Here is a 57,671-nt window from a genome sequence, read left to right as displayed (position 1 = left end):
CTGGTACTCGAACGTGCCCTCGGCCTTCAGCGGGATGATCTCCAGCGGATCGTCCCAGCCGTGACTGACGTGCTTGTAGAACTCCTTGTACTCCTCGTCGGAGACCTCGCTCTTGGGGCGCGTCCACAGCGCCTTCATGGAGTTGAGCGTCTGGTCCTCGAGGATCGTCTTCTCCTCGGCGGCCTCGCCTTCGCCCTCGGTGACGGTCCGCTCCACCTGCATGCGGATCGGCCAGGAGATGAAGTCGGAGTACTTCTTGACGATCTCGCGCAGCTTCCACTCCAGCGTGTAGTCGAAGAGGTGATCCTCCTCGTCCACCGGCTTGAGGTGGAGCGCGACCGACGTGCCCTGCGGGGCCTCGTCGAGTTCGGAGATCGTATAAGTGGAGCTGCCCGCGTTCGACTCCCACCGGGTGGCGGTGGCCTCGCCCGCGCGGCGGGTGGTCAGGGTGACCTTGTCGGCCACCATGAAGGTCGAATAGAAACCGATGCCGAACTGGCCGATCAGCTCCTCGGCGGCGGCCTCGGACTTGGCCTCGTTCAGCTTCCTGCGCAGCTCGGCGGTACCGGACTTGGCGAGGGTGCCGATCAGATCGACGACCTCGGCGCGCGACATGCCGATGCCGTTGTCCCGGACGGTCAGGATCCGTTCGTCCTTGTCGACCTCCAGCTCGATGTGCAGGTCGGAGGTGTCGACGTGCAGATCCTTGTCTCGGAAGGACTCCAGCCGCAGCTTGTCCAGCGCGTCGGAGGAGTTCGAGATCAGCTCCCGCAGGAAGGTGTCCTTGTTGGAGTAGACGGAATGGATCATCAGCTCGAGCAGCTGATGGGTCTCTGCCTGGAACTCGAGTTGTTCGACGTGCTCTGTCACGGTCGCGATGGTACCGCCGTGCGCTGACTACAGAGCCGAAGGTGGGGCCGCCGCGTAACCCGCGACGGTCCCGGGCGACCGCGCATCGGGAACCTGCCGGAAATCGGCGAGACCGGCAACCTCCGCGTCGGCGCGGGTGGTCATCCATTCGCGCAGCACCTGGGTGGCGCGGACGTCGTCCTCGTTGTATTCCAGCAAACGGGTGCGCTGGGTCGCGTCGGGCGTGGCGCCGTCGTAGCCGACCGCGAGCCGGTACCAGCTCATCGACGCCTCGCCGCTCGCCTCGGGATCACGCCACGAGAACCCGGCGACCGGCGCGATCTTCTTCAACCCCTTGCCGTTCGGGCAGATGAACTGGTCGGAGACGGCTTGGAACATGTCCACCCATTGCGGTCCGTCCACGAACGCGCGCACCTGCTCCACCGTCGGCACGCCGGGCCTGCCCGCGAACCGGCGCGCCGATTCGTACAGCCACTTGTCTTCCGCCGTGCGCGAATAGCAGTACGCGGCAAACGTTCTGCCCGTCGCGGTCGCCTCGGCGCGCACCGTCATCAGCCAGGTCCAGAACTCGCCGAAAGAGCGGCCCTCGTCCTCGGTGGGCAACGGGTCCCAGGTGACGAACGGGCGGTACACGCCGTTCAGCAGCGTTCCCCACAGGTACGCGCCGTACTCCTGGAAGCTCTCCAGATCGACGTCGACCTCCACGTCCGCCCGCCGCACTTGCACGCTCTCGACCCGCCGCACCAGCGGGGCGCCGACGATCCACGCCCGCGCGGTGACCACGGCCTCGTCGAACGGGCCGTGCTGCCAATCCTCGGGCTCCTCACCCACCCACCCGGCGAGTTCATCGATGGTCTCGACGTTGTGCCTGCGCAGCACCTCGGCGCGGGAGCCGGGCGCCACCAGGCTGACGTCACGATGCTCGATCAGCCAGCCCTCGCAGCTCGGGCCATCGACTCCTCGCGTCCACCACGGGCACTGCCTGCACTCGGGCACCTTCGACGGGATGGTGGGCAGCTCGCCGCGCACCACCGCGATCCGGTCGGCGTAGCGGCGGTCGTAATCGGCCAGCAGCGGCGCCAGGTCGTGGACCAGGATGCGATCGAAATCGAAGCCGATGACGCCGCCGACCAGCGCGGGGCTGGCCAGGCCGTGCCGTTGCAGCATCCGGTGCAGGTGGGCGAGCCGCTGTTGGTCGCGGGGCTGCTGGCGTAGCTTGCGGTGCGGATCCGGTTGCGGGTCCCAGTGATACGGGTCCGAGGTGGTGGGGTGGAAGTCGGCGCGCTCGGGTTGACGCGGGTCGGTCACCTTGTGGTTCACCACAATGATCGGGATGTAGCCGCCGCGTTCGACGTCGCGCAGCAGGATCTCCGAACCTCCGCGCCTGCCGGTGTCCGGCTCCTGCGGTAGCAGTCCGCCCCAGATGTGCCGTGCCCCGATTTCGCACGCGCGCATCGTCGCTTCGGCGCGCTCGGCGGCGCGCAGTCCGGGATCGATCACCACCCAGGCATCGGGGTCCGCGCCGACCAGCGCGTCGCGCACTCGGGCGCGGTGTGCGACGGCGGCGTCCCGGCGCTGGCGCACGCCCGCGTCCTCGACGATCCCCGCCAATGCCTCGGGGTGCGCGGCGTCCATACGCAGGCGATGGCGGCAGCCGATCAGCGCCCTGGCATCGATGAAGGCGGCCGGCACGTCGGTGGCCCGATCCACGGCCGTTCCGTTGCGCTTGCGACCATCCCGGTCACCGATGTCCGAATCCACGCTAAGCAGTATGGTCCCTCCCCCCGACAGTGTTGAATTTCAGCGCTGTATTGGATTGGCCGCGACTTCGTCGCGGCGTGTTCGCGGCCCCCTTGTGGCTCGCGTCCGAGCGACCGCCGCTGGCGACTGCGTCGCGAACGCGGCGGCCACTCGGACGCGAGCCGGGCCGCGAACGGCGCATGCTCGGTCTCGCTTCGCTCGAAACCGGGGGTTGTGGTGCGCTGGGCGCGTCCGGGGGTTGCGGCGCGCTGGTCGCGTGGGGCGGTGACCCGCACATACGCGGTACTCACATTGGCGATCGCGTCGACCCCACTGCCGAGTCGCTCGGCTGGGATGGGAATTGTCAGGCGCCGAGCGCGCGGGCCGCACTACCCTCGCAGCTGACGGCGTGGACCCGATAGGGTAACGGCAAAGCGTGTGACATGGGCGGACGGGCTTCCCCGGCGTCGTACTGCCATGGCGAACCAGCATGACGGAGGGCCTTCGATGGGGTTGTTCACGAAGCGCAAGCGGCGGCCGAGCCGCAGGGCCGAGGCGAAAGCCCTCAAGCACAAGGCCGTGATGGAGGCCAAGCTCGTCGCGAAGAACGACCGCAAAGCGCGCCGGGCCGAGGCCCGCACCCAGCGCAAGGTCGCCAAGGCGCAGATCGCGACGTTCCAGGCGGAGGAGAAGGCCGCGCTGAAGGTGGCGGCCAAGGCCGAACGCGATCCGTTCAGCGCCGGTCAGGTGAAGAAATACCTCGGGGTGGCCCGTGTGCTCATCCCGGTGCTCGCTCCGCTCGCCTACCGCGGCGCGACCTTCCTGCGCGGACAGCTCGACACCCGCCGCGCCCAGCAGCTCGGCGTCGGCATCGAGCAGCTCGGCGACTTCACCGGACACGGCGCGAAGCTGCAGGCGCGAATCACGAATGCCGAAGCGGCGCTGACGAAGATCGGCTCGCAGGACGGCAAGGACAAGGGCGAGGCGCAGAAGTTCGTCGCCGCCACCAAGGACCGCCTCGGCAGCCTGACGGCCGCCGTGCACACCTCCGACCAGATGCCCGCCAATCGCCGCCGTTCCGTGCACGCGTCGATCTCCCACGAGCTGTCCGGGATCGAGTCGGACATCCTGGCCCGGCTCGGCGTGCGCTGAGTTTCCTCGTCCCGATGTCTCCGCACCCGATCACCGGCCACCTGCGTGGCGGCCTGGTCGGCGTGCTGGTCGGCGTGCTCGCCGTCGCCGCACACGGTGCGGCGGGTGGCGGTGCGCCGGGCTCCACCGAGCTGACGCTGCTGTTGCTGATCGCCGCCGGAGTCGGCTCGGCCGCGGGAACCGCGCGAGCGTGCCTGCGCCCGTCCGTCGTGGCCGGGCTGCTCGGCGCGGGCCAGCTGCTGAGCCATGCCGCGCTGTCGGTGCTGGTCGACCACGACCATTCCGGAACCACGCACGCCACAACGACTTCCCCGCTGCCGACCGGATGGATGCTGCTCGCGCACACCGTCGCGACGGTCGGTTGCGCGGCACTGATCGTCCTCGCCGAGCGGCTTTTCGCCGCCGCCTCCGGTGCACTGCGCGTGATACTCGCTCCGCCGCGGCGGATGCGAATCGCCGGCGCGCCGTTCTGGGCTGATTCCGGCCTTCCGCCCTATCGCTGTGCTGCGCTGGGTGCGCTCGGTCCTCGCGCGCCGCCGGTGTCGGTCTGATCCTCCGACACCCATTCCTCTCGCACAGGAGACTTCAGCATGTCCAACTCGATTTCGCGCGCCGTCACGACGACGGTCGCCACAACGGCGCTCGTTCTGCTCGCGGGCGGCGCCGCCGCGGCACACGTCACGGTGGACGCGCCCGGCGCGGCGCAAGGCGGATACGCCGTCGCCACCTTCCGGGTCCCCACCGAATCGGACACCGCCAGCACCACCGCGCTCACCGTCACCCTGCCCAACCTGAAATCCGCTCGGAACGAACCGATTCCCGGATGGTCGGCCAAGGTCGAACGCAACGACAAGAAGGAGATCACCGCGATCACCTGGACCGCCGATCCCGGCGCGCCGGGCATCCCACCCGGACAGTTCCAGCGTTTCGCGCTGTCCGTCGGTCCACTGCCCGCCCTGGATTCGGTGAGCTTCCCCGCCAAGCAGACCTATTCCGATGGCAAGGTGGTCAGCTGGGATCAACCGGTCCAGAAGAACGGCGACGAACCGGAACATCCGGCCCCGTCGATCACCCTGACCGCCGCGAAAGACCACGCGGACGGGCACGCGGTGAGCAGCGAAGCCGAAGACGAAGACGCCGACCACGAGGACCAGACGGCCCGCTGGCTCGGCGGCATCGGTCTGGCACTCGGCTTGCTCGGTGTCGCGCTCGGCGTCGGCAACGTGATCCGCGGGCGGCGCGCATGAGCCGCCGCCTCCTCGCCGCCCTCGTGGCGGGACTGTTTCTGCTCGGGTTCGGCATCGGCGCAACGGGAGTCGCCGCCGCGCACTCCGCCGCGACCGGCAGCGTCCCGGAGGAGAACGCGACCGTAGACGCGGGCCCGGACCGCGCCAGCGTCACGTTCAACGAGGAACTCCAGCCCAGCTTCCCGTCGCTCACGGTCGTCGGACCGGACGGCAATCTGTGGTCCAAGGGCGATCCGGTGGTCGAGGGCAAGACGGTCAGCGTCGCCGTAGGCGAGCTGGGCCCGGTCGGCGAATACACCATCGCCTATCGGGTGACCTCGGCCGACGGGCACCCGGTCAGCGGCAAACGCCATTTCACGCTGGGCAAGCCGGGCAACGGCACGCCGGGGCCGAAGCCGAACGCGAAGGCGAACGACAGCTCGGACGGCTCGGACGGGATCCCGCTGTGGGTGTTCGTCGTCGGCGCGGTCGTGTTGTTCGGCGGCGGACTCGCGTTCGCCTTGTTCGGCGGCAGGAGCCGCGACCAGAAGCGGTGAGCGACGTGAAGACCGGCGGCCGGGACGGCGCTCGGCGCGCCCCCGGCCGGATGCCATGGCCCGCGGTGTTGCTGACCTTCCCGGCCGGGCTGCTGGGCGTCGTACTCGCCTGGGTCCTGATCCTTCCCGGACCGCTGCCGGGGGAGGCCGTGGTCCGGGTGGTCGCCGACGGTGTCGGGGCCACCGCGCTCGGGTTGGCCGCGCTGCCCAGAGTGGCGCCGCGCGCGCGGACACCGTGGCGGCTGCTCGCGGTGCTCGCCGGCATCTGGGCGGTGGCCGAATTCGCCGTGCTGGTCTTCGAGGCCGCTGAGGTGGTCGGCGTTCCGGTGAGCCGACTCGGCGCAGGAGAGTTCGGCACCTATCTGGTCGACGTCAGCGGCGGGCAGGTCGGGATCGCGATCCTGGTCGGCGTCGCGACGGTGGCCGGTGGATCGGCGCTGGCCTTCCGGCGGCCCGAGTCCGCCTCCGCCGATCTGGTGCTGGTGTTCGCGGCGGTCGCGCTGGCGTTGCGGCCGATCACCGGGCACATGTCGCAACAGGCGTTCGGGTCGGTTCTCGCCGCGGTGCACGCGTTGGCGGCGGGCGCCTGGTTCGGGTTGCTGGTCGCGCTGGCGCTGGTCGTGCGGACCCGGGGCGAGTGGGCGGCCGTGCTGCCCAGGTATTCGGCGGTGGCGTTGCCCCTGGTGGCGGTCGTTGCGGTGACGGGGCTGCTCAACGGGCTGATCCGGGTCGGTGGGGTGGCTCCGTTCGTCAGCACCGGTTACGGCCGGATTCTGCTCGCCAAGACCGTGGTGCTGCTCGGCTTGCTCGCGCTCGGCTGGTGGTGGCGGCGCAGCTGGGTGCCGAAGGCGGCCGACCACCGGATGGACGCGAAGGACTCGCTGCGCCGCGCGGTAGCCGAGGTGGTCGTGATGGCGCTCGCCTTCGGCCTCGCCGCGACCCTCGCGGTAACAGCCTGAGCCGCGGCTCCGCGTCCCGGTTATGCGTACCTTCCGCCTTCGGTCCGGCCATGGGCGGGCTGAGGACGGACTACGTCCGACCGCACCCGTTAAGGTCTGCGCATGACCGAAGTGAAGATCGTCGAGGATTGCGTGGCCTCGGCGGAGTCCGCGTTCGCCTACGTGAACGACTACCGGAACCTGTCGCGGTTCCTGCACGGTATCCAGTCCTTCACCCCGGTCGGCGAGCAGACCGAAGGCGTCGGCGCCACCTTCGACGGGCACATGAAGCTGGGGCCCGCCTCGCTGAAGTCGCGGATCCGCGTGATCCGCTGGGAGAGGGACTTCGCCATCGGCGTCGAGTCCATCAAGGGTTTCGACGTCGAATCCACCTTCTTGTTCCACGCCAAGGGCGACAGGTTGTGCACGGTCGACGCGATCGTGGACTTCCGGGTGCCCGGCGGCTTGGCGGGACGGGCCCTCGGCAAGACCATCGAGCCGTTCGTCAAGATCGCCGTGCAGCACACCACCCACAACCTCGTCACCCAGATAGCGGCGTTCCACGCGCGCTCTGTTTGATTTGCCGCGACTGCGGCTCGGGCTGCCACCGGCCGTCAGACTGTAGGTGAGGCTCGGGCTGTCATGCTGGAGGGGTGAGTGCTACACCCTCGGTCGGACAGCGGATCGGTTATATCTTCGGCCGGACCCTGCCGGAATCGATGTCCGATTGGGTGCGGGAGGATCTGGTCGGGCCGGGCGCTACGCGGCGTTACCTGCTGCGGTTTCTGGTGCCGGTGCTTCCGGTGCTCATGCTGTTCCTGTTGCTGCCCGGCCCCCTGTGGATGGGTCTGGCGATGATGGCGCTGTTGTACATCCCGCTGATCTACTTCACCGTGGCGCTGCTGTACGTCTACCGGCGCCATCGGCTGATCAAGCATGGTCTCGACCCCGCGCTCGCGGATGCCGACGCCCGCCGCCGGGGCGAGCGTGAGCGGCTGGAGTACGAGCGCCGACACGGACGTGGATGACCCGCGTCGAGACCTGGCGGTGCCTTATATCACAGGCATAGCCTGGAGGCATGAAAACCCCCACGTTCACGCAGCGGATCGCCTACGATCTCGGCCGCGAGCTCCCCGAGGAGCTGCACGAGTGGGTTACCCACGACCTCGTCGGACACGGGGCCATGGAACGCTATCTCGTCCGCTTCATCGGGCCGATCATCCCGTTCTTCGCCCTGGTGCTGCTGTTCCCCGGGCCGATGCCGCTGAAGATCGGCTTGATCGTGATGATGATCGTTCCGCTGATCGTCTTCACGGTCGCGCTGAGTTACGTCTGGCGCCGCTTCCGCTTGGTCCAGCACGGCCTGAACCCCGACCTGGTCGACCACGGAAAGTGCACCGAACACGACCGCGACCTGTACGAACTGCGCTACGGCCACAGATAACGCCGCCGCCCCCGAGAAGTAACGCGCCATCGACCACGCGTGAGGACAGCCGACGCGCCATCGAGCTAAGCCTGACGCTCGGACGCGAGCCATAGGGGGCCGCGAACACCCAGCGCCGCGGGCGCTGGAAAATAAACGCCATGACGGAATCGCAGAATGTAATCGCCACCGCAGATCTGGCCGACGAGATCGGCCCGGAGATCCGCAGCTGCGACACGCAGTTCATCCAGTTCGGCGGGCGGGCGGCATTCTCCGGACGCATCACCACGATCCGTTGCTTCCAGGACAATCTGCTGGTCAAGCAGACGCTCGGCGAGCAGGGCGAGGGTAAGGTGCTGGTGGTGGACGGCGGTGCGAGCGTGCACACGGCGCTGGTCGGCGACATCATCGCCGGGCGCGGCGTGGAGAACGGCTGGGCGGGCGTCATCGTCAACGGCGCCGTTCGCGACTCCGCCATCCTGCGCACCCTGGACATCGGCATCAAGGCGCTGGGCACCAACCCGCGCAAGAGCACCCAGACCGGTAGCGGCGACCGCGACGTACCGGTCGAGTTCGGCGGGGTCACCTTCGTTCCCGGCGACATGCTCTACAGCGACCACGACGGCATCGTGGTACGCGCCGAGGATTGAGCCGGTGCGGCGGCGCGCCCGAATCCGCCCGTTCGCCGCCACCCGGCGGCGATCAGGCGGACACGATCGCCTTGTGACCGGCGAGCGCGACCACATCACCGATGTGCAGTTGCCGCCCGCGCCGCAGTTCCACCTCGTCGTTCACCCGCACCAATCCGGCGGCGATCACCGTCTTCGCCTCCGAACCCGAATCGATCAGGTTGGCCAGCTTCAGAAACTGGCCGAGCCGAATAACGTCGTCATCGATCGGTACTTCGACTGGTTCCGACATGGGGTAAATACTTACTACCCCATCCGAACTCGCCGAACACCGCCCCAGGTCCCCAGCGATCTCCGGGCAACTATGCCGCACTCCCGCTCCGCGCAGAAATCGGAACGTCTCTACCGTATGCAACGAATTCACACCGATTTGGTCGGCCGCTCCGCCCAGGTCAGCGCGGAATCACAAAAGTTCGTCGTCGAGCCTTCTCGGCGGCGAACACGCCGCGCTCGAGTCCGGACCGTACAAACACCGCACAAACACGCGCGCCGCAGGCTTGGCAAATCCGACACACTAACGTACACACTGGTTCCGTGACCTCCACGCAAGCCCAGCAACACCTCGACACCGCAACACCGGCGGTGGATAAACCGACTCCGCCGGTTCCACACCGTGGTCATGGCCGACTTTCGGAAGTGCCGCATATCGCGGGGTTGACGCTCGGTGTATTCGCGGTGCTGTGCTTCCTGTGGAGCCTCTCGCCCGCGCTGCGTTTCCTGACCCAGGTGCCGCGCCGCTATATCGATACCTATTACTTCGACGCGCCGGACACGAACCTGATGTGGGCGCTGGTGGTCGGGTTGACCGCCGGCGCGATTACCAGCCGCAAACGGATCGCCTGGTGGTTGCTGATCGGCTATCTCGCGATCTACACGGTGGTCAACGGCATGGCCTTCGCCGAGCGCGGCAGTATTCACGCGCTGGTGGCGATGGTGGTGCACCTGGCCGTGATCGGCGTGCTCATCGCGGCATGGCCGGAGTTCTACACCAAGGTGCGCCGCGGCGCCGGGTGGAAAGCGCTCGGCGTGCTGGTCGGTGGACTGGCGATCGGCGCGCTGCTGGGCTGGGGACTCGTGGAATTGTTCCCCGGCAGTCTTCCGCCGGGCCTGCAGCGGCCTGGGTGGGCGGTCTACCGGGTGACCGCGGCGGTGCTGGCGGACAACGAGCACTTCGACGGACATCCGCGACCGTTCGTCAACTTCCTGCTCGGCCTGTTCGGCGCTGTCGCGCTGCTGGCGGCGGTAGTCATCCTGCTGCGCTCGCAGCGGGCGGCGAACGCGATGACCGGCACCGACGAGTCGGCGCTGCGCGGACTGCTGGAGCGCTCGGATGTGGAGGATTCGCTCGGCTACTTCGCCACCCGCCGGGACAAGGGGGTGGTATTCGCGCCGAGCGGCAAGGCGGCGGTGACCTATCGGGTGGAACTGGGCGTCTCCCTGGCCAGTGGTGACCCGATCGGCATCCGCGAGGCATGGCCGCAGGCCATCGATGCCTGGCTGCGGGAGGCCGATCAGTTCGGTTGGGCGCCCGCGGTGATGGGCGCGAGCGAAGTCGGGGCGACGGCGTACCGGCGGGCGGGTCTTTCCGCGCTGCGCCTCGGTGACGAAGCCATTCTGGATACCAGGAACTTCTCGCTGGCCGGACCCGAGATGAAGCCGGTGCGTCAGGCCGCCAACCGGCTGCGCAAGCACGGTGTCGTGGTCCGCATCCGCAGGCATCGCGATATCCCCGCCGACGAGTTCCGCAGGATCATTGCCCGCGCCGATGCCTGGCGCGACACCGAGACCGAGCGCGGGTTCTCCATGGCGCTGGGCAGGCTGGGCGATGCGCTGGACGGCGAATGCTTGCTGGTCGAGGCCGTCAATCCGCAGGACCGGGTGCTCGGCATGCTGTCGCTGGTGCCGTGGGGCCGCACCGGCGTCTCGCTGGAGCTGATGCGCCGCGACCCCGGGGGTCCCAACGGCGTGATGGAGCTGATGATCTCGCAGCTCGCGCTGCATTCCGAGCTGTACGGCATCACCAAGGTGTCGCTGAACTTCGCGGTGTTCCGCTCGGTGTTCGAGGAAGGCGGCCGGATCGGAGCCGGTCCCGTGCTGCGCTTGTGGCGTGGCGTGCTGCTGTTCTTCTCCCGTTGGTGGCAGTTGGAGGCGCTGTATCGCTCGAATGTGAAGTATCAGCCGCACTGGGTGCCCCGGTTCTTCCTGTTCGAAGATCGCAGGCACCTCCCCCGCGTCGCGATGGCCAGCGCGCTGGCGGAGGGCTTCCTGCCCCGGTTCGGCAAGGAGCCGGACACCGCGATCCACACCGGCGAACATGTCGCGGTGCCCGCCACCGTGACGGGCCTGCACGCCGACGGCAGCGCGCCGGAAATCCCCGAGCACGAGAGTGCGGAGCAGTTGCCACGCAGGCCCGAACAGGTTCGCGTGCGTATGGACAAACTGGCGCGGCTGACGGATTCCGGCATTGATCCCTATCCCGTCGCCTACCCGCCGACGCACACCGTCGCCGATGCGCGGCGTTCCCCGCGCGGCACCACGGTTCGGGTCTGCGGCAGGTTGCTGCGCATCCGCGACTACGGCGGCGTGATCTTCGCGGTGGTCCGCGACTGGACCGACGACATCCAACTCGTCATCGATCGCGACCGGGTCGGCGCCGCCCGAAGCGCCGAGTTCGGCGAGTTCTTCGATCTGGGCGACCTGATCGAAGTGAGCGGTCAGATCGGGGCCAGCAGGCGCGGTGAGCTGTCGCTGCTCGCGGCGGACTGGCGGATGCTGGGCAAATGCCTGCACCCGCTACCGGACAAGTGGAAGGGGCTGGCCGATCCCGAGGCCAGGGTGCGGCAGCGCTACGTCGACATGGCGATCAACACCGAGATCCGCGAGGTGCTGGCCAAACGGAGCGCGGTGATGCGCTCGCTGCGGGACTCGCTGAACTCCCTGGGTTACCTGGAAGTGGAGACGCCGATCCTGCAACAGGTGCACGGCGGCGCCAACGCCACGCCGTTCCTCACCCACATCAACGCCTACGACCTCGACCTGTACCTGCGCATCGCCCCCGAGCTGTATCTCAAGCGGCTGTGCGTCGGCGGAATGGAGAAGGTGTTCGAGATCGGGCGCACCTTCCGCAACGAGGGCGTCGACTTCAGCCACAATCCCGAGTTCACCATTCTCGAGGCCTATGAGGCGCACAGCGACTACGAGCGCATGATGCACACCTGCCGACGGCTCATCCAGAACGCCGCGATCGCCGCCAACGGCGCCATGGTGGCCCTGCGGCCCCGTGGCGACGGGACCTTCGAGGAGGTGGACATCTCCGGCGAGTGGCGGGTGCGGACGGTGCACGGCGCGGTGTCGGAGGCGATCGGTACGGAGATCACGCCGGAGACCGAGGTCGAGGAGTTGCGCCAACTCTGCGAAAAGGCCGAGGTGCCCTGTCAGCACGGCTGGGACGCCGGACAGGTGGTGCTGGAGATGTACGAGCACTTGGTCGAATCCCACACCCAGGAGCCGACTTTCTACATAAACTTCCCGACTTCGGTGTCCCCGTTGACCAGACAGCACCGCAGCATCCCGGGCGTGACCGAGCGCTGGGACCTGGTCGCCTGGGGTGTCGAACTCGGCACCGCCTACAGCGAACTCACCGATCCCGTGGAGCAGCGCCGCAGGCTCACCGAGCAGTCACTGCTCGCGGCCAACGGTGATCCCGAGGCGATGGAACTCGACGAGGACTTCTTGCAGGCGCTCGAGCACGCCATGCCGCCGACCGGCGGGCTCGGCATGGGCGTGGACCGGATCGTCATGCTGATCACCGGACGCAGCATCCGCGAGACACTGCCGTTCCCCTTGGTGAAACCACGCTGACCGAGCCTTCGTCCTGGAAGAATCCTCATCGAACGAATCGGACCGCTACCCTTGGAGATTCGGCCCCGGGAGGAGGCCGCGACACCAAAGGGGTTCGGATATGTACCTTGATCTGCTGACGAACGCGAGTTTGCTGGACCACACCGTATGGGCCAGCCCCGACACCTGGAACTCCGCGCTCGAGCTGGCCGCCAAAAAGAAGAAGAGCAGAGGCGGCGGCGGGCTGATCATCGGCGCACTCTGCTGCCTGCTGGTGGTCGCCCTGATCATCGGCGGCATCTACCTGCTGACCAAGCGCAGGAAGAACAACTAACGGCAGAAACCGACGGCCCGGCTTCTCGATACGAACCGTGCCGTCGTCGCTGTGGTCTCAGGCGCGCTCGGATGCCGATTCCGTCGCCACTTTCGGCTCTTGGCCGCGGTCGGCCAACCGAGCCGAACCGACCTTTTCTACAACCGATCGGTCTCGGTGAGATCGATATCCAGATCGAACGGCACGGTCAGCTTCAGGCGATCGAGTATGTCAACCCCTGCTGAGCCGGACGAAGGGTCGATGGGGCCGGATGGAGTGGGCCAAGGGTATGCGGCAGAGTGGGGTGGGTGCAGTTGATTCTCGTTCGCCATGCCCAGCCGGTCCGGATGCTGACTTCGGGTGGGCCCGCCGATCCGGAGTTGGCCCCGGTAGGGCTGGAGCAGGCCGAGCGGGTGCCTGCGGCTCTCGGCCATCACCGGATCTCCCGGGTGGTGAGCAGCCCGCAGCGCCGGGCTCGGGAGACGGCGGCGCCGACCGCCACGAAACTGGGTCTCGGCGTCGATGTCGTCGACGACCTCGCCGAATACGATCGCGATCTACCGGCCTACATTCCCATCGAGGACGCGAAGGTCGAATTCCGCGACGCCTATGACCGGATCAAGGCCGGACATCTTCCGGTGCAGGTGGACGGTGCGGCATTCAAGGCCAGGGTGTACGCCGCGGTCGCCGATATCGTCGCGGCCACCGATCCGGCCGACACTGTCGTCGCGTTCGCGCACGGCGGTGTGATCAACGTGCTGCTGCAAGAGGTCCTCGAGCTGGAGAGGCCGCTGACTTTCCCCATCGACTACTGCTCGATCACCCGCATCCTGTTCTCCCGCACGGGGCGCCGCACGGCCGCCACCGTCAACGAGAACGGGCACGTCTGGGACCTGTTGCCCCGCAATATCGCCTCGAGCTGAGCACGCACAGAGGATTGCCAGGCCGACCGCACCGGTGTCCCAGTCACGAGAGGCCCCTACGTTTTCGGTGCCTGCTCAGACCATGCCGGCGATCCGCTGATCGCCACGCGCTGAGTTATTCACAGCCGATTGCCAGGCCCGTCGCACCGATGTCCCAGTGACCGAACCTTCGATAGGACCGGTGAGCCGCTGCCGAACGGCGACTCACGGTTCGAGAGAAAGGAATTCCGTGTCGCTCTCCAAAACCGCTACGCCGCTGCGGCGTCTGGCCGGGGTCGCCGCGGCCGGTGCGCTGATCACCGTCCCGCTCGCGGCCCTCGCGGCGACCGCGTCCGCCGAAACCACCGCCGACCAGGCGCAGATCCAGCTGGTGGACGCGCCGCAGCAAGGCACCGACATCGACGGCGGCCCCCGTCATTTCGAACGTTTCGAACGGCATGACGGGCCGGACAACGGGCCTCGTCTTTTCGAACATTTCGAACGGCACGACGGCCCGGACTGTGAGCCGGACAACGGCCCGTGGCGGGATGGCCCGCGGCAGAAGCACTTCTTCCACGTGCTTCCGCCCACCGGGTCCAGCTAGACCCTCCGGCCGCATCGAAACGGGCCCACTTCCGAGTTCGGAGGTGGGCCCTATGGTTTAGGTGCCAGGTCAGGCCATGCCCGCGATCCAGTTGTGCATCCAGGAGATGGCCGTCTGGCCGCCACCCACCGGGTAGCTGCCGTACAGGGTGTGCGCCTGCGACTTGTAGAAACGCTCCAGGTCCTTGACTCGCTGCTCGTTGGCCGAGTCGGTCAGCTGCGCCTGCAGGACCGGGACACCGCCCGAACTCATCAGATCGCCGAAGATGTTGCCCGCCTCGATCTGGTAGCGCCACATGTTGGCCGGATTGGCATCCGACGCCTGCGCGAGGAAACCGGCGAACCGTGTGACGAAGTCCTCGGTCGCGGTGGCGCAGTAGAGGTCGTCGAGCGCGCAGATGGTGCGGGTGCGGTCACTGATCCAGCCGAAGCCGCCGACACGGGGACCACCGGCGCCCGCTCCCGGCGCGACCGGGCCGACCTGGATGTCGGTGGGCGAACGACGCGGATCGGAGATCAGGCCCACACCGGCGACGCGATCGGGCGGCACGACACCGAGGCCGGTGCCGATCTCGGCGGCGAGGTCACCGGCGGCGTCCGCGCCCTGGCTGTAGCCGACCAGAGCGATCTTGGTCGCACCGCACTGCTGCGCCATGTTCGCGATCAGGCCACGCGCGTTGTCGACCGCTTCCTTCTTGGAGTTGCCGTAAACCTCGCCCTCCCAGGGGAAGGCGGTCGCGGCATAGGTCACGTAGTCGACCTCCGCGGAGGACGGTAGGCCACGGGTGACGCCGGAAAGCATGCCCGGCTGCGGGTTCTTTTCGTGCCCGGTCTCCCAGGTACCCGGGATCGCCACAACGTACAGGCTCGGGCAGCCGGGGGCGGCGTTCGCCGAACCGCTACCGAGAACCAATCCGGACATCACGGTCGCGGACGCACCAAGAGCCGCGACGACCTTCTTCCACTGCATACCGCTCCAAACCTCGCCCTCGTCGACTTCCCGCCGAGTTGCCGCGTCAATGCTGAACGCACTGGATGTCGTTCCAGTGCACGCCGGGTGAACAGAAGTCACCCGGCCGGATGAGGTGCGCTCATAACCACATCCCAAGATCAGCAGTACGCCGGAGATCACAATAAGGCCACGCCCGCCGCAATGCCATTCGAACCCCGCAGTGTGTCGGATTTCCGTTGCCGGGGCGACTCGAAGCCGGGAAATCGCACGCGAAAAGGCGCCTGTGGACGAGTTGTCCACAGGCGCCTTTCGTTTCCGCTCCGGTAAGAGAGGGGACCTAGCGCTGAGCCACCATGGTGGGGGTGATCGGCGCCGGGAGGGCGGTCTCGCCTTCCAGGTACCGGTCCACGCCCGCGGCCGCGGCGCGGCCTTCGGCGATGGCCCAGACGATGAGCGACTGGCCACGGCCCATGTCACCCGCGACGAAGACGCCGGGAACGTTGGTCGCCCAGTTCTTGTCGCGCTGCACGTTGCCGCGCTGGTCGTAGCCGACGCCGAGATCGGTGAGCAGTCCCGGCTTCTCGGGACCGACGAAGCCCATGGCCAGCAGCACCAGGTCGGCCTCGAGCGTGAAGTCGGTGCCCTCCACCTTCTCGAACCGGCCGTTGACCATCTTGACCTCGTGCGCCTCCAGGCCGGTCACCTTGCCGTCCGCGCCGACGAAGCGCTCGGTGTTCACCGAGAACACGCGCTCGCCGCCCTCCTCGTGCGCCGAGGAGACCCGGTACATCAGCGGGTAGGTCGGCCACGGGGTGGACGCGGCCCGCTCCTCCGGGGGACGCGGCATGATCTCGAACTGGTGGATGCTCGCCGCGCCCTGCCGGTGCGAGGTGCCGAGGCAGTCGGCGCCGGTGTCGCCACCGCCGATGATGACGACCTTCTTGTCCTTCGCGTGGATGGGCGGCAGGCCCGCTTCGTCGGTGACGTCGTCGCCGAGCTGCACCCGGTTGGCCCAGGGTAGGAACTCCATGGCCTGGTGGATGCCGTCCAGATCGCGGCCCGGGATCGGCAGGTCACGCGCCAGCGTGGCGCCGCCGGCCAGCACGATCGCGTCGTACCGCTCGCGCAACTGCTCGGCGGTGATGTCGACGCCCACGTTCACACCGGTCTTGAAGATGGTGCCCTCGGCCTCCATCTGCGCGAGACGGCGATCGATGAAGCGCTTCTCCATCTTGAATTCCGGGATGCCGTAACGCAGCAGACCGCCGATGCGGTCGGCCCGCTCGAACACGGTCACGGTGTGCCCGGCGCGGGTCAGCTGCTGCGCCGCGGCCAGACCGGCCGGACCGGAACCGACGACGGCGACCTTCTTGCCGGTGAGGCGGGTCGGGTAGACCGGGGTCACCCAGCCCTCGTCGAAGGCGTTCTCGATGATCTCGACCTCGACCTGCTTGATCGTGACCGGATCCTGGTTGATGCCGAGCACGCAGGACGCCTCACACGGCGCGGGACACAACCGCCCGGTGAACTCCGGGAAGTTGTTGGTCGCGTGCAGCCGGTCGATGCCTTCGCGCCAGCGGTCCTTGTAGACCAGGTCGTTCCATTCGGGGATCAGGTTTCCCAGCGGACAGCCGTTGTGGCAGAACGGGATACCGCAGTCCATGCACCGGCTGGCCTGGGTCTGCAAGGTCTGGTGGGAGAAGTTCTCCTCGTAGACCTCTTTCCAGTCCATCAGGCGCAGTGGCACCGGGCGCCGCTTGGGCAGTTCCCGTGCGGTGTGCTTCAGAAAACCCTGGGGGTCAGCCACGAGCGGCCCCCGAATGGTCACAGCGCCTCGTCCACGTCATCTCTAGAACTTCCTTAGCCACGAGCGGCCTCCATAATCGCCTCGTCCACGTCCTTGCCGCTCTTCTCAGCTTCGGAGATGGCGAGCAAAACCTTCTTGTATTCGCGCGGCATGACCTTCACGAAATGGTTCACCTGCTGCGACCAGTCGCTCAGAATGCGCTCGGCCACCGGGGAACCGGTCTGGTCACGGTGCTGGGTGATGATGTCGTGCAGCCAGGTGAAATCGTCACCGGCCAGCTGCTCGACGGCGTCGGCCTGCTCGGGGTTGAGCTTGGACGCGAAGGTGCCGTTCGGGTCGAAGACGAACGCCACGCCGCCGGACATACCGGCGCCGAAGTTGCGTCCGGTCTCACCCAGGATGACCACCCGGCCGCCGGTCATGTACTCGCAGCCGTGGTCGCCGACGCCCTCGACCACCGCGGTGGCGCCGGAGTTGCGCACGGCGAACCGCTCGCCGACCACACCGCTGAGGAAGACCTGGCCGCTGGTGGCGCCGAACAGGATCACGTTGCCCGCGATGATGTTCTGCTCGGCGACGAACTCGCCGGGCGCGTTCAGCGACGGGCGCACCACCAGGCGGCCACCGGAAAGACCCTTGCCGACATAGTCGTTCGCGTCACCCTGCACGCGCAGCGTGATGCCGGCGGGCACGAAGGCGCCGAAGCTGTTGCCCGCCGACCCGGTGAAGGTGATGTCGATGGTGTCGTCGGGCAGGCCCGCGCCACCGTAGAGCTTGGTCACCTCGTGGCCGAGCATGGTGCCGACGGTGCGGTTCACGTTCGTGATCTTGGTCTCGAACTTCACCGCCTGACCGCGCTCGAGCGCGTCGCGGCTCTGCACGATCAGCTGCTGGTCCAGCGCCTTGTCCAGGCCGTGGTCCTGCGCCTTGGTGCAGCGGCGGTCCTGGTACATGAACGCCGTCTCGACGTCGTCCAGGATCGGCGAGAGGTCCAGCTTGCTGGCCTTCCAGTGCTGCTTGGCGCGCGAGGTGTCGAGCAGGTCCACCCGGCCGATCGCCTCGTCCAGCGAGCGGAAGCCCAACTGCGCCAGCAGTTCCCTGACCTCCTCGGCGATGAACCGGAAGAAGTTCTCGACGAATTCCGGCTTGCCGGTGAACCGCTCGCGCAGCACCGGGTTCTGCGTCGCGACGCCGACCGGGCAGGTGTCCAGGTGGCAGACGCGCATCATGATGCAGCCCGACACCACCAGCGGCGCGGTGGCGAAGCCGTACTCCTCGGCGCCGAGCAGCGCGGCGATCATCACGTCGCGGCCGGTCTTCATCTGGCCGTCGACCTGCACGACGATGCGGTCACGCAGCCCGTTGAGCAGCAGCGTCTGCTGGGTCTCGGCCAAGCCGAGCTCCCAGGGGCCGCCCGCGTGCTTCAGCGAGGTCAGCGGCGAAGCGCCGGTACCGCCGTCGTGGCCCGAGATCAGCACGACATCGGCGTGCGCCTTGGAGACGCCCGCCGCGACGGTGCCGACGCCCGGCTCGGCGACCAGCTTCACGTGGATGCGCGCCTGCGGGTTCGCGTTCTTCAGGTCGTGGATCAGCTGCGCCAGATCCTCGATCGAGTAGATGTCGTGGTGCGGCGGCGGCGAGATCAGGCCGACGCCCGGCGTCGAGTGCCGCACCTCGGCGACCCACGGGTACACCTTGTGCGCCGGAAGCTGGCCGCCCTCACCGGGCTTCGCGCCCTGCGCCATCTTGATCTGGATGTCGGTGCAGTTGGTCAGGTAGTGCGCGGTCACGCCGAAGCGGCCGGAGGCCACCTGCTTGATCGCGCTGCGCCGCCAGTCGCCGTTCTCCTCCGGCTCGAAGCGCGCGGGGGACTCGCCGCCCTCGCCCGAGTTCGACCGGCCGCCGAGACGGTTCATCGCGATCGCCAGAGTTTCGTGCGCCTCCGCCGAGATGGAGCCGTAGCTCATCGCGCCGGTGGAGAACCGCTTCACGATCGCCGATACCGGCTCGACCTCGTCGATGGAGATCGGGGAACGCGCGTTGTGCTTGAACTTGAACAGACCGCGCAGCGATGCCAGCCGCTCGGACTGGTCGTCGACCAGCTTGGTGTACTCCTTGAAGATCGAGTACTGACCGGACCGGGTGGCGTGCTGCAGTTTGAACACCGTGTCCGGGTTGAACAGGTGGTATTCGCCCTCGCGCCGCCACTGGTACTCGCCGCCGACCTCGAGCTCGCGGTGCGCGCGCTCGTTGCGGTTCTCCAGGAACGCGATGCGGTGCCGCTGCGCGACGTCGTCGGCGATCTCGTCCAGGCCGATGCCGTCCAAGTGCGAGCGCAGGCCGGTGAAGTACTCGTCCACCAGGTCCTGCGACAGGCCGATCACCTGGAACAGCTGGGCGCCGTTGTAGGAGGCCAGCGTGGAGATGCCCATCTTGGACATCACCTTCAGCACACCCTTGCCCGCGGCCTTGTTGTAGTTCGCGACCGCCTTGCGGTAGTCGGCGGCCAGGTCGCCGGTGCTGCCCGGTACCTCGAGCGCGCCGCGCTCGAGCATGTCCTCGATGCTCTCGAAGGCCATGTAGGGGTTGATCGCGGCGGCGCCGAAGCCGACCAGGGTGGCCATGTGGTGCACCTCGCGGGCGTCACCGGCCTCCACGACCAGGCCGACCTTGGTGCGGGTGCGCTCGCGCACCAGGTGGTGGTGCACCGACGAGGTCAGCAGCAGCGAGGGGATCGGCGCCAGCTTCTCGTTGGACTCGCGGTCGGACAGCACGATGATCCGCGCGCCGCCGTCGATGGCGGCCGACACCTGGGTGTTGATCGCCTCCAGCGCCCTGCGCAGGCCCTTGCCGCCCTTCTTCACGGGGTACAGGCCGCGCACGACCACCGAGCGCAGCTCGGGATGCGATCCGTCGTCGTTGATGTGCACGAGCTTGGCCAGCTCGTCGTTGTCCAGGATCGGCTGCTCGAGCGCGATCATGTTGCAGGACTCCGGTCCCGGGTGCAGCAGGTCGGCCTCCGGGCCGATGTTGCGCTTGAGGCTGGTGACCACCTCTTCCCGGATCGCGTCCAGCGGCGGGTTGGTGACCTGCGCGAACAGCTGGGAGAAGTAGTCGAACAGCAGGCGCGGACGGGCCGAGAGCACGGCGATCGGGGTGTCGGTGCCCATCGAGCCGAGCGCTTCGCCTCCGGTCTTGGCCATCGGCGAGATCAGCAGGTTTAGCTCCTCGGTGGTGTATCCGAAGATCTGCTGGCGGATCAGCACGCGGTCGTGCGACATGTGCACGTGCGGGCGGTCGGGCAGGTCGGCCAGGCGGGAGACGCCCGCGTCCAGCCACTCCTGGTAGGGCTGCTCGGCGGCGAGCAGGGACTTGACCTCTTCGTCACCGACGATGCGGCCCTGGGCGGTGTCGACCAGGAACATGCGGCCCGGCTGCAAGCGCGCCTTCTTGACCACCTTGGACGGGTCGATGTCCAGGACGCCGACCTCGGAGGCCATCACGACCAGGCCGTCGTCGGTCACCCAGATGCGGCTCGGCCGCAGGCCGTTGCGGTCGAGCACGGCGCCGACGACGGTGCCGTCGGTGAAGCACACCGACGCGGGGCCGTCCCACGGCTCCATCAGCATCGAGTGGTACTCGTAGAAGGCCCGCTGCTGCGGGTTCATGTTCTCGTTGCGTTCCCAGGCCTCGGGAATCATCATCAGCACGGCGTGGGGCAAGCTGCGGCCGCCGAGGTGCAGCAGTTCCAGCACCTCGTCGAACCGGGCGGTGTCGCTCGCCCCCGGGGTACAGACGGGGAAGATCTTCTCCAGCCGGTTCTTGCCCGCCGAGTCGACGCCGAAGACGTCGCTGCGCAGCAGCGCCTCGCGGGCGCGCATCCAGTTCTCGTTGCCGGTGACGGTGTTGATCTCACCGTTGTGCGCCACCCGGCGGAACGGGTGCGCCAGCGGCCAGGACGGGAAGGTGTTGGTGGAGAACCGGGAGTGCACGATGCCGAGGGCGCTCTCCACCCGGGAATCCTGCAGATCCAGGTAGAACGCGCGCAGCTGCGGCGTGGTGAACATGCCCTTGTAGACGAAGGTCTGCCCCGACAGGCTCGGGAAGTAGACCGACTCCCTGCCGACCGCACCCTCACCGGCTCCGGCCGACCCCAGCTCACGCTCGACGCGCTTGCGCACCACGTAGGCGCGACGCTCCAGATCCATGTCCGACAGCGGATCGGCGGCGTTCTTCGGCGACGCGATGAAGATCTGCCGGAAGCTCGGCATGGCGTCGCGCGCCAGCGCGCCCAGCGACGACTCGTCGATCGGCACCTCGCGCCAGCCGAGGACGTCGAGGCCCTCTTCCTTGACGATCTTCTCCACGCCGTAGGCGGCGCGCGCGGCTTCGCGGCGGGCCTGCGGCAGGAAGGCGATACCGGTGGCGTAGGAACCCTCCGGCGGCAACTCGAAGTCCACGATGGCGCGGAAGAAGCGGTCCGGGACCTGGATCAGGATGCCCGCACCGTCGCCGCTGTTGGGCTCGGCGCCCGCGGCGCCACGGTGCTCCAGGTTCAACAGAGCCGTAATAGCCTTGTCGACGATGTCGCGGCTGCGGCGGCCGTGCATGTCGACGACGAATGCGACGCCGCAGGCGTCGTGCTCGTTCGCCGGGTCGTAGAGCCCGATGGGTCCAGGTGACCGGTGGCCAGGAAGTTGCGTCATGCCTCTGCCTTCAGGAAAGTCGGCCTTCGAAGAAAACGGCCTTTCGTCGAACGCCTCCGTACAAGACTGCGCCCGTACGTTCCGAAGCCAGCCGCGCTGATGGTCTTCGGCGTGCAGTCAGGTCTGCAGTTTTTTCCACCCGCTTCTGTGACGTAGTGGGTGCCCTTCGGTAACGGATCCCTAACAAGATCCTTACCTCCGAGCGGGTGCTCGACCGCTACGCTGAGCACCTGGCTAGGGCTGCCCGAGCGGGCGAGGTAGCCGAACGTTCTGTGTTCGGCGTAAGAGCAAACGATAAGTCAGGTCCAGGGCCCAACCAACTTAGGTTGCGCTAATAACCAGGTTTAGCTGGGCTTCTGCATTGGGTCCTCCACGTGTGCGCGCCGTCCAGTGTAAAGCAGCGAGCGCCATGCGATCGATCCCCATGGCACCCGGTGCCAGCTGGGAAAACCGACGCGCGACACCTACCCGAGACCTTCCTCACGAGACCCGGAAACCGCCCTCACCTGCGTCGAAATGGATTTCCCCCGCGGGATGCCCGGCAAACCAAGTGGCGGCGGCTAACTCGGCGCTGTGACCGATGAGAGATTTCCGACAGCTGCGTGACAAGCAATGAATATGATCCGACCGTCCGGACTCTTTTGCCCACTGTGGGGTTCAGCACATAACCAGCAAATATCAGGAAGTGGTGTTGGACACATCTTTCCGCGCGGGTCGCCCGGCGGGCCCGGCCGCGCCCTACGCCGCGCAGAGCGACACGGCGGCCCGCACCAGCGCCGCTCGGTGCAGGACATCGGCGCGGTCCGCGACGACCACGCCGAAGACGCTGCGCGCCAACTGTTCCGCGCAATCCGGCGCGGTCAGCTCCGCTCGGTGCCCAGCGAGCTGATCGAGGATCTCGACGTTCACCCGGTCGATGACCGGGCGCACCGAGTCGAGTCCCACCGGCGCGGTGGGCGCCGCGGCCGGGTCGAAGCGCCACCTCGTCATCAGCCCCCGCTGCACCGTCTTGCTGGCCTCGATCTGCCCGAGGAAAACCTGCCGCACCCAGTTCTCCGACAGCTCACGGTCGTGGCCGAGCCGGATCATGACCTCGTAGACCTCCGCCTCACGGACCGGATCGTCGATGGTCGGCTCGATGCCGCGCTCACCCGCGGTCGACCACTTCGCGGCGGCCACCGCGTCGGCGGTGTCCAAGCGCTCGACCACGAGGGCGACCAGCCGGTCGAGCGACCGGTCGGCCGGAGCGGCCCCCGCGCTGACCGGCCAGATCAGAAGCGCCGCCGCCAACAGCGTCAACCAGACTCCGCGCACGTTGTGACCTCCTGGAATCGCCCACCCCGGATACGAAGCACCGGATGATCTGTGAGCCTTGCCACATCCGACCGTCCCTGCTCGCTGCGAACCGGGCGAGCCTGTCACGCTGTCACAACGAATCCGTGACAGTTTCGTCGCGCCCGTGAAAGCGCCTGGGACGTAGAGGATGTGCATTCCGATGACCGTCACCGGCTTGTTCACCTGGCTCGGCGGCGGCCGGACCAGCGCGATCAGCGATCGTCACGAGCGTGCCGGATACGCCGTCACCGGTGCTGTGGTGCTGTTGTTCGCCACGATCTCCGGTGTGGTCGCCGCCCTGGCCGCGGCCTCGGCGTGGCCGTGGTCGGCCGCGCTGGCCTCGGGCATCGTGGTCGCCGCGCTCACCGGCGCGCTCGCCAGGGCACTGGCCACCGCGCGGCCGAGCGGCGGACCGGATCGGCTCGGGCTGGTCGCGCGCATCGCGGTCGCCGTGCTGGCCGGTGGGCTACTCGCGGAACTGGCCGCGATCGTGCTGTTCAGCGGGTCCGTCGACCGGGTGCTGGCGGAGAAGGCGCAGCGCTCGCTCGATTCCGCGCCGCGGGTCGTCGCGGCGCAGGCGGAACTGGACCGGGCGAAAGCCGACCGGGCCGCGCTCGAACAGGCGATCGCGATGGCCCAGAACGATATCGACCACGCCCTGGTGATCGCACGCTGCGAATTCAATCCGACCCCGGAGTGCCCGCGGACCAGGATCACCGGCGTGCCGGGCCGTGGGCCGGAAGCGCAGACGGCCAACGCCATGCTCGACGACGCCCGCAAGCATCTCGCCACCGCGCAGGACCGAGTGGACGCGGCCGATCGCCGGATCGACGCCGACCAGGCCGCCCTGTCGGCCGCGCGCACCGCCGCCTTCGACGACGCCGACCGTGGGCTCGGCGCGCGCTGGCAGGCGATGAACGACTACACCGTGCACGACGCGCTGCCGCTGCGCATTCTCACCATCCTGGCGTTCGTCGCCTTCGCGCTGCTGCCGCTGGTGCTGCGCTGGTGGCGTGGCGAGACCTCGTTCGACCGGCACAACGCGGCGCGCACCGTGCACGACCGCGCCGAGCGGGAAGCCGACGCGGTGATCGCGGTCAAGCAGGCCGAGGTACGCGCCGAGGCCGAGACCCTGCGCGCCGAGCAGCAGCTCACCGCCGCCCGCCTCGCCGTCGAGGCGGACACCGCCATCGACCGGGAACGGCAGCGCACCCGCATCATCGCGGCCATCGGCGGGATCGAGATCGGCATCACCGAGCCGCCGCGCCGCCCCGAACTTCCCGCCGCCACGGCGGACGACCGAAAGGACAGCGCCATGCCCGACGAGGCGACGCCGAACCTACCCGCGCCCACCGGCGTGCACCCGCAGGTGCCCGCCGTCGCATCCGCACCGGCGGCACCGAGCGGCGGCGGTCTCGAGCTGCCGCTGATCGGCACTGTCCCGTTCACCGACACCGCGGCGCGTTTCATCCGGCCGCTCGTTCCGTCCTTCGTCGCCAACGCGATCGATACGGCCACGCATCCGTTGCGCACGGCGCGGCAGGCGTTCGAGGAGGTCGAGGAGATCACCTTCACGCTGCGGCGCACCCGCAAGGTCACCGTTGACGGCCAGACCTCGCATCCGCAGGCGGTCGGCTACCAGTTGCCGCCCGGCGCGCCCGATATCGCGCACGCCCAGCACATCGCCGCCACCGTCGTGGACGCCGCGTACTCCGCGCCGCACGCCCCGCGCTATTCCTCGCTTCCGCCCACCGGCGCAGCGGGCTACGCTCTGCCCACCGGCGCCCACCGTGACGAACTGCCGGGCCACCACCGCCCCGAACTCCCCGAGCCCGGCCGCCGCGAACTGCCGCCGGGTCGCTGACCGCACCACTGCCACCCACGGCCCACCCGGCGCCGGATCCGGCCGAGTGCGGCCTACGGCGCTGGGGCGCTCCGCGGCTTACGCTGCACCCATGCAACACAGGGAGGTGACGCTCGCCGCGGCGCCGTGGGGGTCGCGATTGCTCGGGTCCGCCGAGGAGTCGTCGGGGCTACGACGCATTCGCGTCCAGCTGTTGCTCACCGTGCCCACGCTGTTGGGCAATCTGACGGGCATGGTCGTGTCGATCGTCCTGGTCGGCTTCGTCTTGCCGGGCCCGTCGGTGTTCAGCCGGGATCTGCTGCTGCTCGACGTACTCGCCGCACCGCTGTACGCGACCTGCGCGCTGTTGCTCGGCCTGTGGTGGGGCACTACCCGCGAATTGCGCGCGCTGCGGTGGGCCACCGATCCGGACCGCGTGCCGACCGAGGAGGAGATGGCCGCGGCCACGGCGGTGCCGCGCAGGCTGGTGCGCGACCAAGCGCTGCTGTGGTTCGGCGGGCTCGTGCTGCTGACCACGTTGTACGGGCTGGCCGAACCCCAACTGATCCCGAAGGTGGCCTTCGCCATCGCGATCAGCGCCATCGTGGTGTGCGCGAACAGCTACCTGATCATCGAGTTCGCGCTGCGGCCCGTCACCGCCCGGGTGCTGGAAGCCGCGGATTCCGGTCGGCGCCGCGGCATCGGCGTCTTCGGACGCTCGCTCGTCGTCTGGGTGGTCGGCTCCGGCGTGCCGGTGGCCGGAATGATGGTGCTCGCGGTGCTGGCGCTCACGATGGATGACGTCACCAAGGCGCGACTGGCGGTCTGCGTGCTGTCGCTCGGCGGCGCGACACTGGTCTTCGGTCTCCTGCTGATGACGCAGACCTTGGCCGCGACCGTCGCGCCCATCCTCGGCGTGCGCCGCGCGATGCGTCAGGTGGAGGACGGCGATCTCGATGTCGCGCTGGCCGTTTACGACGGCACCGAGCTGGGTGAGCTGCAGAGCGGTTTCAACCACATGGTGGAGGGACTGCGCGAGCGCGAGCAGATCAGGGACCTGTTCGGCAGGCATGTCGGCCGTGAGGTCGCCGCGGCCGCGTTGGCGGGCGACCCGGCGCTCGGCGGCGTGGAGACCGACGCCGCGGCCCTGTTCATCGACATCGTCGGCTCGACGACCATGGCCGCGACCATTCCCGCGCCGGAGATGGTCGCCATTCTCAATCGGTTCTTCGGCATCGTGGTCGACGAGGTGGAGCGCCACGGCGGGTTGGTCAACAAGTTCGAGGGTGACGCGGCCCTGGCCGTCTTCGGCACGCCCGCTCCGCTGGCCGACGCCCCTGGCGCGGCGCTGGCCACCGCCCGCGCGATCCTGGCTCGGCTCGACAGCACCGCGACCGATTTCGTCGCGGCCATCGGCGTGGCCGCGGGCCGGGTGGTCGCGGGCAATGTCGGCGCGCATCAGCGCTACGAGTTCACCGTCATCGGCGACGCCGTCAACGAAGCCGCTCGCCTGTGCGAACTCGCCAAGCAGCAGGGCCTGCTGCTCGCCTCCGGCGCAACCGTCGCGGCGTCCGCCGAGTCCGAAGCCGGACACTGGCGGCTCGGTGAATCCGTCACCCTTCGCGGCCGCCTCGCGCCGACCCGGCTCGCCCGCCCGGCCTGACGCTCCTCGCTACCGCCCGCTGTTCGCGCGCCCCGACTCCGCACTCGATCGCCGGACACGGCCCGACCTTGCATCGGGACGAGCTGAGCTGCGACCGGCGCCACCACCGAGGCCGGATCCACCTTCTGCCGGGGTCAGGCGCGGGTCTTGGCAAGCGTTTCGACGATCTCGGCGGTGCAACCGGTTTCGCCGAGGAGGGGGAAGATCCGTTCGATGCTGTTGCGGTGCGCCTCCACGTTCAGATCGGCCATGGCGTCCGTCGCGAGGGTGACGTGGTAGCCGTGTTCGAAGGCGGCGCGAGCGGTCGACTCCACGCCGATGCTGGTGGTGAGCCCGGCCAGCACGATCTGTGTGACGCGGCGGCGGCGCAGTTGCAGATCGAGGTCGGTTCCGTGGAAGGCACCCCAAGTGCGCTTGGTCACCATGATGTCGTCAGGGTGACCGGCGAGGTCGTCGACGATGACATCCCAGCCGTCGGGCAATGAACCTGGTGGGCTCGAGATGTCGCTGCGACCTGGAGCGGCATCCGCTCCGTCCGCACGGGCCGTCACCCGCACCAGGACGACCGGGGCGCTGTGCTCGTGGAAAGCACGGGCCAGCTCGACCGCCCGGGCGACCACTTCTCGACCGGTATAGGGGACGGTCGGCGCGTCGATGAGGGCGTTCTGCAAGTCGACGAGGACCAGCGCGCTGGACGGGTCGAGTGCGGTCACAGTCATGAATTTTGCCTGGCTTCCTGCGAAACGCTTGCCGTTTGTGGTTGAAGGGTTGTCGCCACCGCAAGGTCGGGTGCGGGTGCGGGTTCCTGGCGACGGGGTAGCAGCAGCGGGCTGACGAGGATCAGCAGTCCCGCGACCGTGATAGCCGTGCGCGGGCTGGTCACGTCGGCGAGCAGTCCGCCGAGCGCGCTCAGCACTGCGATGGAAGCGCTGCCGCTGATCGACCAGGCCGACAGGGTGCGGGCGACGCGGTCTTCGGGTGTGTGCTCGAGTCGATAGGTGGCCAGTACCGGGTTGTACAGGCTCATGCTGATGATGATCGCGAGCTCGACAGCGATCACTGTCGCGAGGCCTGCGACACCGGGCTGGACGAACGCGAGGCCGATCAGCCAGATCGCGCGCAGCGTGCCGACGGTGCGCAGGACCCGGTGCCTGCCGTATCGCTCCACGACACGGCCGGCAAGGCGTGAGCCGATGAGTCCGCCGACGCAGGGGGCGGCGAAGGCGAGGCCGTACTGCCAGGGTGGGAATCCGAGCTCGCGGAGCAGTAGTACGGCCAGGAGCGGCTCGGTGGCCATGATCAGTCCGCCCACGAGCAGCTGGTTGAGATAAAGCGCCCGTAATCCAGGATGAGCCAGCAGGTACCGCCAGCCTTCGAGCAACTCACCGGCCCGCAGCCGGGGCTTGCCGGTCCGCCGCGGGGGTTCTTCCCTGCCGCGAATCGCCGTGACCGCCAGCGCTGAGAGCAGGTAACTCAGCGCGTCGGCCACCACGGTGGTGACCGGCCCGAACAAACCGATCGCCGCTCCGCCCAGCGGCGGCCCTACGGCGGTGGAACTCCACGTCGTCGACTCGAATCGCGCGTTGGCCACGAGCAGGTCCTCGGGCCGCACAAGGGCTTTGAGATAGGCGCCGCTCGCCGCGTTGAAGGCGATCTTGGCCGCGGCGACCACGGCCGAGACGACCAGCAGCTGGACGAAACCGAGTCGGCCGAAGGCATAGGCGAGCGGGATCGTCGTCATGACCGCGAACCGGGTGAGGTCCATCGCGATCATCACCGGTCGCTTGCGGCGATATTCCACCCACGGCCCGAGCGGCAACGCGATCAGCGCGCCCACCGCAGGCCCCACCGCCGACAGCGCGGACACTTGTCCGGGGCCTGCGTGCAGCACCAGCACGGCGATCAGCGGCAACGCACCGAACCCAAGACCCGACCCGTAGGCGCTGACCGCGTAGGCCGCCCACAACCATCCGAACTGCCGACCGAGAGATCGTCCGGTCCCCAAGCTTCGCACCTCTCGATCGCACAACTCACTGTTGATCGCCATGGATCAAAGCAAGGCGCGGAGGTGTGATCAAACAACGAACCAGCGATGATCCACAACCAAATGTTGTGCGTTCGAACGCCGCGACTACCTCGACTTCAGACGAGCGGACGCACCCGACACCCAGGTCCGGGTATTGCATGGGCGCAGCGCATCCCGCGCCTCACGGCGACGGCCGGCTGATCGGCACCGCAGTCGGTCCGATGTCGCGGTGAACCCTCATGATCGTCTTCAGCGGGCTCACCGCCGACCGGGAAGTAGTGGTGGTTCCGCAACCGGCGGGTCGGCCGCGGCCTCGAACACCGGCGTGGGCAGCGCCGCGCAATCCGGCCCGCGAAATCACCCGGGCGCATGGCGCAACCGGAACGCCACCGCGGCCGCGATCAACAAGATCGCGGTGGTACCGAGGGCCGCGAAGTGGATGCCCGAGACGAAGGACTCGTGCACCGAGGCGAGGAACGCGCGCCCGGCGGCCTCCGGCAATTCACGTGCGAAAGCCGTGGCGGCGCCCAGGGATTCCGAGGCGGCAGCCATCCGGTCGCCCGGCACGTGCGTCGGATCGAGACCGTTGCGGAAGATCGCCATGACCACGCTGCCGAGGATCGCGACGCCCAGCGCGACGCCGGTCTCGTACGCGGTCTCCGACACGGCGGCGGCCGCGCCCGCGCGCTCCGGCGGCGCCGAGCCGACCACCAGGTCGGAGGACACGGTGAGCGCGACGCCCACGCCTGCCCCGATGAACAGGAAACCGAGTACGAACGGCGTGGTACTGGTGGCCGCGTCGGGGCCGAGCAGGCCGAACAGCGCCGCGCCCACCGCCGCCGTGATCAGCGCGCCGCCCAGCACCGTGCCCGGCCGCAGCCGCCGCACCAGCCAGGCCGCGGCGAGCGAGGCGATCATCCCGGCCGACAAACCGGGCAGCAGCAGCAATCCCGCTCGCAGTGGGGAGCGTCCCAGCACCAACTGGAGGTACTGCGAGCCGAAGAAGAGCACACCGGCCAGCGCGAACACCGCGAGCAGATTGGTCAGCACCGCCGTACGGAACTTCGGCAGCGCGAACAGCGCCAGGTCCAGCATCGGTTGCTCCAGTCGTCGCTGCCTGCGCACGAACCACAGCCCGGCAAGCAAGCCGATCAGACTGATCACCGCGACCCGGACACTCTGCCCGTGCGCCGCGAGTTCCTTCACCGCGTACACCACCGGCACCAGCGCGAGCATCGACAGCACGGCGCTGAGCAGGTCGAAACGACCGGGCCGCGGATCACGCGACTCCGGGAGCAGCAGCGGACCGAGCCCGATCAGCACCAGCATGACCGGCAGGTTCACCAGGAAGACCGAACCCCACCAGTAGTGCTCCAGCAGCCAGCCGCCCAGCAGCGGTCCCGCCGCGGCGCCACCGCCGGCCATCGCGCTCCACACCGCGATCGCGACGGTTCGCTGCCGCGGATCGAGGAACATCGACCTGATCAATGCCAGCGTCGCGGGCATCAGCGTCGCACCGGCGACACCCTGCAGTACGCGCGCCGCGATGAGCATTTCCGGCGTCAGGGACCACGCCGCGAGTATCGAGGCGACACCGAATCCCGCCGCGCCGAGCAGCAGTAACTTGCGCCGCCCGATCCGGTCGCCCAGGTTGCCCATGACGACGAGCAGTCCGGCGAGCACGAACGAGTAGACGTCGATGATCCACAGCAGTTGCGGCGTGGTCGGCGCGAGATCGGCGCTGATCGCGGGCACGGCCAGATCGAGCACCGTCGCGTCGACGGCCAGCAGCAGTAGCGCGAGCGCCAGCACGGACAACCCCACCCACTCGCGTGTCCCCGCTCGAGGTGGGGCATTGGTCGATCGTTCGGCGGGTTGCGCGGTCTGGGTGGTCATGACTTTCTCGACTTCCGTCGTCCGTTTTCTTACCGTCCAGACGGTATACTACTCACATAACCGTCCGGACGGTATAGTCAGCCGGGTGACGGCTGACACCCGCGACCGAATCCTGGATGCGCTCGAGACCTTGCTCCTGGAAAAAGGCATGTCGCACGTGACTCTGGAGAATGTCGCGGCCACCGCGGGCGTCTCCAAAGGCGGCTTGCTCTATCACTTCAAGAGCAAGGACGCGCTGCTCGCGGGCTTGGTCCGCAGACTGGCCGACCGTGCGGGCCAGCAGTTGGACAACTCGGTCGCCGAAGGCGGCTCGGTAGCCGAGTGGTACCTGCAGACGCCGAACCCGGCCGTCGAGGCGGAGGCGGTGGAGCTGGAGCTCTACCGGTCCATGCTCGCGACCATGCGCACCATCGACGCCACGCCCGAGCCGGACGAGGTGCAGCAGGCGTTGGTGGACCTGATGAATTCCTGGTCGGACGGTCTGGACGAGGAGGTCGCCGACCCGGTTCAGGCCGACCTCATCCGACTGGTCGGCGACGGCGTGTACCTGCGCGCGCTGCTCGGTCTTCCGCCCATCGATCCCGTTCGCTACCGGCACGTGGTGGACCGCTTACTGCGGCGCTGACGGTTAGACTCGGCCCGTGCTGCCAGCCGCCGAACCGGCCGGCGCCGTCGGGGCGGGAACCGATCCGGTACCGGGGTCTCCTGGAGCGACGGTGCCGATCCGACCGCTGAGTTTCCGCGAACTGCTCGATGTGCCGTTCGCGCTGATCCAGGCGAACATCCGCGCCCTGGCCGGGTTGAGCGTGACGGGCCTGCTGCTCGCCGAAGCCGTGGTCGTCGCGGTGACCGCGGGCGCCTCCGCGCTCACCGACGGCTCCGACCCCGGCACCGCGTGGGCGGCGATCCTGTCCACCGCGGCCTGCGCGTGGCTGCTGCGGTTCGCGTTACGCGGCACGACCGTGGCCCTGGGGCTCGCGACCGTCGACGGAGCCCCGATCGGCCGGCGGACCGCGCTGCGCCGATTCGGTGGGACGCTCGGTCCGTTGCTGGTCTTCCAACTGCTGTTCACCATGGTGGGCGTCGGCGTGCTCGCGGTGGGCGGCCTGCTGATCGTGACGCTGCCGCTCGCGGCGATCTGGCTGGGCCGGCTGCGCGCCCGCCGCTGGGTCGCGGTGCCGGTGCTGTTGGTCGAACGCACGACGCATCGCGACGGCGTCGCGCGCGCGAAACTGCTCGCCGAAGGCGCGGAGTGGCCGACCACCGGGCTCTGGATCGCCCAGCGGGCCCTGTTCACGCTGCTCGCCGTCCCACTGCTCGGCATCCCGCTGTTCGTCTCGGACTTCTCCGGCACCCATCGGTGGCCGGTGATCGTGCTGACCACGTCGGCGGTGCTGCTGCTGACGGCATTCGGCGAAGTGGTCGAGGCTTCGTCGCGGGTGGTGTGCTACGTCGATCGCCGCTGCCGCAGAGAGGGTTTGGACATTCGCATTCCGAGTCGGGAGGCGCGATGAGCGATCCCGTGCCGATGGAGCCGCGAACGGCCGACCCCGCGCCCGGCGCCCCGCGGCTCGGCGCCGCCGCCGATCATCGCGCCGCCGCCGAAACAGCCGCCGCGCAGCGGGATTTCGACCGCGCCCTGCGGGAACGTTTTCGCGCCGTGCTGCGCGGCCTGGAACAAGGCGGCGTGCTGGAGGTCCGGCGGTCGCGGACCGCGCGGGAGACCGCCGACGACGTGACGACCGCGTTGCCGCTCGAGACCGCCACCGAGTTCCAGCCCGCCGCACGAAGCTTCGACGAGGTGGTCTACGGCGGACGCCGCGCCACCGAGGACGAATACCGCAGGCTGGAACACGCCGACCGGTTCTCCGGGTCCGCGCCGCCCCCCGCACCGGAACCGGTCGAGATCGAGGCGGTCGAGCAGACGCCGCGCACCAGGCGAAAACTGCCGCCGCTGCCGAACCTGGTGCGCGATCCCAGGTTCTGGGCGGTGCTCGCCGCGACGGCCGCGTTGTTGCTGCTGGTCTACGGCGTCGCGCAGTCCTGCGGCGCGCCGATCGCGCCTACCGCCCCGCCGCCGCAACCGCCGCCGGATCTGCCCGACGTCCCTCCGCCGGACCGCCCCGGCTTCGGGGCGGGTGACGACGCGATCTGGGACCGGTTGCCCGCACCGGTCTTCTACGGCGGCGTGCAGTTCCTGATCGCCGCCGCGCTGGTGGTGTGGTGGCGTGCCCGCAGACGGGGCGCTCTGGTGCGCGAACCCCGCCCCGTCGAAGTGGCCGCGAACGAACTGCTCGGCGGCCAGGCCGCGCTGTATCGCCGCTCGAAGGATCACGATCACGTCGCCGGAAAGCTGCGGGCGGCCGCGCTGCGCCGCATCCGCACCCCTCTCGGCGTCACGGCCGACACCCCGCCGGACCGGATCGTCGCCGTGATCGCCGCGCGCGTCGGCGCCGACCCGGCCCAGATCGGCGCCGCCCTGTTCGGCCCGGTTCCCGATCCCGAGACCCTCCGGGTGGTCGCCGCTCAGCTCGAATGGATCGAATCGGAGGTCGGATGAGAAGCCCTCGCCCGGTCCTCGCCCGGCTCACCGCCCGCGGGAACGCCCGCGAACCACAGGAGATGGAATGACCAGCACCGAGACCACCCCGACGGCCGAGCAGGCGAGCGCCGCGTTCCACGCTCTGCGCGCCGAGATCGGCAAGGCGGTGGTCGGCAACGACAACGCGGTCATGTACCTGGTGCTCGCGCTGCTGTGCCGCGGCCACGTCCTGCTCGAAGGCGTGCCGGGGGTGGCCAAGACGCTGCTGGTGCGGGCGCTGGCCACGGCGCTGGACCTGGAGCACGCGCGGGTGCAGTTCACCCCCGACCTGATGCCCGGCGACGTCACCGGGTCGCAGATCTACGATCCGCACTCCGCCGAGTTCACCTTCCGGCACGGACCGGTGTTCACCAACCTGCTGCTCGCCGACGAGATCAACCGCACGCCGCCGAAGACCCAGTCGGCCCTGCTCGAGTCGATGGAGGAGCGCCAGGTCTCGGTGGACGGGAAACCACGGCCGCTGCCCGATCCGTTCGTCGTCGTCGCCACCCAGAATCCGATCGAACAGGAGGGCACCTATCCGCTGCCGGAGGCGCAGCTGGACCGGTTCCTGTTCAAGGTGGACATCCACCTGCCCGGTCGCGACGACGAGTTCCGCATCCTGCAACGCCACGCCTCGGGTTTCGATCCGCGCGACCTCACCGCCGCGGGACTGCGTCCGGTCGCGGGCCCGGCGCACATCGCCGCCGCCCGCGCCGCGATCGCGCAGACCACGATCACCCCCGAGGTGCTCGCCTACACCGTCGACGTGTGCCGGGCCACCCGCATCTCGCCCGCCGTACAGCACGGCGCGTCGACCCGTGGCGCGACGGCCCTGATGGCGGCCGCCCGCGCGTTCGCCTGGCTCAACGGGCGCGGGTTCGTCACGCCGGACGATGTGAAGACCGTCGCCGTCGCCGTGCTGCGGCACCGCCTGCACCTGCGCCCGGAGGCCGAACTGGACGGTGTGACCACCGAAGGCGTGCTGTCGTCGCTGCTGCTGTCGGTACCGGTCCCGGTGTAGCCGATGGTCGTCACCGGTCGGCTGGCCGCCGCGGCAGGCGTGGCGGCCCTGTTCGTCACCCTGGTCCTGCCCTCGGTGGTCGGCGTGGTCGTGGTGACCTGCGTCCTGGCCGCCGGGCTGCTCGTCGATCTCGGCGCGGTGGGGCGGGCGCGCGACCTGTCGCTGTCCCGCGAGGCATTGACCACGGTGCGGCTCGGCCGCTCCGCCGAGGTGGAACTCGTCGCGGTCAACACCGGAGGCCGCAGGCTGCGCGGGACGGTGTGGGACGACTGGCCCGACAGCGCACGCGCCGAGAACGGCGCGCACGTATTGGATCTCGCCCCTGGTACCAAGGTCCGTCTCCGCACCACGCTCACGCCCACCTACCGCGGCGATCGGGTCGCGGGCCGGATCACGGTGCGGCTGCTCGGCCCGCTCGGACTGGCGGGCAGGCAGACGAGGCGGGACGTGCCCGCCCGGGTGCGGGCGCTGCCCGCGTTCCGCGCCGAACGGCTGCTGCGGTCGAAAGTCAAAAGGTTGCAGCACCTCGACGGTCGCAATCTGGCCAACCTGCGCGGGCAGGGCACCGAATTCGACTCGTTCCGCGAGTACGTCGCCGGTGACGACGTGCGCGCGATCGACTGGCGCGCCACCGCCCGCGCCACCGACGTCCTGGTCCGCACTTGGCGGCCGGAGCGCAACCGGCACGTGCTGATGCTGCTGGACACCGGCCGGGTCAGCGCGGGCCGGGTCGGCGACGGTACGCGCTTGGACGCGAGCATCGAGGCGGCCCTGCTGCTCGGCGGTCTCGCCGCCGCCGCGGGGGATTCGGTCGACCTGCTCGCCTTCGACCGCCGAGCGCGCGCCGAGGTCCGAGGTGTCGGCGGAAAGGGTCTCCAGCTGAAGTTGATGCACGCGATGGCCGGAATCACTCCCGCCCTCGTCGACACCGACAGCGCCGGACTGGTGCGAGCGGCCATTCAGCGCACTCGCAGGCGCAGCCTGGTCGTCTGGTTCACCAGCTTGGACGGCGCCGCGGTGGAGGAGAACCTGTTGCCTGTGCTGCCGGTCCTGGCGCAACGGCACCGCGTGCTCATCGTCTCGGTGACCGACCCCGATGTCGCCGCGGCGGCCACCCGGCGCGACGGCCTGTCCGACCTCTACGCCGCGGCCGCGGCCGAATCCGTGCTCGCCGAACGCGCGCTGGTACAGGAATCGCTGCGGCGCACCGGGATCGCGGTCGTCGCGGCGTCTCCGGAACAACTGCCGGAGGCCCTGGCGGACGAATATCTGGAGCTGAAACAATCCGGAGCCCTTTGAGTCTTTTCCGCCGGGCCCCGCGGTCTCGTCGAAGCGCGTCCTCGCGCACCCGCCGAGGAGGATCATGACCCCATGGCCTCAGATCTCGCCGCCTTCGTCCGCGGATTGCCCAAAGCGGAACTGCATCTGCATCTGGAAGGGACGCTGGAGCCGGAGCTGAAGTTCCGCCTCGCCCGGCGCAACGGCATCGAACTGCCGGAGAAGAGCGTGGAAGAGGTCGAGCAGACCTACCGATTCCATGACCTGACGTCATTCCTCCAGGTCTACTACCCCGCGATGCGCGTGCTACAGCGCCCGGAGGACTTCCACGACCTCGCCTTCGACTATCTGCGCCGAGCGCACGGCCAAGGCGTGCGTCACGCCGAGTTGTTCTTCGATCCGCAGGCGCACACTGGGCGCGGAGTCCCGTTCCCCACGGTGATCAGCGGATACCGGTCGGCGATCGCACGGGCGCGGCGAGAGCTGGGGACATCCGCCGAACTGATTTTGTGCTTCCTGCGCGACCATTCCGCGGAGTACGCCATGGCGACGCTGCTGGAAGCGCTGCCGTACAAGAGCTGGATCCTCGGTGTGGGGCTGGATTCCGACGAGCGGGGCAACCCGCCGAGCAAGTTCGCCGCCGTCTTCGAGCGCGCCCGCGCGGAAGGGTTCCTGCTGACGATGCACTGCGACATCGACCAGCCGGATTCGATCGAGCACATCCGCCAGGCGCTGGAGGACATCGCCGTCGACCGCCTCGACCACGGCACCAACATCGTGGAGGACGACCGTCTGGTCGAACTGGCCTGCTCCAAGGGGATCGCGCTCACCTGCTGTCCGGTGTCGAACTCCTTCGTCACGGCGCAGATGAAAGCCGAGGAGATCGTCGGTCTACTGAGCCGTGGGCTGACGGTGACGGTCAACAGCGACGACCCCGCGTACTTCGGCGCCTACGTTGCCGACAACTACCTCGCGCTCGCCGAGCAAGGTGGTCTCGGGACCGATCAGGTGGTCGAGTTGGCCCGGAACTCCTTCCGTGCCTCGTGGATCACGCCCGCCCGGCAGGACGCCTATCTGCGCGAGATCGACGACTACGTGGCGGCGAACGGCTGACCGGCGCGCGGCGGGAATACCGGGTACAGCGGCCACGGCAGCACCCGGCGCTGCCGTTCGGCGATGACCGCGCCGAGAATCTGCGACGGCGGACAACCGGCCGGTGGCGCGACGCGCAGCCGGCCGCACACCTCGGCCACGAGCGCCGTCCCCAGCTGGTGTTGCGCCGCGGGCGTGAGGGTGCGCAAGCGGGTCAGGTACTGCCGCACCGCCAGCGCCAGATCTTCCGGTAGTCCGGACAGCTCGAGCTGCGCGCTCCAGCCGGTCAGCCACGGCGGCGCGATCGCGAGCGCGGGCGGCGGCAGCGGGCGCTGCGCGTGCACGACCACGGTGCCGGCGAGCACGTCACCGATCCGCCGCGCATGCGGCGAGCACATCGAGGTGAGCACCGCGATGGCGCCGAACCCGCCCAGCATCCAGAAATCGACGATCGCGCCCGCCAGGCCGCGGGTGAGCGCGTGCCGGAAATCGATCGGCCCGCCGTCCTCGCGCACCACCCGCAGCCCGAGCATCAGCTTGCCCAGCGTTCGTCCCCGCCAAGCGGTCTCACAGGTCACGGGGTATCCGACCAGCACGGTCACGATGGTCACCAGTGCGACCACGTCCAACCAGGCCGAGTCGACGCCCGCGGGCAGCAGCAACGTGACGATCGCGAACAACAGCACGAACCCGAGCGTGCACTGGGCCAGCACGTCGATCAGGAACGCGGTGGCCCTGGTGGGGATGCGGGCGATCGGCAGTTCCAGGGCCACTGCTTCGCCGGTGGTGAACTCAGCCATGTCGATAGCATTCTTGCGACCGGCGGGAGTGGGAGGCAACCGAATGGACGTGGACGCATACAGCCTGGCGCACCGCAGGGCGTGGGACCGGCTCGACTACCTGTCCAACCGGAGCAAGCTCACCGGCGCGGAGGCGGACGAACTCGTCATGCTCTACCGCCGCACCTCCCAGCAGCTGGCGCGGCTGCAGTCACACAGCCCGGACCCGGAGCTGATCGCCGGGCTGAGCGCGCTGCTGGCACGTGCGCGCGGCCGGGTGCTGGGCACGCGAGCCGACACTTGGCAGGAGATCGGACGGTTCTTCAGCCACCGTTTCCCGGCGGCGCTCTATCGGGCATGGCCGTGGTGGGTCGGCGTCGCCGCGGTGTTCCTGTCGGTGTCGGCCGGGTTGGCAGTCTGGGTGGACCGGTTCGATTCGGCCCGCGAGGTGCTCGGAATTCCCGAGGACACAAGGAGCCTCACCGCGCCGGGCGGCGCGTTCGAGACGTACTACTCGGAGCATCCGCAGGAGGCCTTCGCCGCGCAGGTATGGACGAACAACGCATGGGTGACGGCGATCGCCTTGTTCACCGGCGTCTTGATCCTGCCCGCGGTCTACCTGCTGTTCATGAACGCGCTCAACCTGGGTGTCAGCGCGGGCCTGATGGCTGATGCGGGGCGGCTGGATTCGTTCTTCGGCTTCATCCTTCCGCACGGCACGCTGGAGCTGACCGCGGTGTTCGTCGCGGGCGGCGTCGGCCTGAAACTCGGTTGGACGCTGATCGATCCGGGTCGGCTCAGCCGGGTGGAGGCGGTGGCCAGGCAGGGCCGGGCGACCGCGACCGTAGCGCTCGGCTTGGTCGGAGTGTTGCTGGTCTGTGGCTTCATCGAAGGTTTCGTGACGCCGAGCCCGTTGCCCACACCGATTCGCATCGCGATCGGATTCACTGCCGAGGCGTTGTTCCTGGTGTACGTGTTCGGGGTGGGACGCCGCGCGGTCACGGAGCAGGCGAAGCCGGGTGCCGAGTCATCGGGCGATCATCTGACCACTGTGACGCAGCCAACATTCAGCACACGCTAGGTGAAGTGACTGGGACAATCGGCAGCTAAGCGGCGCCAGATCGGTTCGGAAGTCCCCCATTTGAGTTCCGCTGGCCGCAGCGAGTCGCTGCTCTAGCTGCGGCCAGCGTTACCGTCAACTCTACACAACCGTTATCCCTACGCAACCCTGCCTGTCGAGGTCAAGCGTATAAAGCAGCACCCCAGCAAACCCTTGCGGCAGCAGCTTTTCGCCCCGTGCCAGCTAACCGCATGCGACCCGGGCGACCATGATTTCGGCGACCGGGCACCGCTCCGGCGACTCCGCCGGAATAGTCACGGGGAATACGTCACGGCAATGAATCGGAACTCGCCTCGGGCGTTAGCGGAGCGTTTCGATAGACCCCTCCATGGTTGCTGACACCCCTTCCCACCTGCACGTTCATTTGCACGAAAGGACGGTTGCTGGTCACCGCCCAATGGAAAGAGACCAGAAGTTTGTTTACGCGGTAATAAACCGGGTAAAGACATAGCGGCACGCCGGGAAGACCGGGCAGTTCCCCGACAGGCTCCGCATTAACCAGTGAGTGAAAAGGATCCAGTTCACCCACTCGGCACGTCCGATTCAGCACCGGAGCCGCAACCATAACGAGGCATGTGATCTTCGCCTCACCTGCCGTTACCGAGCGTCGAACCGCGCGAAATCGACGCCGTGACACCCGACTTGGAGTGACCCACGTCACCGTCGACGCAACGGCCATGCCGCACTCCAACGCCCGAACCGGACCGTCGCAACGGCAGTCCGCGACTCGAATCCCTCCGCGAAAGTGACCCGAATCACCTTCAAGGTGATAGGGGACTCAACCGACGCGCAGTATCCCGGTGACCGTGCCTTGCAACAGACGGCCGTCGTGTGTGATCAACGGTGCGGTCTCCAGCGGATCGTCGACGATGGTGCCGGGCAGCGGATGCGATGCGGTGACCGCACCGGTTTCGGGGTCGAGAACGGTGAACGCGTACCCGTCCACGGGCGTGGTGTGATCGGAGCCGACGCGCGCGACCGTGTAGAGCGCGCCGTCGGCGGTGGACAGCCGCGGAACGGCGGCACTCCGAACCTCGTTCTCCCACATCACGTGACATCCGTCAGCGGAGACGTCGACTCGCGTCATCCCCCCGGTGAACGGAGCATTCGGCGGCGACGCGGGCCCCGCCCCCTCGGGCAGCGCCGGATACGGGTAGCCGTATGTGCTCGCCACGAAGATCGAGCGGCCGATGCCGACGGGTGAATTCTCGCTTCCGGCCCCACCTTCGCCGAGCACCGGAACCGTGCACATCAATTCGCCTGTTCCGGAACGGAATACCAAGGCATGCACCTGCCCGTCGGCGTTGTCGACGATGGTCAGATAGTCCGCACCGGTCTCGGGACCGAAGTAGGTGGGCGTCGACCCGGTGCCCCAGCTGAGCTGTCCCGGCTTGCGCGCCGATCCCCGGTCGTAGGCCGCGCGCCACGCGATCTCCGGAGCGCCGGACGGGCCGACGCGCAGTTCGTACAGCGCGTGCGTCGTCGCCACCGCGACCTGTCCACGCGGAGCCGCCGAGATGCTGTTCGCCACCTGCTCCCCCGCGGGCAGCGTCAACGCGGTGACCAGCCCGGCCGGGGTGACGAATCCGACCACTCCCCGGCCGGTCGCGAACCACACGTTGCCCGACCAGTCCGGAACGAGTCCCGTCACGTTGTCCCCCGACGGGATCACCGACCCGAGGTCGGCGGACTCTTCGCTGATCAGCCGCCACGCTCCCGCCGCGTCACGCTCGTGCCGCACCCGGAGCAACCGGTCGGTGCCGTCCACGACCACCAGACGGTCGTCCTGATCGAGGTAGGCGTACACACCGCCGAGCAGACTGCCCTTGGTCAACGGCAGCGCGGCGAGCGATGGCGCCAACAGGCCCGGCGCCGCCGGATCGAGCAAATGCACCGTCGGGGTCTGTCCCGCGATCGCGGTGCACAGGGCGACCACGAGTCGGTCCGATCCCTCCAGCAGAGTGGGGCACGCCGAGGCCAGCGGGTACGCGCCGATCGCCGCGGCGCGGGCGTCCGGACCGGCGAGCGGTGTCGCGTCCGATGACCCCGCGTCACCGTGCATGGTGGCGGTGCCGGTCGGCCCGATGAAAGGATTCGGCGGCGCGAGCGGACCCCATGGCCCGGCCGCCGACGCGGGCTGAGCGGGCAGCAATGCCAGCACGCACGCGGCGAGGAGGGTCATCGGCCGACGCATCGTGGTCCTCTTTCGCTGGGCAACGCGGTATCCGAACGGATACCGGAGAGAACAGTATTCGGGTATTCGCCGCGCCCCCCGGCACAGTGGGGGGTCGATACGATGACGCGCATGAACTCGGTTCGGGGCCGTCTGTTGTCCACACTCGCCGGTCAACTCGGGAATCCCCACGGCGTGCTCGGCAAAGGTGTCGCCTTCGTGCTCAATCGCAGCAACAAGCCCGCCATTACGGGGGCGGTGGAGGCCGCCGCCGTCGCGCCGGGCGGCACCGTGGCCGACGTCGGGTTCGGTGGTGGAGCGGGGCTTTCCCGGTTGCTCGAGCGGGTCGGCGCGGGAGGCGTGGTGCACGGCGTGGAGATCTCCGCCGACATGCTGGCACGCGCGCGCTCGAGTCACGGCAGCGACATCGATGCCGGTCGCCTGCGGCTGGCGGAGGGCTCGCTCACCGCGCTGCCGCTGCCGGACGACAGCCTCGATGCCGCGATCACCGTCAACACCGTGTACTTCGTGCCGGACCTGGCTGCGGCCTGCGCCGAACTCGCCAGGGTGGTCCGGCCGGGCGGCCGTCTGGTGATCGGCATCGGCGATCCGGACGCGATGGCGAAGCTTCCGTTCACGTCGTACGGGTTCACCCTGCGCCCGGTCCCGGAGGTGGTCGCGGCGCTGGAACAGGCGGGCTGCACCGTCGAGCAACGAAGGCTCGCGCGCACGCCGATTCCGCACCATTTGCTGGTGGCGACGCCCCGCTGACTACATCAGCGCGCCGCCGTCGACCCGGATCTCGGTGCCGGTCATGTATTTGCCGTCGTCGGAGGCGACCATCGCGACCACCCCGGCGATGTCCTCCGGGCTGCCCAGCGCTCCCCCGTTGAGCCATCCGGTCATCCGGGAGAACAGCTGCGGATCGAAACCCTCGGGCTGATCCAGGATGGACTTCGTCGTGATACCGCTGGTGATGCCGGCCGGAACGATGTTCACCGCGCGCAAGCCCTGCTTGGCGTACTCCAGGGCGATCGCGTGTGTGAAGGCGTTCACGCCGCCCTTGGACGCCGCGTAGGAGGCGAGGTAGGGCGCCGCGCTGAAGGCCGCGGTAGAGGAGATGTTGACCACCACGCCGCGTCCGGTATCGAGCAGAGCGGGCAGCGCGGCCTGGGTCATCAGGAAGGTGCCGGTGAGATTCACCCGGATCACCTGGTCCCACACCTCGAGCGGCATCTCGTGGGTGCGCGCGGGCCGCAGGATGCCCGCCGCGTTGACCAGCACGTCCAGTCCGCCGAGGAACTCCAGCGCCGCTGCGGTCGCGGTGCGCACCGACTCCGGGTCGGCGGTGTCGACCGCTACCGTTCGCAGTCGTTCCGCGCCGTCGCCCGCCTTCTCCGCGGTGGCCGCCAGGCCCGCCGCGTCGATGTCGGCGGCGACCAACTGCGCCCCTTCGTCAAGCAGCCGCAGGGCGATGCCCTGACCGATGCCGGATCCCGCTCCCGTCACCACCACGCGGCGGCCGTCAAATCTGCGCATGCCAAAAATTAGAACACGTTCTCATCGAGCGTCAAGGGACTTCGCCGCGCTGCCCGGCTATTCGCAGCACCATCGCCGCCGTCGCGGCGCCGTAGGCACGGCTGGCCGAGCCCGGCCGATCCGCCGGATAGTTGGAGCGATGCGTGACGACGACGCCGTTGGGCAGGGTGACCGTCTTGTCCGGCACGGTCGCGACGCAGTTGCCGCCCGCCTTGGCCACCAGGTCGACGATCACGGTTCCCGAGCCGAGCAGCTCCAGCGCCGCCGGTCCGAGCAGGCGAGGCGCCGGGCATCCGCGGTGCACGGCCGTGCAGACGACCAGATCGGGCGGCGTCGCGGCGAGCGTGTCCAGCAGTGCCGCGTTGTCGTCCCGGTTCGGCACGAATTTCCCCGCGCCCGCCCCGATCGCAGCCACTCGTTGTTCGATGCGGTTGCCGACCGCCGTCGGCCGCTCGTCGCCGAACGTGCGCGCGGCCGCGATGGCGGCGAGACCGGCGGCCCCGCACCCCAGCACGAAGGCACGGACCGGGCGGGCGAGCCGCCCGGGAGCGAGCAGCCGCCTGCCTTCGGCGTAACCCACCGCGCCCGCGATCCGGCTCATGGTGGACAGCGCGTCGAACTCGGTGGTCGTGTCGTCGCGTGGCACCGCGTCGAAGGCGACCGATTCGATGCCGCGGCGGCGCAACCGGTCGATCTCGTCGCGCCGGTGGTGCGGATCCTGGAAGCCGAGCAGCGTCGTCCCCGCGCGCAGCGGCATCGAGTCGAGTTCGAACGCGGGCGGTTTCACCCAGACGACGATGCCCGCGCGCTCGAACACCGCCGCGCGATCCTCGAGGACGACCGCCCCGGACGCGCTGTAGTCCTCGTCCGCGAAACCCGCGCCTTGTCCCGCGCCTTCCTGCACGAGAACGCGGAGTCCCGCTGCCGACAGCGTGCGCACCTCGTCCGGGGTGAGCGCCACGCGAGTCTCCCGCGACGCGGTCTCGCGCAGCACTCCGACGATCATCGTGCGGCCCCGGGCTCCGCCACCAGAGCGGTCAGGCCGCGATCGGCGAGCGCGTCGCGATAGGTGAGCCCGCCGACGATGTCGCGAATCAATTGCTCCAGCCGGTCGAAGAGTTCCTCGATCAAAGCGGGCGACTCGTGCCGCGGCGCCTTGCGCGGAGCGAGGACGTTCAACCGGACACCGGGACGCAGCGAGCCGGTCCGGTCCAGCGCGACGCTGTCGACGCCGGCCACGGCGAGCAACAGGTCCTCCACCTGCGCACTCGTGTGCACGCCCGCCTTGTCGAGCAGCGCGCGATCGAAAACCACCGAGACGAACATGCCTTCCGGGTTGCCCAACGGTCGCAGCACGTCGGTTCCCAGCCGGGTGTTGATCGCGGCGATCCGGCCGCATGTCCGATCGATCTGCGCGCGCATCAGCGCGTGATTGCGGTCGAAGTAGTCCTCAGAGGTGTGCTCCAGGATGGCGCGGGCCAGATGGGTGGTCTCGCGCTGGAACGAAATCGTGAGCCGTTCCCTGATCCGCGCCAGCCATGCGCCGTCGCCGGTGCAGGCGGCGCCCATTTTGCACGGGCCGAAGGCGTTGTAGCCCTTCGAGTTCCCCGTGATGGTCAGCACCACGTCGTACAGCCGCCGGATGCCCTGCTCGGTCTCCACGTGCAGTGCCGCGATCGGGATGTGCGAGGCCACCAGCCGGTCGAAGGCCATGTCGCAGATCACCGGAACACCGCAGTCGAGCAGCACCCGCCCGAGTTCCGCCAGCTCCGTGGCCGTGTAATCCGCGACGACGGGGTTGCCCGGCAGCGTGAGCAGCACGCCGCACAGTTCGCCCGCCGCCCGCAGTTCCGCGAGGCAGCGGGCCAGCCGTGCCGGATCGATCTTGAACGCGTCGTCCGGAGCCACCGGGCACGAGACGATTCGCAAGCCGAATTTCTCCACGTGGATGCTGGAACTCTTGTAGAAGCCCTCCGGGCACACGATCACCCCGCCCGGCCTGGCGAGGGTGGCCACCGCCTCCTCGAGCAACATCGTGCTCGAGTACGGGCAGACGATCACCTCCTCCGGGCGCACCCGGACGCCGGGCACCCCTTCCACCGGATGCGACAGGCGCTCGAACAGCTTGCGGGCCGCGAGTTCCCGCAGAATCAACGGCTGCCGCTTGTCGTAGAGCCTGCCGTCGAGGTACTCCGCCGGGGGTGCGATGTGCAGGCTTTCGCGCCATGCCCGGTCCAGCGCCGCGACCGCGTGCGCGTCCGGAGCCCGGCCGGTTTCGCCGTGGTAGGCGTCGATGACGCCCGAGTAGCGGCGGCCACCGGTCCCGGCGAACCAGGTGTCTCTCGAAAGGTGGCCGCGCACTTCACGTTTCCTGGCCTCGGAGCGATTGGTCAGCCTCGCCAGGTCGGCGAGCGGATCGATGAGCACCTGGCTCTGAGTCACGGGACCTCGCCTTCTGAAGAGTCTCCCGGTGCGGGCATGGTGTTCCATTTCTCCTGGAGTGCGGCGCGGAACAGACTGCGGCAGTTGCCCTCGGTGAGTCGTTCGAACTCCGCCAGCGGCGGCTGCGCGACGATCTGGTCCACCACGATGGCCGAACCGGCGCGCCGGAGGTCGTAGAGTTTCTCGAACCGCCGGACCGCGAACGCGACATCGTGCTTCAGCGCGGAGAAGCGCGTCGCGACCCGGGCCTGACGCGAGTAGTCGTACTCGCCCACCGCGACGTAGCGATCATCGACTACGAGCATGCTCTGCGCGTTGCGCGCATACTCGCGCTTGACCAGCACGCTTTCCACGCCCGATCGGGCCTGCTTCCACAGTTTGTCGTCGTAGGGCCAGACGTCCGAGATGTCGTCGAGCACATACATCCGCCGTACATCGATCTTCGGTGGGTGGGTCGTGTCGGCCAGGCGCAGAATCGCCGCGTGATAGTCGTCGCCGACGTCGCCGCCGATCGTGCCCAGGTCCGCGGTGTGAATCGCGCGCACCGACGTGGTGGCCTGCTCCAGGATCGTCAGCCAGTCGGTGACGGTATTCCATTCCCATACCGTCGCGCTGCGCGAGGGAATCTGCGCGAGGATCTCCTCGGCGCGCTCCAATTGCCGATCGGCGACCAGGCGCAGCGGCTCGATCTCCGCCCGCGCTCCGGAGGCATCGATCAGGCTCTGCGCGATACTCAGTGCGCGCGAGACCAATTGAGGGTCCTTGCCGAGCAGGACGTTGAATCGCATCCGCAGGTCGTAGTAGGCGCTGCTGGTCGGATCGGTCGCGGGATCGGCGCTGCCATCGGTCGGCAACTCCGCGCCGAGCGCCAGACTCAGACGTTCGCGCAGCGCCAGCGGCGGAATCCTGCTGCCGTTCTCGATCTGCTGAATCAGGCTGCGGGAGCAGCCCGCTCTGGTGGCGAGCGACGCTTGGGTGTAACCGCGCTCCAGTCGTAGCCTGCGGACCAGGTTGCCGACCTGCTCGTCCGAGCCCGAGTCAGCCATTCCGCGCCTCCCATTCTGCGCCTTGCATACGCATGCTCACGGAGTATCACGATGCGACATTTTAGTCACCAAGTGTCAAGCGGTGTCGGATGTATCGCGTTCGCCGAATTTCGTTGTCAACCAGCAATCCGGCTGGATGATCAATGTCCAGCCGCCGCAGGATCGAAGACGCTCACAAACACGCTTTTCGGACTCCACCAGGTAGCGGAGAGCGCAACTTCCGCCGACCAGCGACATGTTATGAGCCGCATGACTATTGTCGAGCAGAACTGCTCATAAGATATCGTCACGAAGCGCTAAAGCTTCGTTGACAGCATGAGGTGTCACTACCTAGCCTTGTTCTCGAGGCCACCGCAATTCACTTCGCCGCAGGGGTTTTCCCGCCTGCCGCGTTCGGTGGCTCGATAACTCGAGGAGGTGCCGGATACGGATACCTCGTTACCGCGCGAGCCGAGCCGAGCCGGCCGCATCCGTTGCCTTGCACGACAACGCCGCCTTCGACGCTCGCGCCTTCCCTGAGCATTAGTGCACCGAGTAATTCCGGCACGGACGAAGTCATCATGTTCGCGCCGTGGCCGAGCGCGGGTCACCGCACTCCGGGCGAGCCCGGCGGGTCCCGCGTCATACCGAACAGAGTGAATGAGAGCAGATCATGGCACTCGACATCACCGATTCGATCATCACCAGCGATATCACCCCGGAAACGGCGCGGCTGCTCCCCTATTCCTCTGACACCGGTTGGGAACTCAGCTGGCTGCCGACAGTCACTCTTACCCGCGAGCAGGCCGTCAGCGGGATGGTGCTCGACGAAATGCTCAGCGATCCCGGCACACTCGCCAGCGACCTCGCGCTCGAGTTGGCCGCCATGCACGCCGCCGAGCTCGGCATCACCTTGCGTGAGGTGCTGCTCCGGCTGTACGTCCGCATCACCGAACGCGACAATGCACCCGGCTGTCGCGATCACACGCCCCTGCCCGCCTGATCGCGACCCGGCGTGGGCTCGGTCCGGCACGACGAGGGCGAAGGTTCTTTCCCAACCTCGGGAACAAAGCACACGAGGCCGGAACGATCCTGGCGGACAATGTTCTCTCTCGGTGTCGTTGACGCAGGTGAAGGGTTTACCGGGACATGGCTCAATCGTTGCGGGTGGACACGGACCTGCTGCGAGCCGTCACTCCTGAACTGGCCGCCATTGCCGACGCCGCGCAAGGAGAACTGGCGCGCCTGAAGGAAAGACTCGCCGCCGAGGGCAAATGTTGGGGCGACGACGAGCCGGGCCGGGCCTTCGGCGACAGCTACGAGCCGGCGTCCGAAAAAGGGATCACCGGCTTCGAGAACCTGGTCCACAATCTGCACGGGATGAGCAGTAGCGTCGCCGACGCGGGCGAGGCGCTGCACGACCAGGACCACAACAGCGGCTCCCGGCTCCGCCAGCAGAACCCGTTCGACTCCGTGCCGGTCAGCAACACTCCTTACGGCCAGCCGCAGTCGCGGAGTCCGGTGCCGTCGCAGTCCGGCTCCACGCCGAACACCGAGCCGGGATCCGCCGGCGACACCACTGCGCCCACCTCGGCGGACAACCCCACCGCCCAAGCCGACAACCCCGCCACCCAGGTCGACACCCCTACCGCTACGTCGAGTGGCCCTACTGCCGCACATGGAACAGGACAGCCCGGCTATCAACCGACCAGCAACCCGATCGCGCCCGGGTCGACGAACCCCGGCGACTACGGCCCGGCCGGTACTCCCTACTCGTCCGGGCAGGAGCCGTCTGCCAACTTCCCCTCGACACCTTCCGTCCAGGACCGGGCGACGCCAACGGCGCGAGACGCCGCGCGAAACCCGACATCACCGGCCCCTGCCACACCTGCCGCCGCCGAACCATCCCCTGCGGCGACATCCAAGCCCGGCGCGTCCGGACCCGCGGCCGTCCCGCGTACGCCGGAGACCCGATGGACGAGGCCGCCCGCTGATTCGCCATGGATGCGAAACACATCCGGCACGCCGTGGTCGCGCAGCCCGGGCGGTCCGGCACAGAATCAGGCCTTCCCGCCACGCCGCAAGCGGCCGAGGCCCGACGTGGCGAAACCCGGCAAGGACCCGAAAGCGCGCAAGCCGAAACCGGCACCGGCGGAAGCGAAGCACTCCCGGGTACGGACGGACCCGGATGCCGTGGCCGCCGCGCGGGCGCTGGCCGCTCGCCACGGCCTCCGGATCGCCGGATTCGAAGACTCCGGTGTGTCGAAACCTACGGTCGACGAGATCTCGGCGGCCGTCGACGGCATCCTCGGCAAATATCCTTTCATTCGACCGGCCGGGATCGAGATCACCGACCTGCGGGATGGCACGGTGTCGCGCGTGGTGCCGAATCGCGCGTCCGACGACACAGCGGACGCGGTCACCGGCGGGTGGATTCTGCTGGACCGGGTAGCGGCGGCCAATCCAGTACTCCTCGCCGAAAAGGTCGAGGCCGCGGCTGGCTCGGGCGAGCGCGTAGCCGGATCCGCGGACCGCCCGATGTATTCGACCATCGTTCGCGACCTCGGCCGGATACTCGAAGCGGCCTCCGGCCGCCATGTGCGGCAGTCGGCGCAACGCTCGCTGCTCATGGAGTACCGGCGCATCAGCGGGCCTTGGGATCGCGGCGACACGCTGGCCGCGATCGTGCGCGGTTACCGGGAGTGGCGCGCGCAGCTGATCCGCGCGTGCTTCTGCGGTGACCTTTTCGATCCCCGTGCGGCGGTGGTGGAAGCGTTCACCGAAGTCGAACTGCGTGGCAGCCGCGCCTGCGGGCCCGCGAAAGTACTGCACCGGTTGGTCATCGAGCACGCCCGCGGACAATCGAGCGCCTGATGGTGCAGATCCCGGACTATTTCCCCGACTGGCTGACCAGCATGGTGCTGGGACACTTTCCGGAGGGGGACCCGGAGGCGATGCGGCGCGATGCCGACGCCTGGTCGGACGCGGCGAACGCCCTTATGCCGGTGGCGCATCGGCTCCAAGCGGCGTTGGAGCGGTTGGACGAGGCGGTCGAGGGCGAGACCGGTACGGAAATACAGACGCAGTATCGCAAGATCCTCGACCAGATCCATGCGCAGATCGAGTTCAACAACTCGATGGCCCGAAAACTGTACGCCAACGCCACGGATACCGAGTACGGGCAGTACGTCCTCATCGGCATCGGAGGAGCGCTGCTGGCCCAGTGGATCATCGACATGGCCATGCCGCCGCCCGGCAGCATCGTGAAGGCGATCTCCGATCGCGCCGAGGCCAGGGCGGGGATGGAACTCGCGCAGCGCGACTTGGTTCTGACCATATTGGGCAGGGCGGCGCGGTTCGTCGCGGAGCATCCGCAACTGATGCTGGCTACGAAGGGCGTGTTCTTCGGGACGGTGATCGGCGGCGGAGTGCCCTATGTCGCACAACGTGTCCAGATCGCACAGGGCCACCGCGAGAAGGTGGATTGGCAGAAGGTCAGGATCGGAGCCGCGGCAGGCGCCGCCGGTGGTCTGGTCGGTGTCGAGGTCGGTCGTCGCGTCGCGCCCTTCGCGATCAAAGCGGGCGGGCGTGTGCTGGGCACCGTGGCGGCCGGCGGCGTGGGCGGTATGGCCGGTGGTCTGGCGGGTGGGCTGACCGCGTGGGGTTTGACGGGCGGCGACCTGCGCGGCAAAGACCTGGCCACCATGGTGTGGACGGGTTTCGGCTCCGGCCTCGTCGGCGGGATCGGGGCGGGGGTGCGCGCCGGGCGGGCCGGGGCGAACGCGCGTTCGACCGAACCGGTGCCCTCTCTCGATTCGGGGCCGCCCCCCGACGCGGCGCCATCAGCCAGAATTTCCGCGCCCGGGGATGGTCGTCCGCCGCAAACACAGACGGCGACGCCCGAGTCCACGTCCACCACCAGTGACGTGGACGCACCGCGAGCGAGGCATCCCGAGTCCGGCGATGGTTCGATGGACCGGCCCGAGAACCTGTCCGAGGCGAGGATGGCGGAGGGCGATCAGATCCTCCGCGACATGGTCGACGACGCCATCGCCCGAATCCTACGCGGCGAGGGCCCTGGCCAGTCGCTGGACGGCGGCGGCGGAATCGCACCTAGGAGCACGCCCGACTACCCGTCGGGAGGGTCGTCGCCTTCGTCGTCGCGCGGTGGCGGCACCGGATGGTCCGGCTGGAACATGACCGAGACCACACGAGGCGGTGTCGCCGTGGCCGCCCATCCCGAAGGCGGTTCGGCCACACCGATGCCGACCCGCCAGGCGCAGATCAGCGATCCTCAGGTGCGCCCGGAGCAGCGGGGAATGAATGTGACCGCCGAAGGGTCCGCTACCCGGCCGGGCACGGAAGTCCTTCTCGACGACGGCAGCAGTTCTTACGCGAGCCCACTCATGGTCGAACACGGACCTGCCGGAGAGATGTACTTGGTCGCGCCGGAACAGTCGGCGGGCAACGCCTCTCCGGACATGGCGGGGCCCCGACCGGCCGGTGGCACACTGGACGAGGGCGCGACCACCCACGAGGGACAGCCCCTGCACAGGGTCGATTTCGACGCGGAGATCGCCAAGCTGGAAGCGGAGCTGGCTCAGACTTCACTACCAGCGAGTGCGGATACCGCCGCACCATCGGTGGAAGCGCCGATACCGGCCGCGGACACCACACCACCGCCCTCGACGCACGCCGGAACGGAAGACGCCGTGGCGGGGCACGCACCGTCCGTTCCGGATGCCGCGCCCGCGACACCTGTTGGTTCCGATACGCAGAATCCGGTCGCACAGGCCAGTACTCCGACACCGAACACCGACCCCGCAGGGTATGCCTCCGCCACGGCGGAGCCGCGAAACCCCGTTCCCCCCTCGACCGCATCCCCGGCGGCGAGCAATACCTCGCACACCGGCGAGCCGAGACCGCCTGTTGGGCCGACAACGTCCAGCGGCACGCGCAGTTCGGGCGGCACCAGCCCGCTCGCGGCACCACTGGCGGGCCACACACCGAATGCCAACAGCCCTACCGCCCACACGAACGCGCCGACGGCATCGGCGGCAGCGGCAGGATTTCCGTCAGCGGATCTGGGAAACTCTGTCGCTCGGACGAACTCGCCAACAGCATCGACTTCGCCAACGGGATTCCTGCCGACCGATCCCGGAGAAACTCCCCACTCCGCCGCGACAGCCCCGGCGGCCGCAACCGGCCGACCGGGCGACGACGAACCCGACGCCGATCCAGAGGAGTTCCCCACCCCACCGGGCACCGTCGTGGACGACCCCCGGGAACACAACATCCAAAAAGACCCCCGGGAGCACAGCGTCCAACAGGACCCGCGGGAACACAGCGTCCAGAAGAAGCCCGCCGGGGATTACGTAGTCATCCCCGGCGTCTCCTACCCGCTGGAGGACGAACCACCCGCCGACGCGATACCCGTCATACCGCACACCCCCTCTTTGACTCCCCTGCCCAACGATTCCGTCGGCTTGGGGCGCCTCGTCCAAAACCCCGACGACCCCGAGAACACCCCTGGTCCCACCTCACCGCGCGCTCCGGATATCACCGACCCCCTGTCGGATCGCCATATGGCCGCGCCGGAAACGAATCTGGACGCCGGGCTCGGCAAAACGCCCGACTCACTCTCGATGCCATCCCGGTACGCGACCGAACCGAGCCCCGACGTCCCCGGTGCGCCCCAGAAACCCGCTGCCCCGCAACTGAACCCGCATTCTCTCGAATACAGCGACGACCCCAGCCGCCTGCCGGCCGTCGGCGGAGTCCCACACCTGCAACCTGCCCCACCGCCGAAGAAGACGGAGCGGAAGCGCCTGGTCACCCGAATGGGTGCCGATCCAGACGAACCCAAACGGGGCAAACGTACGCGCAAACAACAACCACCACCGCCCCCACCCGAACCGCCACAGCCGTCACCCGAGCCACCGGCGCAGCTCCCGACGCCGAAGCCGAAGCCGAAGCCGCGCAAGCGCAACCAGCCGTCCGCACCGCTGGCCCACGAGGAGTTCGTCGTCCGCGATGTCGGCGAAGCGATCGGCGAGATCGGTGACGAAGGCCCGCGAGTCGCCCCCGCCGCGAAGACCCGGCGATGGGTGAGGTCGCTGCCGCAGAAGCTCCCCTGGCTCACCGAAGTCCAGATCGAAACCGCGGAACTGCTGATCTCGGAGATGGTGGCGAATGCCCTGCGGTGGACCGAGGGCAAGGTCGCGGTCGTCGCCACGGCAACGGATACCGACGACACCCGCAAAACCCGATTCACCGTCACCGACGACAGCACAGTCGTTCCGGAGCGAACCGGCATGCCGGACTGGGATGCCGAACGTGGCCGCGGCGGCGAGTTCGTCGCCATGATGTCGGACGCCCACGGGGCCACCACGCACGAGAACGGCAAATCGACCTGGTTCGAGCTGCATGGGCCACGCGGTGACGACCCGGATTCCACCGAGTCCGACAGGAATCCCAGCGGAGGACGCCCAAGCGCTCCAGCCGACGAATCCATTCCAACCGGAAACGTAATCCCGCCGATCCAGTCGGACGGCGATCACACGCCGGACGCGGGCAACGACCCCCGGGCGACTTCCGACGATCCCGCGGACAAGCGACTGCCGAGCGAAACCGCACCCCACGGTGAGCAGTCCGACGACGGCGACACGCACCAGTCGCTTCCGCATCCGAACGAGGCCATGGACCCCGCACCGTCGAAGACCGAATTCATCGTGCGGGCACAGAATCCGGACCTGCGGGGTGAATCGGCGCGGTTGCAGGCAGGCTCGCACGCCTGGGATCAATTGATCGAGCTGCTGTTCGACTGGCCCGCCGAGAAGGTCGACAACGCGGGCTTGGAACTCGCTGAGCGTGTGGTGACCGCGCTGGAGAACAGCGACGACGACTCGGTCCGGATAGTGCTAGAGGAAACCGGCGAGCCGGGCGAGCGCCTAGTACGGGTCGCGGTAGGTGAATCCAGCTTCGAAATACGAGAAGCGCACGAGCTGCCACAATGGCTGGCCGACGCCATCGAACCGGTACGCCACCTGCGTTTGAACGTTCCCGGCGAACTGGCTATCGCGGTCCGCTATCGTGATATTCCGAAGATCGCCAAGGCGCTGGCGCCGCTCAATCATCTCGGTGCCCCCGCGGACGCCGCACAGGACGACATCGATCGCGGATTGCGCCACCGAGCGCGAATCAACCGCGGACGACTGCAGGCCTCTCTTCGCAACGTTGTGGCCGAGCCCACCGTCTACCGGTCCGGTGACTCCGTGGTGGAACTCAATATCTACCCGTTCTGGGACGTGGATGTCCGCAGCGGGCTGCGTCAGCTGGACATGACCGAGCGCAACGACCGAACGCTGCCTCTCGATGAATTCGTCGACGCGATTATCACCGATCTCGAGCAGCGTAGGCAGGCAGCCGAAACGGGTGAAGACGTGGCATCCGCCAACGTCGGTCCGCAGCCGGTCGGCGCAAAGCTCGCAGCGGAGAGCGGAGCGACCGAGAAATCGGTCGAAATGCACACCATCGACCTGCCGGAACCTGGCGCCGACCCGGTGAAACTCGACTCGCAGGCGACGGGGTCTTCGGCCGAGACGCCCACGATGTTGCAGCGAGCACAGAACGGCGAGGAAACGGCGTTCCAAGAGCTGCGGGAGGAGCACGGAGTAGCGACCTTCCGGCATGTGCGCCAGGTACTCGGTGTTCCAACCGCCCCGAAGAATCCCGGCGACGAGCAACTGGTGCAGTTGGCCCAAGAGATCAACCGCACGGTGTTCCAGTTCGCGGAGAGAAGGCGGTGGCCGGTCGCCGAGGGACAGGACGTTGGCGAATGGTTGCGTCATATCGCGGAAGATGTCGTCAAGCACAGATTCTTCCAACAGATCCGCGACGGCGTCCTCGAGTCGCTACAAGGCCGAGGGGTCTCCGGAGCAGGTTCAGAGTTTCGCCTGATCGCAGAAATGCGCAGGGAAACGTTCGAGGCGAGCTGGACGCAACTGCCCGAGGCGACGCGCCGATGGCTGCAACGCAGGTACTGGCGTGGACTCGACTCCACAGCGGCCGCGTTGGAGCAATCTACCGGCGCCAGCCTGACGGCCGCCGCGCTCATCGATATGGACGAAGTCTCAGCCAAGGCCCTGGTCGGTGAGGTCAGAAGCCGAACCACGACGGATTTCGCCGAAGGCCGACCACAGACGCAGTCGACTGCCGCCCCGGCGCTGCCCACCGAACCGGAGAGACAGCCGGGAATCGTTGCTCGCGGAGAGGATTCGGTCGATCATGGCTTAGCCGAACAAGACGTCGAACTGATTCGTATGATCGCTTCAGGTTTGTCGAACAGTGCCATCGCGCAGCGGCTGAACCGATCCGAGAGCAGGGTGAAGTTCTACCTGAAGGAGATCGGTGACAAGCTAGGGGTTCGCGGCCGACCAGCGATCATTTCGGCAGCCGAAGCCGCAGGTGTGCTCGATGCGCAGGATATAACGGCGCAATTCCATGAGACGCCGGGAAAGCTGACTGAACAGGAGATCAAGGTCCTGGGTTTGGTCTCAGAGGGCAGATCGAACAAAGAAATCGGGCAAGCACTCGGCCTGTCGTGGCAGACCGTCAAGACGCACCTGGCTCGCATCGGCGACAAGCTCGGCATCGGTGATCGCGCCGGAATGGTGGCGCGTGCGACGCACGCACGCATCCTTTCCCTCACCAAGCCTGAATCCGTGCCACACCACGATCCTTTGTCGGAAGCCGAGATCGAAGTGCTCGGCTTGGTCGCAGAAGGCATGACGAACAAGGAGATCGGCATATCCGTCGGGTTGTCGCCTGACGAAGTGAAGAACCGCCTGAATCGCATCGGCGGCAAACTCGGTATCCGCGACCGAGCGGGAATGGTAGGGCGTGCGCTGCAGGCACGCGTCCTCCCACTCGCGGACACCGTCCAAGACGCACCCAATCCTGTGCCCGGTCGCGACGTCCTGTCCGAGACCGAAACCGAAGTCCTCAGCCTGGTCGCAAAGGGCAAGACGAATCGGCAGATCGCCGAGGCGATGGACATGAAATCGGCCACAGTCAGCACCCATCTGATCCGTATCGGACACAAACTGCGTGTCAGTGGCCGGTCGGCGATGGTGACGGAGGCGCGGGCAAGGGACGTCGACTTGGGCGGGAGTACAGACACCGAGCAATCCCCCAACCCAGCGAATCGGCTTGGAGGTGCCACACGAACCCCGGGCCCCGATCCGCACCTTTACAGCGATGTCGATCTTGATGCGGTCCTTGACCGCCCTGCCCGGAACCGGCGGTTCAGGCGCGTTGTCGTCGGACCCGACCCCCGCGTCTACCATCACGACGAAAACAATCCGCTGCGTCCCTATGGCCACGGCTCACCGACCACCCCGTCCGGCACCACGGCCCAGCAATCAGCGACCACACCTGCTGACGCGGTTACGCCGAGCAAAACCGAGTACGAGGAAATCGTCCCGGACGATCCCGTCGCCGACTATCACGCGCAAGCCGCTGTCATCCCGCTCACGGTGAATCCTGAGGGACTGTTCGTCGGGCCGGGCGACCTGCCGCACACCACTCAGGATCATCTGGGTGAGACCTTGAATATGAGTACGGCCGGCGACTACCTCACGGCGAGAGGCCGAGACGTACTCCACATGCACCTGCACGCCGCGTTCCTGCGAGAAGGGAAGAAGACTGCGGCGGTGACCGTCAGCTGGATGACGTCTGGTCAGCTCAACAGGCTGGACTTCTGGTCGGAAGGATTCCGGAGTTCGATAACAAATCCGATGCCCGCCGCCCAGATCACGTTCGATCTGGCGACTCGTGGGATGGACCTCACGGGAGTCGAGTTCGGCGGCGGCAACCAAGGACAGTTGTTGGGCCCCGATGCGGTGACCACGTCGGCCGAGGACCTCATCCGTGCAGGTGGTCTCGATGCGGACCAGGTGTTCTCCGGGTACGGCATCGGTTACTGGGTGAACGTCGTCAACGCCCGTCCCTCGGCTGACGGCGTCATGGTCACGCTCGAGCTCAACCCGGTCCGCGGAGAGCCCGGTCGGTTGACTCTCGAACTGAGGACGGTGGACGGGAGCACGACGGTCCGGTACCACGACGTCGATCCGGGCGCCGAGCCGCATCGAGTCGAACCCATCATGCGTGCCATGCACGAGAGGTTGACCACGAAGATGGGCGTGGTCGGCGCGGAACCGTTCGAACAACATCGTGCGGATACCCGAGAAGTCGCCGAGGCCGATTCGACAGCACCGCAGCCACTCGACCCCGCCATGACGATTGCCGAACCGGAGTACGACCCGGGTGTCAATCAGGCTATCGCGGCACAGGTGCAGACCACCCTGGGTATCGATGTATTAGGACTGGACAAGCTGGGAATTCCCGTCCAATCAGCGTCGTCCGTCCGGAATGCGATCGTCGATGCGGTGGCCGAAGATCCATCGATCCGCCCTGCGGCGATAATCGTGACCCCAATGGCGCACGGAGCCTTCGCCGCCGTTGACACCATGTTGGGCGAGCAGGAAATTATTGTATTTCTCAATGAGAACTACATGGCCAACCCGGAATATTTCGCCCAAGCGGCAGAGGCAGATTTCGATAGTGGCTGGAAAGCGGCCCCGACTGGCGATCCCGTATATGACACTCTTCGTCATGAGTTGGCCCATCTACGCGATCCGGACGAAGTACGCGGGCAGAGCGCACCACCGATCAGCCCATCACGATATGCCGAGCTCGCGGAGCTCCGGACTACAGGGATACTTGACCCCGATGCCCGGTTCGACAAAAAGCAAGATTATCGGAATCAGCTGGCTCCGAGAGCATTCGGATACTTATACGAATTCTTTGTCGGACTGCGACAGAAAAAAGCTCTTCCCCCGGACGCCCGATTCGACGAATGGCTGAACCAGCTCAATGGTTACAGTCGTGAGAAAAAGCAGGACCCTAGGACCGAGCCGGGCGGGCGGGCAGCCGATTTCATCCCCGGGGACGAAATTCCCGCGAAGTGGGACCGATGGGGCCGAAAGCCTGTCTTCAATCCGGCGGAGGCACTGGCCGAGGCGGCCAATTCCTTCGGTCGGAGCGCGCCGACGGATCCGACGCATCCGGTGTTCGCGCTACGGGCATTGCTGAACGGCCACACGGTCGCGGAGGCACTTCGGGACTGGCCAGAAAACGCCGTGACACCGGCCCCGCCGGACAACCGCGGCTCGATTCCGGCCGACCAAGGATTCATCCCGAGTATCGCGCCGGACGGCTTTGTCGCAAGGCTGTCCGGGAAGTGGCGTGAGATGAGCGCCGACGCTCGAGCCGCGTACCGGCAGGGTAAGGAACCCGAGTTCACGACTCCCGGACGAGATGGCACACCTCTGTTCGTCCTCGACGATCTGGTTCGGATGCTGGACAAGCACCAGGCCAGGATGGGCGTGACGACCGAGACCGGCACCGGTGATCGATCGGGCTCGTCCTCGCAGCTACGGCATGGGGCTACCAGCCCCGCTCCACCGGCGGGCGCGCACGACCACAGCCCGGACGCCCACCGGGGCTCCTCGAAGTTCTCCCGATCCGCGTCGAACTCCACGCCTGCGGGCGACGACAAAGGCACCCCCAACCCGCACAGTTCCGGCCATATCACCGGCGAGAACCAGCCCGCCGCACCCGAAAGTCCCGTGCCGCCCGAGGACGAGTCATTGGTGCAGCAGTTGCTCGCCTCCGTCGATCCCGGACTGCTGGAGTTGGTTCGCGAGGGCGTCGCGTCCGAACGTGATGCCGCCATCCTCGATACGGGTGTGGCCGCGGAACCCGCGGACGTGGCCCGCTTCCGGAGACTGGACGACATGCTCGGGCACCTCGACGAGCTGCGTGCGGTGCTGGGTCGAACGGAAGAGACCGTCGCATCGGATCGACTCCGCCCGCTGGTCCACCATTTCCATGCCGCCGCGGAGTGGCTGGCGGCCCTGATGGACGCGCACCATGCCACCGACGGCCAGGTGTACCCGGGCGTCGAAGACCAGAAGCGGCTTGCGGTGGAGGCCGTGAACCGTCACCGAGCGGCTGACGAACGGGTCGAGCAAGTGTTGGCCGAGTTGCGCGACGCGCCGACGGAGGCCCGGCCG

The 57,671-nt window shown here is 68.2% G+C and carries 42 protein-coding genes (2 of these 42 cut by a window edge); 26 read left to right on the top strand and 16 right to left on the bottom strand.

What is annotated here, in order from left to right:
* Nucleotides 1-870, bottom strand: partial view of a molecular chaperone HtpG gene (gene htpG / locus ACFV2O_RS02940; protein ID WP_355073307.1) — the start only. 1,089 nt of this gene lie to the left of the window's left edge; only the first 870 of its 1,959 coding nucleotides appear in the window; it begins with the start codon at nt 868-870; the stop codon falls past the left edge of the window.
* A 27-nt stretch (nt 871-897) separates the two neighbouring features.
* A complete protein-coding gene (locus ACFV2O_RS02935) occupies nt 898-2,505 on the bottom strand; it encodes a TM0106 family RecB-like putative nuclease (RefSeq protein ID WP_379250121.1) in 1,608 nt (535 codons plus the stop codon).
* A 612-nt stretch (nt 2,506-3,117) separates the two neighbouring features.
* Between ACFV2O_RS02935 and ACFV2O_RS02930 the strand changes: the two genes are divergently transcribed.
* From ACFV2O_RS02930 to rraA, 9 genes are all read left to right on the top strand, one after another.
* Nucleotides 3,118-3,762 carry a DUF6474 family protein gene (locus tag ACFV2O_RS02930; RefSeq protein WP_379249746.1) on the top strand — a complete coding sequence of 215 codons (645 nt, stop codon included), beginning with the start codon at nt 3,118-3,120 and terminating at the stop codon, nt 3,760-3,762.
* A gap of 14 nt (nt 3,763-3,776) precedes the next feature.
* Nucleotides 3,777-4,313 carry a hypothetical protein gene (locus ACFV2O_RS02925; protein WP_379249744.1) on the top strand — a complete coding sequence of 179 codons (537 nt, stop codon included), beginning with the start codon at nt 3,777-3,779 and terminating at the stop codon, nt 4,311-4,313.
* Between the two features lie 39 nt (nt 4,314-4,352).
* Nucleotides 4,353-5,009 (top strand): YcnI family protein, encoded by a 657-nt coding sequence (locus ACFV2O_RS02920; protein ID WP_379249742.1) that lies wholly within the window; start codon nt 4,353-4,355, stop codon nt 5,007-5,009.
* The gene (locus tag ACFV2O_RS02915) at nt 5,006-5,545 is read left to right on the top strand and encodes a copper resistance protein CopC (RefSeq protein WP_379249740.1); all 540 of its coding nucleotides are present in this window, start codon (nt 5,006-5,008) and stop codon (nt 5,543-5,545) included. Before ACFV2O_RS02920 ends, ACFV2O_RS02915 begins: the two co-directional genes overlap by 4 nt.
* A gap of 50 nt (nt 5,546-5,595) precedes the next feature.
* On the top strand, nt 5,596-6,504 hold the full coding sequence (locus ACFV2O_RS02910) for a CopD family protein (protein ID WP_379250119.1): 909 nt from the start codon (nt 5,596-5,598) through the stop codon (nt 6,502-6,504).
* Nucleotides 6,505-6,606: 102 nt separating this feature from the next.
* The gene (locus ACFV2O_RS02905; protein ID WP_355073317.1) at nt 6,607-7,062 is read left to right on the top strand and encodes an SRPBCC family protein; all 456 of its coding nucleotides are present in this window, start codon (nt 6,607-6,609) and stop codon (nt 7,060-7,062) included.
* Between the two features lie 74 nt (nt 7,063-7,136).
* Complete coding sequence (locus ACFV2O_RS02900) at nt 7,137-7,511, top strand: DUF5313 family protein (RefSeq protein WP_355073318.1); 375 nt, start codon at nt 7,137-7,139, stop codon at nt 7,509-7,511.
* A gap of 50 nt (nt 7,512-7,561) precedes the next feature.
* Nucleotides 7,562-7,927 carry a DUF5313 family protein gene (locus ACFV2O_RS02895; protein ID WP_379249737.1) on the top strand — a complete coding sequence of 122 codons (366 nt, stop codon included), beginning with the start codon at nt 7,562-7,564 and terminating at the stop codon, nt 7,925-7,927.
* A 140-nt stretch (nt 7,928-8,067) separates the two neighbouring features.
* On the top strand, nt 8,068-8,556 hold the full coding sequence (gene rraA / locus ACFV2O_RS02890; protein WP_379249735.1) for a ribonuclease E activity regulator RraA: 489 nt from the start codon (nt 8,068-8,070) through the stop codon (nt 8,554-8,556).
* Between the two features lie 52 nt (nt 8,557-8,608).
* Here rraA and ACFV2O_RS02885 read toward each other — a convergent pair whose 3' ends face one another.
* A complete protein-coding gene (locus ACFV2O_RS02885) occupies nt 8,609-8,827 on the bottom strand; it encodes an RNA-binding S4 domain-containing protein (RefSeq protein ID WP_039794186.1) in 219 nt (72 codons plus the stop codon).
* Nucleotides 8,828-9,129: 302 nt separating this feature from the next.
* Between ACFV2O_RS02885 and lysX the strand changes: the two genes are divergently transcribed.
* The 4 genes from lysX to ACFV2O_RS02865 all read left to right on the top strand — a co-directional run bounded on the left by lysX (nt 9,130) and on the right by ACFV2O_RS02865 (nt 14,254).
* Nucleotides 9,130-12,456, top strand: coding sequence for a bifunctional lysylphosphatidylglycerol synthetase/lysine--tRNA ligase LysX (gene lysX / locus ACFV2O_RS02880; RefSeq protein ID WP_379249733.1), 3,327 nt, complete (start codon nt 9,130-9,132; stop codon nt 12,454-12,456).
* 100 nt (nt 12,457-12,556) lie between these two features.
* Nucleotides 12,557-12,769, top strand: coding sequence for a hypothetical protein (locus tag ACFV2O_RS02875; RefSeq protein WP_355073325.1), 213 nt, complete (start codon nt 12,557-12,559; stop codon nt 12,767-12,769).
* A gap of 287 nt (nt 12,770-13,056) precedes the next feature.
* Nucleotides 13,057-13,671, top strand: a complete 615-nt coding sequence (locus ACFV2O_RS02870) for a histidine phosphatase family protein (RefSeq protein WP_364434063.1) — start codon at nt 13,057-13,059, stop codon at nt 13,669-13,671.
* Nucleotides 13,672-13,900: 229 nt separating this feature from the next.
* Nucleotides 13,901-14,254, top strand: a complete 354-nt coding sequence (locus tag ACFV2O_RS02865; protein ID WP_379249731.1) for a hypothetical protein — start codon at nt 13,901-13,903, stop codon at nt 14,252-14,254.
* A 69-nt stretch (nt 14,255-14,323) separates the two neighbouring features.
* Here the strand turns inward: ACFV2O_RS02865 and ACFV2O_RS02860 are convergent, their stop codons facing one another.
* The 4 genes from ACFV2O_RS02860 to aroQ all read right to left on the bottom strand — a co-directional run bounded on the left by ACFV2O_RS02860 (nt 14,324) and on the right by aroQ (nt 23,032).
* Nucleotides 14,324-15,223, bottom strand: a complete 900-nt coding sequence (locus ACFV2O_RS02860) for a cutinase family protein (RefSeq protein WP_379249729.1) — start codon at nt 15,221-15,223, stop codon at nt 14,324-14,326.
* 319 nt (nt 15,224-15,542) lie between these two features.
* Entirely contained in the window at nt 15,543-17,012 is a 1,470-nt protein-coding gene (locus ACFV2O_RS02855; RefSeq protein WP_379249727.1) for a glutamate synthase subunit beta, read from the bottom strand.
* Between the two features lie 53 nt (nt 17,013-17,065).
* Nucleotides 17,066-21,718: a glutamate synthase large subunit gene (gene gltB / locus ACFV2O_RS02850; RefSeq protein WP_379249725.1), complete on the bottom strand. Its 4,653-nt coding sequence runs from the start codon at nt 21,716-21,718 to the stop codon at nt 17,066-17,068.
* A gap of 738 nt (nt 21,719-22,456) precedes the next feature.
* Nucleotides 22,457-23,032, bottom strand: coding sequence for a gamma subclass chorismate mutase AroQ (gene aroQ / locus ACFV2O_RS02845; protein ID WP_379249723.1), 576 nt, complete (start codon nt 23,030-23,032; stop codon nt 22,457-22,459).
* A 181-nt stretch (nt 23,033-23,213) separates the two neighbouring features.
* Between aroQ and ACFV2O_RS02840 the strand changes: the two genes are divergently transcribed.
* Nucleotides 23,214-24,917 carry a DUF4407 domain-containing protein gene (locus tag ACFV2O_RS02840; protein ID WP_379249721.1) on the top strand — a complete coding sequence of 568 codons (1,704 nt, stop codon included), beginning with the start codon at nt 23,214-23,216 and terminating at the stop codon, nt 24,915-24,917.
* Nucleotides 24,918-25,008: 91 nt separating this feature from the next.
* On the top strand, nt 25,009-26,559 hold the full coding sequence (locus ACFV2O_RS02835; RefSeq protein ID WP_379249719.1) for an adenylate/guanylate cyclase domain-containing protein: 1,551 nt from the start codon (nt 25,009-25,011) through the stop codon (nt 26,557-26,559).
* 134 nt (nt 26,560-26,693) lie between these two features.
* Here the strand turns inward: ACFV2O_RS02835 and ACFV2O_RS02830 are convergent, their stop codons facing one another.
* From ACFV2O_RS02830 to ACFV2O_RS02820, 3 genes are all read right to left on the bottom strand, one after another.
* A complete protein-coding gene (locus ACFV2O_RS02830) occupies nt 26,694-27,278 on the bottom strand; it encodes an isochorismatase family protein (protein WP_379249717.1) in 585 nt (194 codons plus the stop codon).
* Nucleotides 27,275-28,564, bottom strand: coding sequence for an MFS transporter (locus ACFV2O_RS02825; RefSeq protein WP_379249715.1), 1,290 nt, complete (start codon nt 28,562-28,564; stop codon nt 27,275-27,277). Before ACFV2O_RS02825 ends, ACFV2O_RS02830 begins: the two co-directional genes overlap by 4 nt.
* A 378-nt stretch (nt 28,565-28,942) precedes the next feature.
* Nucleotides 28,943-30,481, bottom strand: a complete 1,539-nt coding sequence (locus ACFV2O_RS02820; protein WP_379249713.1) for an MFS transporter — start codon at nt 30,479-30,481, stop codon at nt 28,943-28,945.
* Between the two features lie 85 nt (nt 30,482-30,566).
* On the opposite strand from ACFV2O_RS02820, the gene ACFV2O_RS02815 reads away from it, so the two are divergent.
* The 6 genes from ACFV2O_RS02815 (at nt 30,567) to add (ending at nt 36,477) form a co-directional block, all read left to right on the top strand.
* Nucleotides 30,567-31,106 carry a TetR/AcrR family transcriptional regulator gene (locus ACFV2O_RS02815; protein ID WP_379249711.1) on the top strand — a complete coding sequence of 180 codons (540 nt, stop codon included), beginning with the start codon at nt 30,567-30,569 and terminating at the stop codon, nt 31,104-31,106.
* A 16-nt stretch (nt 31,107-31,122) separates the two neighbouring features.
* Nucleotides 31,123-31,995 (top strand): hypothetical protein, encoded by an 873-nt coding sequence (locus tag ACFV2O_RS02810; protein ID WP_379249709.1) that lies wholly within the window; start codon nt 31,123-31,125, stop codon nt 31,993-31,995.
* Nucleotides 31,992-33,041: a DUF4129 domain-containing protein gene (locus tag ACFV2O_RS02805; protein WP_379249707.1), complete on the top strand. Its 1,050-nt coding sequence runs from the start codon at nt 31,992-31,994 to the stop codon at nt 33,039-33,041. Before ACFV2O_RS02810 ends, ACFV2O_RS02805 begins: the two co-directional genes overlap by 4 nt.
* A gap of 67 nt (nt 33,042-33,108) precedes the next feature.
* The gene (locus ACFV2O_RS02800) at nt 33,109-34,086 is read left to right on the top strand and encodes an AAA family ATPase (protein ID WP_379249705.1); all 978 of its coding nucleotides are present in this window, start codon (nt 33,109-33,111) and stop codon (nt 34,084-34,086) included.
* A 3-nt stretch (nt 34,087-34,089) separates the two neighbouring features.
* On the top strand, nt 34,090-35,385 hold the full coding sequence (locus ACFV2O_RS02795; RefSeq protein WP_379249703.1) for a DUF58 domain-containing protein: 1,296 nt from the start codon (nt 34,090-34,092) through the stop codon (nt 35,383-35,385).
* Between the two features lie 72 nt (nt 35,386-35,457).
* Nucleotides 35,458-36,477, top strand: a complete 1,020-nt coding sequence (gene add, locus ACFV2O_RS02790) for an adenosine deaminase (protein WP_379249701.1) — start codon at nt 35,458-35,460, stop codon at nt 36,475-36,477.
* On the opposite strand, the gene ACFV2O_RS02785 is transcribed toward add, so the two are convergent.
* Nucleotides 36,456-37,256: an RDD family protein gene (locus ACFV2O_RS02785; protein ID WP_379249699.1), complete on the bottom strand. Its 801-nt coding sequence runs from the start codon at nt 37,254-37,256 to the stop codon at nt 36,456-36,458. The two genes, add and ACFV2O_RS02785, sit on opposite strands and share 22 nt — an antisense overlap.
* Before the next feature lie 43 nt (nt 37,257-37,299).
* Between ACFV2O_RS02785 and ACFV2O_RS02780 the strand changes: the two genes are divergently transcribed.
* A complete protein-coding gene (locus tag ACFV2O_RS02780; RefSeq protein WP_379249697.1) occupies nt 37,300-38,316 on the top strand; it encodes a stage II sporulation protein M in 1,017 nt (338 codons plus the stop codon).
* An 817-nt stretch (nt 38,317-39,133) separates the two neighbouring features.
* On the opposite strand, the gene ACFV2O_RS02775 is transcribed toward ACFV2O_RS02780, so the two are convergent.
* The gene (locus tag ACFV2O_RS02775; RefSeq protein WP_379249695.1) at nt 39,134-40,549 is read right to left on the bottom strand and encodes a hypothetical protein; all 1,416 of its coding nucleotides are present in this window, start codon (nt 40,547-40,549) and stop codon (nt 39,134-39,136) included.
* A gap of 111 nt (nt 40,550-40,660) precedes the next feature.
* Between ACFV2O_RS02775 and ACFV2O_RS02770 the strand changes: the two genes are divergently transcribed.
* Nucleotides 40,661-41,299 (top strand): class I SAM-dependent methyltransferase, encoded by a 639-nt coding sequence (locus ACFV2O_RS02770; RefSeq protein WP_379249693.1) that lies wholly within the window; start codon nt 40,661-40,663, stop codon nt 41,297-41,299.
* Here ACFV2O_RS02770 and ACFV2O_RS02765 read toward each other — a convergent pair whose 3' ends face one another.
* Genes ACFV2O_RS02765 through ACFV2O_RS02750 form a run of 4 tightly spaced genes read right to left on the bottom strand, consistent with a single transcriptional unit; the run spans nt 41,300 to nt 45,555 of the window.
* Nucleotides 41,300-42,067, bottom strand: a complete 768-nt coding sequence (locus ACFV2O_RS02765; RefSeq protein ID WP_356963256.1) for an SDR family NAD(P)-dependent oxidoreductase — start codon at nt 42,065-42,067, stop codon at nt 41,300-41,302.
* A gap of 31 nt (nt 42,068-42,098) precedes the next feature.
* On the bottom strand, nt 42,099-43,073 hold the full coding sequence (locus ACFV2O_RS02760) for a hypothetical protein (RefSeq protein WP_379249691.1): 975 nt from the start codon (nt 43,071-43,073) through the stop codon (nt 42,099-42,101).
* Nucleotides 43,070-44,509, bottom strand: coding sequence for a pyridoxal phosphate-dependent aminotransferase (locus ACFV2O_RS02755; protein WP_379249689.1), 1,440 nt, complete (start codon nt 44,507-44,509; stop codon nt 43,070-43,072). Before ACFV2O_RS02755 ends, ACFV2O_RS02760 begins: the two co-directional genes overlap by 4 nt.
* On the bottom strand, nt 44,506-45,555 hold the full coding sequence (locus ACFV2O_RS02750) for a helix-turn-helix transcriptional regulator (protein ID WP_355073368.1): 1,050 nt from the start codon (nt 45,553-45,555) through the stop codon (nt 44,506-44,508). The genes ACFV2O_RS02755 and ACFV2O_RS02750 overlap by 4 nt, the downstream gene beginning before the upstream one ends.
* 652 nt (nt 45,556-46,207) lie before the next feature.
* Between ACFV2O_RS02750 and ACFV2O_RS02745 the strand changes: the two genes are divergently transcribed.
* The 3 genes from ACFV2O_RS02745 to ACFV2O_RS02735 form a co-directional block, all read left to right on the top strand.
* On the top strand, nt 46,208-46,537 hold the full coding sequence (locus tag ACFV2O_RS02745; RefSeq protein WP_379249687.1) for a hypothetical protein: 330 nt from the start codon (nt 46,208-46,210) through the stop codon (nt 46,535-46,537).
* 146 nt (nt 46,538-46,683) lie between these two features.
* The gene (locus ACFV2O_RS02740; RefSeq protein WP_379249685.1) at nt 46,684-48,408 is read left to right on the top strand and encodes a hypothetical protein; all 1,725 of its coding nucleotides are present in this window, start codon (nt 46,684-46,686) and stop codon (nt 48,406-48,408) included.
* Nucleotides 48,408-57,671, top strand: partial view of a LuxR C-terminal-related transcriptional regulator gene (locus tag ACFV2O_RS02735; protein ID WP_379250156.1) — the 5' end (the start) only. It continues 22,191 nt past the right edge of the window; only the first 9,264 of its 31,455 coding nucleotides appear in the window; the start codon lies at nt 48,408-48,410; the stop codon falls past the right edge of the window. The genes ACFV2O_RS02740 and ACFV2O_RS02735 overlap by 1 nt, the downstream gene beginning before the upstream one ends.

The sequence above is a fragment of the Nocardia sp. NPDC059691 genome (assembly GCF_042733915.1).
Classification (GTDB): domain Bacteria; phylum Actinomycetota; class Actinomycetes; order Mycobacteriales; family Mycobacteriaceae; genus Nocardia; species Nocardia sichangensis.
Note: the sequence above shows the minus strand (reverse complement) of the source record. Positions and strands in the feature narration are given on the sequence as shown.

Bases quoted from the DNA above. Each gene is read 5' to 3' on its own strand.
- ACFV2O_RS02935 (WP_379250121.1), bottom strand. From the start codon at position 2,505: ATGGACGCCGCGCACCCCGAGGCATTGGCGGGGATCGTCGAGGACGCG.
- ACFV2O_RS02930 (WP_379249746.1), top strand. From the start codon at position 3,118: ATGGGGTTGTTCACGAAGCGCAAGCGGCGGCCGAGCCGCAGGGCCGAG.
- ACFV2O_RS02925 (WP_379249744.1), top strand. From the start codon at position 3,777: ATGTCTCCGCACCCGATCACCGGCCACCTGCGTGGCGGCCTGGTCGGC.
- ACFV2O_RS02920 (WP_379249742.1), top strand. From the start codon at position 4,353: ATGTCCAACTCGATTTCGCGCGCCGTCACGACGACGGTCGCCACAACG.
- ACFV2O_RS02915 (WP_379249740.1), top strand. From the start codon at position 5,006: ATGAGCCGCCGCCTCCTCGCCGCCCTCGTGGCGGGACTGTTTCTGCTC.
- ACFV2O_RS02910 (WP_379250119.1), top strand. From the start codon at position 5,596: ATGCCATGGCCCGCGGTGTTGCTGACCTTCCCGGCCGGGCTGCTGGGC.
- ACFV2O_RS02905 (WP_355073317.1), top strand. From the start codon at position 6,607: ATGACCGAAGTGAAGATCGTCGAGGATTGCGTGGCCTCGGCGGAGTCC.
- ACFV2O_RS02895 (WP_379249737.1), top strand. From the start codon at position 7,562: ATGAAAACCCCCACGTTCACGCAGCGGATCGCCTACGATCTCGGCCGC.
- rraA (WP_379249735.1), top strand. From the start codon at position 8,068: ATGACGGAATCGCAGAATGTAATCGCCACCGCAGATCTGGCCGACGAG.
- ACFV2O_RS02885 (WP_039794186.1), bottom strand. From the start codon at position 8,827: ATGTCGGAACCAGTCGAAGTACCGATCGATGACGACGTTATTCGGCTC.
- ACFV2O_RS02875 (WP_355073325.1), top strand. From the start codon at position 12,557: ATGTACCTTGATCTGCTGACGAACGCGAGTTTGCTGGACCACACCGTA.
- ACFV2O_RS02860 (WP_379249729.1), bottom strand. From the start codon at position 15,223: ATGCAGTGGAAGAAGGTCGTCGCGGCTCTTGGTGCGTCCGCGACCGTG.
- gltB (WP_379249725.1), bottom strand. From the start codon at position 21,718: ATGACGCAACTTCCTGGCCACCGGTCACCTGGACCCATCGGGCTCTAC.
- ACFV2O_RS02840 (WP_379249721.1), top strand. From the start codon at position 23,214: ATGACCGTCACCGGCTTGTTCACCTGGCTCGGCGGCGGCCGGACCAGC.
- ACFV2O_RS02835 (WP_379249719.1), top strand. From the start codon at position 25,009: ATGCAACACAGGGAGGTGACGCTCGCCGCGGCGCCGTGGGGGTCGCGA.
- ACFV2O_RS02830 (WP_379249717.1), bottom strand. From the start codon at position 27,278: ATGACTGTGACCGCACTCGACCCGTCCAGCGCGCTGGTCCTCGTCGAC.
- ACFV2O_RS02820 (WP_379249713.1), bottom strand. From the start codon at position 30,481: ATGACCACCCAGACCGCGCAACCCGCCGAACGATCGACCAATGCCCCA.
- ACFV2O_RS02805 (WP_379249707.1), top strand. From the start codon at position 31,992: ATGAGCGATCCCGTGCCGATGGAGCCGCGAACGGCCGACCCCGCGCCC.
- ACFV2O_RS02800 (WP_379249705.1), top strand. From the start codon at position 33,109: ATGACCAGCACCGAGACCACCCCGACGGCCGAGCAGGCGAGCGCCGCG.
- ACFV2O_RS02795 (WP_379249703.1), top strand. From the start codon at position 34,090: ATGGTCGTCACCGGTCGGCTGGCCGCCGCGGCAGGCGTGGCGGCCCTG.
- add (WP_379249701.1), top strand. From the start codon at position 35,458: ATGGCCTCAGATCTCGCCGCCTTCGTCCGCGGATTGCCCAAAGCGGAA.
- ACFV2O_RS02785 (WP_379249699.1), bottom strand. From the start codon at position 37,256: ATGGCTGAGTTCACCACCGGCGAAGCAGTGGCCCTGGAACTGCCGATC.
- ACFV2O_RS02780 (WP_379249697.1), top strand. From the start codon at position 37,300: ATGGACGTGGACGCATACAGCCTGGCGCACCGCAGGGCGTGGGACCGG.
- ACFV2O_RS02775 (WP_379249695.1), bottom strand. From the start codon at position 40,549: ATGCGTCGGCCGATGACCCTCCTCGCCGCGTGCGTGCTGGCATTGCTG.
- ACFV2O_RS02770 (WP_379249693.1), top strand. From the start codon at position 40,661: ATGAACTCGGTTCGGGGCCGTCTGTTGTCCACACTCGCCGGTCAACTC.
- ACFV2O_RS02765 (WP_356963256.1), bottom strand. From the start codon at position 42,067: ATGCGCAGATTTGACGGCCGCCGCGTGGTGGTGACGGGAGCGGGATCC.
- ACFV2O_RS02760 (WP_379249691.1), bottom strand. From the start codon at position 43,073: ATGATCGTCGGAGTGCTGCGCGAGACCGCGTCGCGGGAGACTCGCGTG.
- ACFV2O_RS02750 (WP_355073368.1), bottom strand. From the start codon at position 45,555: ATGGCTGACTCGGGCTCGGACGAGCAGGTCGGCAACCTGGTCCGCAGG.
- ACFV2O_RS02745 (WP_379249687.1), top strand. From the start codon at position 46,208: ATGGCACTCGACATCACCGATTCGATCATCACCAGCGATATCACCCCG.
- ACFV2O_RS02740 (WP_379249685.1), top strand. From the start codon at position 46,684: ATGGCTCAATCGTTGCGGGTGGACACGGACCTGCTGCGAGCCGTCACT.